This window comes from Brachyspira pilosicoli (genome assembly GCF_036997485.1).
In the GTDB taxonomy this organism is placed as follows: domain Bacteria; phylum Spirochaetota; class Brachyspiria; order Brachyspirales; family Brachyspiraceae; genus Brachyspira; species Brachyspira pilosicoli_C.
Map to the genome: position 1 here is coordinate 980,416 of NZ_JAWLPU010000001.1, position 57,671 is coordinate 1,038,086.

At 28.4% G+C, this 57,671-nt stretch carries 56 protein-coding genes, 2 tRNA genes and 1 other RNA gene (1 of these 59 running past the window's edge); 41 read left to right on the forward strand and 18 right to left on the reverse strand.

Annotated elements, in window-relative coordinates:
* Positions 1-578 precede the first annotated feature (578 nt).
* From R4I97_RS04405 to R4I97_RS04445, 9 genes are all read left to right on the forward strand, one after another.
* Positions 579-663, forward strand: a tRNA-Leu gene (locus tag R4I97_RS04405).
* 38 nt (positions 664-701) lie between these two features.
* Complete coding sequence (locus R4I97_RS04410; protein ID WP_335783874.1) at positions 702-902, forward strand: hypothetical protein; 201 nt, start codon at positions 702-704, stop codon at positions 900-902.
* Between the two features lie 25 nt (positions 903-927).
* A complete protein-coding gene (cyaB, locus tag R4I97_RS04415; RefSeq protein WP_335783875.1) occupies positions 928-1,482 on the forward strand; it encodes a class IV adenylate cyclase in 555 nt (184 codons plus the stop codon).
* Positions 1,483-1,613: 131 nt separating this feature from the next.
* Positions 1,614-1,686, forward strand: a tRNA-Val gene (locus R4I97_RS04420).
* 38 nt (positions 1,687-1,724) lie between these two features.
* The gene (locus tag R4I97_RS04425; RefSeq protein ID WP_335783876.1) at positions 1,725-2,819 is read left to right on the forward strand and encodes a M15 family metallopeptidase; all 1,095 of its coding nucleotides are present in this window, start codon (positions 1,725-1,727) and stop codon (positions 2,817-2,819) included.
* A gap of 415 nt (positions 2,820-3,234) precedes the next feature.
* On the forward strand, positions 3,235-4,386 hold the full coding sequence (locus tag R4I97_RS04430) for a VWA domain-containing protein (RefSeq protein WP_335783877.1): 1,152 nt from the start codon (positions 3,235-3,237) through the stop codon (positions 4,384-4,386).
* Between the two features lie 198 nt (positions 4,387-4,584).
* On the forward strand, positions 4,585-5,592 hold the full coding sequence (locus R4I97_RS04435; RefSeq protein ID WP_335783878.1) for a hypothetical protein: 1,008 nt from the start codon (positions 4,585-4,587) through the stop codon (positions 5,590-5,592).
* Positions 5,585-6,886, forward strand: a complete 1,302-nt coding sequence (locus R4I97_RS04440) for a replication-associated recombination protein A (RefSeq protein WP_335783879.1) — start codon at positions 5,585-5,587, stop codon at positions 6,884-6,886. The genes R4I97_RS04435 and R4I97_RS04440 overlap by 8 nt, the downstream gene beginning before the upstream one ends.
* Positions 6,887-7,318: 432 nt before the next feature.
* Complete coding sequence (locus R4I97_RS04445) at positions 7,319-7,810, forward strand: GNAT family N-acetyltransferase (RefSeq protein WP_335783880.1); 492 nt, start codon at positions 7,319-7,321, stop codon at positions 7,808-7,810.
* 427 nt (positions 7,811-8,237) lie between these two features.
* Here the strand turns inward: R4I97_RS04445 and ssrA are convergent.
* Positions 8,238-8,590: a transfer-messenger RNA gene (gene ssrA / locus R4I97_RS04450) on the reverse strand.
* Positions 8,591-8,690: 100 nt separating this feature from the next.
* Here ssrA and R4I97_RS04455 point away from each other — a divergent pair.
* The 5 genes from R4I97_RS04455 (at position 8,691) to R4I97_RS04475 (ending at position 14,866) form a co-directional block, all read left to right on the forward strand.
* Entirely contained in the window at positions 8,691-9,245 is a 555-nt protein-coding gene (locus R4I97_RS04455; protein ID WP_335783881.1) for a DUF4390 domain-containing protein, read from the forward strand.
* A gap of 116 nt (positions 9,246-9,361) precedes the next feature.
* Positions 9,362-10,045 (forward strand): NlpC/P60 family protein, encoded by a 684-nt coding sequence (locus R4I97_RS04460; protein WP_335783882.1) that lies wholly within the window; start codon positions 9,362-9,364, stop codon positions 10,043-10,045.
* A 33-nt stretch (positions 10,046-10,078) separates the two neighbouring features.
* Positions 10,079-12,172 (forward strand): ATP-dependent zinc metalloprotease FtsH, encoded by a 2,094-nt coding sequence (ftsH, locus tag R4I97_RS04465; RefSeq protein ID WP_335783883.1) that lies wholly within the window; start codon positions 10,079-10,081, stop codon positions 12,170-12,172.
* Between the two features lie 218 nt (positions 12,173-12,390).
* A complete protein-coding gene (locus R4I97_RS04470; RefSeq protein ID WP_335783884.1) occupies positions 12,391-13,575 on the forward strand; it encodes a cation:dicarboxylate symporter family transporter in 1,185 nt (394 codons plus the stop codon).
* Positions 13,576-14,125: 550 nt separating this feature from the next.
* On the forward strand, positions 14,126-14,866 hold the full coding sequence (locus R4I97_RS04475) for a TRM11 family SAM-dependent methyltransferase (RefSeq protein WP_335783885.1): 741 nt from the start codon (positions 14,126-14,128) through the stop codon (positions 14,864-14,866).
* Positions 14,867-14,919: 53 nt separating this feature from the next.
* Here the strand turns inward: R4I97_RS04475 and R4I97_RS04480 are convergent, their stop codons facing one another.
* The 3 genes from R4I97_RS04480 to R4I97_RS04490 all read right to left on the reverse strand — a co-directional run bounded on the left by R4I97_RS04480 (position 14,920) and on the right by R4I97_RS04490 (position 18,656).
* Positions 14,920-16,920, reverse strand: a complete 2,001-nt coding sequence (locus R4I97_RS04480) for an ATP-dependent helicase (RefSeq protein ID WP_335783886.1) — start codon at positions 16,918-16,920, stop codon at positions 14,920-14,922.
* Positions 16,921-17,245: 325 nt separating this feature from the next.
* A complete protein-coding gene (locus tag R4I97_RS04485; RefSeq protein ID WP_335783887.1) occupies positions 17,246-17,659 on the reverse strand; it encodes a C-GCAxxG-C-C family protein in 414 nt (137 codons plus the stop codon).
* 16 nt (positions 17,660-17,675) lie between these two features.
* Complete coding sequence (locus R4I97_RS04490) at positions 17,676-18,656, reverse strand: beta-ketoacyl-ACP synthase III (RefSeq protein ID WP_335783888.1); 981 nt, start codon at positions 18,654-18,656, stop codon at positions 17,676-17,678.
* A 248-nt stretch (positions 18,657-18,904) separates the two neighbouring features.
* Here R4I97_RS04490 and R4I97_RS04495 point away from each other — a divergent pair, with 248 nt between their 5' ends.
* The 3 genes from R4I97_RS04495 to gdhA all read left to right on the forward strand — a co-directional run bounded on the left by R4I97_RS04495 (position 18,905) and on the right by gdhA (position 21,642).
* Entirely contained in the window at positions 18,905-19,468 is a 564-nt protein-coding gene (locus R4I97_RS04495; protein ID WP_335783889.1) for a hypothetical protein, read from the forward strand.
* A complete protein-coding gene (locus R4I97_RS04500; RefSeq protein ID WP_335783890.1) occupies positions 19,465-20,139 on the forward strand; it encodes an ABC transporter ATP-binding protein in 675 nt (224 codons plus the stop codon). The genes R4I97_RS04495 and R4I97_RS04500 overlap by 4 nt, the downstream gene beginning before the upstream one ends.
* 153 nt (positions 20,140-20,292) lie before the next feature.
* Complete coding sequence (gdhA, locus tag R4I97_RS04505) at positions 20,293-21,642, forward strand: NADP-specific glutamate dehydrogenase (RefSeq protein ID WP_335783891.1); 1,350 nt, start codon at positions 20,293-20,295, stop codon at positions 21,640-21,642.
* A gap of 525 nt (positions 21,643-22,167) precedes the next feature.
* Here gdhA and selD read toward each other — a convergent pair.
* Both selD and R4I97_RS04515 read right to left on the reverse strand, forming a co-directional pair.
* Positions 22,168-23,232, reverse strand: a complete 1,065-nt coding sequence (gene selD, locus R4I97_RS04510; RefSeq protein WP_335783892.1) for a selenide, water dikinase SelD — start codon at positions 23,230-23,232, stop codon at positions 22,168-22,170.
* 183 nt (positions 23,233-23,415) lie between these two features.
* Complete coding sequence (locus R4I97_RS04515) at positions 23,416-24,135, reverse strand: hypothetical protein (RefSeq protein ID WP_335783893.1); 720 nt, start codon at positions 24,133-24,135, stop codon at positions 23,416-23,418.
* 139 nt (positions 24,136-24,274) lie between these two features.
* Between R4I97_RS04515 and R4I97_RS04520 the strand changes: the two genes are divergently transcribed.
* The 12 genes from R4I97_RS04520 to R4I97_RS04575 all read left to right on the forward strand — a co-directional run bounded on the left by R4I97_RS04520 (position 24,275) and on the right by R4I97_RS04575 (position 34,182).
* Positions 24,275-24,871, forward strand: coding sequence for a TetR/AcrR family transcriptional regulator C-terminal domain-containing protein (locus tag R4I97_RS04520; RefSeq protein ID WP_335783894.1), 597 nt, complete (start codon positions 24,275-24,277; stop codon positions 24,869-24,871).
* Positions 24,872-24,985: 114 nt separating this feature from the next.
* Positions 24,986-25,516, forward strand: coding sequence for a hypothetical protein (locus R4I97_RS04525; RefSeq protein ID WP_335783895.1), 531 nt, complete (start codon positions 24,986-24,988; stop codon positions 25,514-25,516).
* Between the two features lie 12 nt (positions 25,517-25,528).
* The gene (locus R4I97_RS04530) at positions 25,529-26,050 is read left to right on the forward strand and encodes a hypothetical protein (RefSeq protein WP_335783896.1); all 522 of its coding nucleotides are present in this window, start codon (positions 25,529-25,531) and stop codon (positions 26,048-26,050) included.
* A gap of 85 nt (positions 26,051-26,135) precedes the next feature.
* The gene (locus R4I97_RS04535) at positions 26,136-27,329 is read left to right on the forward strand and encodes a PLP-dependent aminotransferase family protein (protein ID WP_335783897.1); all 1,194 of its coding nucleotides are present in this window, start codon (positions 26,136-26,138) and stop codon (positions 27,327-27,329) included.
* A gap of 1,020 nt (positions 27,330-28,349) precedes the next feature.
* Positions 28,350-28,943, forward strand: coding sequence for a sugar O-acetyltransferase (locus tag R4I97_RS04540; protein ID WP_335783898.1), 594 nt, complete (start codon positions 28,350-28,352; stop codon positions 28,941-28,943).
* Between the two features lie 801 nt (positions 28,944-29,744).
* Positions 29,745-30,173 (forward strand): flagellar basal body rod protein FlgB, encoded by a 429-nt coding sequence (gene flgB, locus R4I97_RS04545; protein WP_335783899.1) that lies wholly within the window; start codon positions 29,745-29,747, stop codon positions 30,171-30,173.
* Between the two features lie 51 nt (positions 30,174-30,224).
* A complete protein-coding gene (gene flgC / locus R4I97_RS04550; protein WP_013244300.1) occupies positions 30,225-30,686 on the forward strand; it encodes a flagellar basal body rod protein FlgC in 462 nt (153 codons plus the stop codon).
* A 20-nt stretch (positions 30,687-30,706) separates the two neighbouring features.
* The gene (gene fliE / locus R4I97_RS04555; RefSeq protein WP_013244301.1) at positions 30,707-31,066 is read left to right on the forward strand and encodes a flagellar hook-basal body complex protein FliE; all 360 of its coding nucleotides are present in this window, start codon (positions 30,707-30,709) and stop codon (positions 31,064-31,066) included.
* A gap of 19 nt (positions 31,067-31,085) precedes the next feature.
* Positions 31,086-31,856: a hypothetical protein gene (locus R4I97_RS04560; protein WP_335783900.1), complete on the forward strand. Its 771-nt coding sequence runs from the start codon at positions 31,086-31,088 to the stop codon at positions 31,854-31,856.
* A 15-nt stretch (positions 31,857-31,871) separates the two neighbouring features.
* Positions 31,872-32,417 carry an ankyrin repeat domain-containing protein gene (locus tag R4I97_RS04565; protein ID WP_335783901.1) on the forward strand — a complete coding sequence of 182 codons (546 nt, stop codon included), beginning with the start codon at positions 31,872-31,874 and terminating at the stop codon, positions 32,415-32,417.
* A gap of 356 nt (positions 32,418-32,773) precedes the next feature.
* Positions 32,774-33,760, forward strand: a complete 987-nt coding sequence (locus tag R4I97_RS04570) for a VWA domain-containing protein (protein WP_335783902.1) — start codon at positions 32,774-32,776, stop codon at positions 33,758-33,760.
* Positions 33,760-34,182 (forward strand): DUF2752 domain-containing protein, encoded by a 423-nt coding sequence (locus R4I97_RS04575; protein WP_335783903.1) that lies wholly within the window; start codon positions 33,760-33,762, stop codon positions 34,180-34,182. Before R4I97_RS04570 ends, R4I97_RS04575 begins: the two co-directional genes overlap by 1 nt.
* Before the next feature lie 286 nt (positions 34,183-34,468).
* On the opposite strand, the gene R4I97_RS04580 is transcribed toward R4I97_RS04575, so the two are convergent.
* Positions 34,469-35,467, reverse strand: coding sequence for a DUF2157 domain-containing protein (locus tag R4I97_RS04580; RefSeq protein WP_335783904.1), 999 nt, complete (start codon positions 35,465-35,467; stop codon positions 34,469-34,471).
* A 385-nt stretch (positions 35,468-35,852) separates the two neighbouring features.
* Between R4I97_RS04580 and R4I97_RS04585 the strand changes: the two genes are divergently transcribed.
* Both R4I97_RS04585 and R4I97_RS04590 read left to right on the forward strand, forming a co-directional pair.
* Positions 35,853-38,315 (forward strand): DUF7657 domain-containing protein, encoded by a 2,463-nt coding sequence (locus R4I97_RS04585; RefSeq protein WP_335783905.1) that lies wholly within the window; start codon positions 35,853-35,855, stop codon positions 38,313-38,315.
* A complete protein-coding gene (locus R4I97_RS04590; protein WP_335783906.1) occupies positions 38,302-39,240 on the forward strand; it encodes a glycosyltransferase family 2 protein in 939 nt (312 codons plus the stop codon). The genes R4I97_RS04585 and R4I97_RS04590 overlap by 14 nt, the downstream gene beginning before the upstream one ends.
* 44 nt (positions 39,241-39,284) lie before the next feature.
* Here R4I97_RS04590 and R4I97_RS04595 read toward each other — a convergent pair whose 3' ends face one another.
* The 4 genes from R4I97_RS04595 to R4I97_RS04610 form a co-directional block, all read right to left on the reverse strand.
* Positions 39,285-40,460: an acetyl-CoA C-acetyltransferase gene (locus tag R4I97_RS04595; RefSeq protein ID WP_335783907.1), complete on the reverse strand. Its 1,176-nt coding sequence runs from the start codon at positions 40,458-40,460 to the stop codon at positions 39,285-39,287.
* A gap of 265 nt (positions 40,461-40,725) precedes the next feature.
* Positions 40,726-41,694: a beta-ketoacyl-ACP synthase III gene (locus tag R4I97_RS04600; RefSeq protein WP_335783908.1), complete on the reverse strand. Its 969-nt coding sequence runs from the start codon at positions 41,692-41,694 to the stop codon at positions 40,726-40,728.
* A 180-nt stretch (positions 41,695-41,874) separates the two neighbouring features.
* Positions 41,875-42,684: a family 1 encapsulin nanocompartment shell protein gene (locus R4I97_RS04605; RefSeq protein ID WP_335783909.1), complete on the reverse strand. Its 810-nt coding sequence runs from the start codon at positions 42,682-42,684 to the stop codon at positions 41,875-41,877.
* A 48-nt stretch (positions 42,685-42,732) separates the two neighbouring features.
* Complete coding sequence (locus tag R4I97_RS04610; protein ID WP_013244481.1) at positions 42,733-43,083, reverse strand: demethoxyubiquinone hydroxylase family protein; 351 nt, start codon at positions 43,081-43,083, stop codon at positions 42,733-42,735.
* A 201-nt stretch (positions 43,084-43,284) separates the two neighbouring features.
* On the opposite strand from R4I97_RS04610, the gene R4I97_RS04615 reads away from it, so the two are divergent.
* From R4I97_RS04615 to R4I97_RS04625, 3 genes are all read left to right on the forward strand, one after another.
* The gene (locus R4I97_RS04615) at positions 43,285-43,914 is read left to right on the forward strand and encodes a lactate utilization protein (protein ID WP_335783910.1); all 630 of its coding nucleotides are present in this window, start codon (positions 43,285-43,287) and stop codon (positions 43,912-43,914) included.
* Positions 43,915-44,272: 358 nt separating this feature from the next.
* A complete protein-coding gene (gene trmD, locus R4I97_RS04620; RefSeq protein WP_335783911.1) occupies positions 44,273-45,013 on the forward strand; it encodes a tRNA (guanosine(37)-N1)-methyltransferase TrmD in 741 nt (246 codons plus the stop codon).
* A gap of 98 nt (positions 45,014-45,111) precedes the next feature.
* Positions 45,112-45,849, forward strand: a complete 738-nt coding sequence (locus R4I97_RS04625) for a site-2 protease family protein (protein ID WP_335783912.1) — start codon at positions 45,112-45,114, stop codon at positions 45,847-45,849.
* Positions 45,850-46,218: 369 nt separating this feature from the next.
* Here R4I97_RS04625 and R4I97_RS04630 read toward each other — a convergent pair whose 3' ends face one another.
* From R4I97_RS04630 to R4I97_RS04655, 6 genes are all read right to left on the reverse strand, one after another.
* A complete protein-coding gene (locus R4I97_RS04630) occupies positions 46,219-47,127 on the reverse strand; it encodes a hypothetical protein (protein WP_335783913.1) in 909 nt (302 codons plus the stop codon).
* 16 nt (positions 47,128-47,143) lie between these two features.
* Entirely contained in the window at positions 47,144-48,193 is a 1,050-nt protein-coding gene (locus R4I97_RS04635) for a peptidylprolyl isomerase (protein WP_335783914.1), read from the reverse strand.
* 15 nt (positions 48,194-48,208) lie between these two features.
* Positions 48,209-48,601: a DUF948 domain-containing protein gene (locus R4I97_RS04640; protein ID WP_335783915.1), complete on the reverse strand. Its 393-nt coding sequence runs from the start codon at positions 48,599-48,601 to the stop codon at positions 48,209-48,211.
* A 20-nt stretch (positions 48,602-48,621) separates the two neighbouring features.
* Positions 48,622-48,906, reverse strand: a complete 285-nt coding sequence (locus R4I97_RS04645) for a YtxH domain-containing protein (RefSeq protein WP_335783916.1) — start codon at positions 48,904-48,906, stop codon at positions 48,622-48,624.
* A gap of 83 nt (positions 48,907-48,989) precedes the next feature.
* The gene (locus tag R4I97_RS04650) at positions 48,990-49,421 is read right to left on the reverse strand and encodes a hypothetical protein (RefSeq protein WP_335783917.1); all 432 of its coding nucleotides are present in this window, start codon (positions 49,419-49,421) and stop codon (positions 48,990-48,992) included.
* A gap of 12 nt (positions 49,422-49,433) precedes the next feature.
* Complete coding sequence (locus R4I97_RS04655) at positions 49,434-49,958, reverse strand: hypothetical protein (RefSeq protein WP_335783918.1); 525 nt, start codon at positions 49,956-49,958, stop codon at positions 49,434-49,436.
* A 250-nt stretch (positions 49,959-50,208) separates the two neighbouring features.
* Between R4I97_RS04655 and R4I97_RS04660 the strand changes: the two genes are divergently transcribed.
* Together R4I97_RS04660 and R4I97_RS04665 are read left to right on the forward strand one after the other, a co-directional pair.
* On the forward strand, positions 50,209-51,597 hold the full coding sequence (locus R4I97_RS04660) for a sodium-dependent transporter (protein ID WP_157159340.1): 1,389 nt from the start codon (positions 50,209-50,211) through the stop codon (positions 51,595-51,597).
* Between the two features lie 11 nt (positions 51,598-51,608).
* Positions 51,609-52,049, forward strand: coding sequence for a MarR family winged helix-turn-helix transcriptional regulator (locus tag R4I97_RS04665; protein WP_335766778.1), 441 nt, complete (start codon positions 51,609-51,611; stop codon positions 52,047-52,049).
* Positions 52,050-52,447: 398 nt separating this feature from the next.
* Here the strand turns inward: R4I97_RS04665 and R4I97_RS04670 are convergent, their stop codons facing one another.
* The gene (locus R4I97_RS04670; RefSeq protein ID WP_335783919.1) at positions 52,448-53,083 is read right to left on the reverse strand and encodes a hypothetical protein; all 636 of its coding nucleotides are present in this window, start codon (positions 53,081-53,083) and stop codon (positions 52,448-52,450) included.
* Positions 53,084-53,720: 637 nt separating this feature from the next.
* Here R4I97_RS04670 and R4I97_RS04675 point away from each other — a divergent pair.
* From R4I97_RS04675 to xylB, 5 genes are all read left to right on the forward strand, one after another.
* Positions 53,721-54,161: a YkgJ family cysteine cluster protein gene (locus R4I97_RS04675; protein WP_335783920.1), complete on the forward strand. Its 441-nt coding sequence runs from the start codon at positions 53,721-53,723 to the stop codon at positions 54,159-54,161.
* 15 nt (positions 54,162-54,176) lie between these two features.
* Positions 54,177-55,637, forward strand: a complete 1,461-nt coding sequence (locus R4I97_RS04680; RefSeq protein ID WP_335783921.1) for a B12-binding domain-containing radical SAM protein — start codon at positions 54,177-54,179, stop codon at positions 55,635-55,637.
* A gap of 17 nt (positions 55,638-55,654) precedes the next feature.
* Positions 55,655-56,149, forward strand: coding sequence for an NUDIX hydrolase (locus tag R4I97_RS04685; RefSeq protein ID WP_335783922.1), 495 nt, complete (start codon positions 55,655-55,657; stop codon positions 56,147-56,149).
* 92 nt (positions 56,150-56,241) lie between these two features.
* Positions 56,242-56,874, forward strand: a complete 633-nt coding sequence (gene scpB / locus R4I97_RS04690; RefSeq protein WP_335783923.1) for an SMC-Scp complex subunit ScpB — start codon at positions 56,242-56,244, stop codon at positions 56,872-56,874.
* Positions 56,875-57,391: 517 nt separating this feature from the next.
* Positions 57,392-57,671, forward strand: the beginning of a protein-coding gene (gene xylB / locus R4I97_RS04695; RefSeq protein WP_335783924.1) for a xylulokinase. The gene runs 1,229 nt beyond the window's last position; only the first 280 of its 1,509 coding nucleotides appear in the window; its start codon is at positions 57,392-57,394; the stop codon falls past the right edge of the window.

The window sequence follows — 57,671 nt, forward strand, 5'->3', positions numbered from 1 at the left end:
CTCGGTATTGCTATAAAAGAACCAAAAGAACTGCATTTCTTTAGTCTAAAATACAAGTATTATTTTATACTTAATACATATTCTAAACACATAAAGCTAAAACACTTGCACTTTTCGTGAAGCGTACCCATAGGGTAAAAACTTTGACGAAGTCCGCACTGAGACTGAAAAGAGTCTTTCAGGGCGACCGTAGGAAGTGCCTTAGGTATTGGCACAAAGAAGCAAAAAGACTGCATTTTTTTATCTAAATTTAGGTTTTATCTTATATTCAATACATATTCATAGGGTATTAGCAATAGTATATGCACTTTTTGCGGCGGGAAAAAGAACAACAAAAAATGCGAAGAACTGCATTTTTATGGTAAATTTGATAATTTAATTGTACATTAAAAAGCACTCCTCCGAACACCTAAAAGGTTATGATTAAAACATAGCATTAACATGCGGCGCACCGACCGTAGGGAGTGCACAGTTAGGCGAGTATTGGTACAGCTCGTACAAAATATAATTGTTTAGCTGTAAAAATACAAAAATAAATTTGCATTTTTTTTAGAGTTATGCTATAATACTTGCAACTAGCTCGGATGATGGAATTGGTAGACATAGCAGATTTAAAATCTGCTGGTCCTTGCGACCGTGCCGGTTCGATTCCGGCTCCGAGCAAAATACCAAATAACTCGAGAAACTCATTAATAATTTTTATGGTAAATAATCAAGATAAACTTTCTAAAAAAAATATTATTATACTAATTGTAGGACTTATAATCTTTGCTTTTAGTTTTCTTCTAATCGCATTAGTAGGTAAAAATCCTGAAGGTATATTAGGTTTCCTTGCTCCTTTTACTATGCTTGTTGGTATAATTGTAATAGTAACAGGTTTTTTATATAAAGCTAATTCTTAATGTTTTTTATTGATGTAATATTTTTATGAAAAATAATGAAATAGAGATAAAAGCTTATGTTAGAGATTTTGAAAATACTTTAAGTTTTCTCTATAAGAATGCTAAATTTAAAAAGAAATATTTTAAAAAAGATATATATTATGCCAAGAATGATGATATTTTAAATAATAGTATAAAATTAAAAAATTGTATTAGACTTAGAATAGAACATGGCGGCTATACGTTTTGCTCTAAAGATAGAAAAATAGTAGATGGTGTGGAAGTTAATGATGAGATAGAATTAAAAGTAAGCAAGAAAAAAGCAAGATTTATAATTAATTTTTTATCATCACTTCAAGGCTACAGAGAGTATGTTAGAAAAGAAAAAAAAGGCTATGCTTTTGTATATAAAAATTCATTAGTAGAAGTGTCAAAAATAAAAGGTTTAGGTAATTTTATAGAGATAGAGTTTTTAAATATTACAGACAGCGTAGAAAATCAGGTTTCTCAATTAAAGAAAATATTACAAGAAATAGGCATAGATGAGAAAGATATAGAAACAAAGCCTTATGTTGAAATGCTAAAAAAATTAAATAATTAGATTTTATTTCCGAGAATAAAACATAATTTTTTAAGTTTATAATTTAGGCTTTGTTTTATGTAAAAAAGTATTTAATATATACTTGACATTTTTTAACGTATATGTTAATATATTTAAGTCATAAAATATTAGGGCGATTAGCTCAGCTGGGAGAGCGGGTGCCTTACAAGCACTAGGTCGGCGGTTCGAACCCGTCATCGCCCAAAGTCTTCTAAAATTGTTTACATTATTTTTTAAGTTGTATGGCAGGTTTTGAATATCTTTTAATCATAGTAGCTATTCTTTTTCTATTAATACTATTGACTTTTCTTATTAAAAAAATTACTAAGCATATCTCTATATTATTTGCTGTTATTATCATCATGGTTCTTTCTGTAGCTTCTCTTGTAGGAATATATTTTAATTATACAACTAACATATCAGCAAACATGGAAACTTTTTCTATGGAAAAACAAAAAGCGGAAGAGAAAAAAAGGCTTATTGAGAATGTTAGTATGAGAGATGGGGTATTAGAAATCTTGTCTTTGCATTTGGCTTACTCAAATAGAATATCTAAACCTATAATAAGAAATGGTGAAATAGGTTTTTATTTAGATGAAATTTGGTTTAACTGGGCAGACGGTAAGCTTTTAACAGATGCGGATATATCCAATGCTGATAATTACATAAGTTTTGGTTTTTATTCATATCCTGTTAATGGACTTCCTGTTATACAAAAAGCTACACCCGAGAGAACTTTAGAGCTTCAGGAATATTATAAAAGAAGAGTTAACAATAAAAAAATTATTAATAATACTTTTTTAAATACACTTTATGATGGTTCTTCTCCTAAGACAATGATGACGCATATAAAAACGGTTAGCATATTGGGATATAGAACAAGTATACATGATTATATAGTAGAGCCTCTTTCTAATGCAAGTGTAGAAATTAAGTCTATGGCTCAAACCAATGTTCAAGTAAAAAATTATTTAGCATCATTAAAAACTGTCAGCGGTTATGTATGGAAAATAATATCAAAAAGTGCAAGCAGAAGCTATCATAGCTACGGAGTTGCCATTGACACGCTTCCTAAAAGAAATAATGGCAAGCAAATATATTGGGCTTGGACGAGAGTTAATAATAAAGAGTGGTATGCTGTTCCTTTTAATGATAGATGGAATCCGCCTAAAGAGGTTGTAAAAATTCTTGAGAAATATGGATTTATTTGGGGCGGTAAATGGCATAATTATGACACTGTGCATTTCGAGTATAGACCAGAACTTATAATATACAACAGAATAAAAGAAGATGAAGAAGAGCTTTACAGACTCATAAAAGAATACGGTTTATATTAATTAATAGCATTAAAAAATATATTTCTTAAATTGTTTTATTATAATATTTCAATTTTTTATTGTTCTTTTTCCCGCAGCTCGCGGTGCGGACTCCGTCAAAAGAACCAAAAAGTGCAAATGTTTTGCTTTATATTTATGAATATGCATTAAATGTGTGAATACTGTAAATTTGTCTTAAAACTGCAGTCTTTTTGCTTCTTTGTGCCACGCCTACAGCACTTCCTTCGGTCGCAAAAGAAGTGAGGGTGTGTACCCACAGGCACTCTTCGCAGGGAGCAAAGCCACCACAAATAAAAAATTAATAAAATGTAATTATTTTAATATATACTAAAAAAGTTTATAACATATTCATAAAAATTGACAAACTCAGTAATTTTTAGTATAGTATAAAATAATCTCAATATAAAAAATAAATATGATAAAATTAGATGATAATATAAATAACACTCTAAATAGATGGCGTCTTATACTCGGAGATTTCGCTGATAATAATATTGAATTGCAAAACGGATTATCAGATATTAATGAATCTTTAAATTTTTTGTATGACAGAGAGTACTCAAAAGAAGACGGTTATTATAATGATGATAATAGTACAACAACAAAGGGCGGTAAAAATAAAAGCAATCTAACTGTGCCAATGTGGGTTTCTAAGATAAGAAAACTCTTTCCAAAAGAAACCGTTCAGATTATGCAGACTCATGCTCTAAATAAATATAATCTAACTGAAATGATTACAGATGAGAATATTTTAAAGGAAATGGAGCCTAATATGGAGCTTCTTAAAAATATTCTAACATTTAGAGATATGATGGATTCTAATGTAAAAAAGCTTGCATATGGAATAGTAAGAGATATTGTAGAAAAACTAAAAAGAAAAATGGAGCAAGATATTAAAAAAGTTTTTTATGGCAAGAAGCTTCCTCATTCTTATACAACTCAAAAAAAAATGTTTAAAAATCTTGATGTAAAAAAAACAATTAGGCACAATTTAAAAAACTATAATACTCAAAATAATACAATATTTGTAGATAAACTTTATTTTAATAACAATATAAGAAACTATAATCCTTGGCATATTATAATACTTATAGATGAAAGCGGCTCTATGCTTGATAGTGTTATATATTCATCTATAATGGCGTCAATATTTGCTAATTTGCCTTATTTATCTGTGAAGCTTATTATATTTGACACTTCCATAGTTGATCTTACTGATTATGTTAAAGACCCAGTAGATACTCTTTTAAAGGTTCAATTAGGTGGTGGGACTGATATTGTTAATGCTTTGGAGTATGCTAAAAAAATTACTGCATTTCCAGAAAAGACAATATATTTACTTATAAGCGATTTGGAAGACAGCAATGATTATAAATGTATGCATAACAGTGTAAAAGGTATTATTGAAGCAAGAAGTAAGATTTTTATATTAACAGCATTAGATTATGATTGTAATGAATCATATAATAAAAATGCTGCTCAAAAACTTTCTAAACTTGGTGCTAAAGTGGCTGCCATTACTCCAAATAAATTAGCAGAGTATGTAAATGATATTATAGCTAAATGATTATATAACTATATTTTATTAAAATTATTTTTATTTAGTTTTTTATAAACATGTTTTTTTTGTTTAATAGTTTTATTAAACATTCTCTATATTGTTCATAATTGTATGTTTTTTTACAAAAATATATAGATAATTATTTTTTAAATCCGAAAATTAGTAATGTAATATTATAATCTTTTTTATAAAAATGGTAGAAAAATGAAAATATTTATCAATGACAAAGAATTATCATTTACATTAGAAAATGAACAAAATGCTTATGATGTATTAAAAGGTGTAGAAGAGTGGTGTAACTCTAATAATTTTCTTATTAATAAAATTATAATAGATAATAATGAGCTTCACCCATATATAGACGAAGAATATGAGAAAATACTTATAGAAAATATTGACACTATATATATAGAAGCCCTTAGCAATAGTGAATATTATTTATCTAGCCTTAATTCTATAATGGATTATATTAAAAATATTTCTGTTACAGATTCTGCTATTTTAAGTGAAAGAGATATAGAAGATTTAAAAGACGGATTTGCTTGGATATTAGATTCTATACCAAGGGTAATATTTCTTTGCAATATGAGTTTAGAAAGCCATAATTCTATGCATTTACTAAAGATGCTTGAAGTAAAATTAGAGAGATTAACATCATTAACAGAGAAAAAAGAAGATATAGAAAAAATAAGAGATTATTTTAATGATGATATTAAGCCATTCATTAATGATAAATTAATGCCTACTATGGAACTTATTATGGAAGATGCTAAAATTAATACTATAATAATGTTTTCTAACAATATTAATTCTGATAATGCATTATATAAAATAGGCACTCTTCCTAAGTTTTATGATTTTATAATAGAACTATTAGATAAAATTGTAAGCAAGCTTCAAACAGGAAATGATAAAGAAGCATTTTTGTATGCAGAAAAATTTTCAAGAGTAGTAAGTTTCTCTTTTACAATACTTTCAAAAGTGGCAGATATATGCTCCATAGATTATAACAATATAAAAATAAATAAAATAAGTCTTTATGATTCAATAGAAGATTTTAACAGTATGATGAATAATGTTTTAGAAGCATTTTCTAATGAAGACTATATATCTATAGCAGACATATTGGAATATGAAATAAAAGATAAATTAAAAGATATTATTAATTATATACCTGTTGTAGAGGAATACATTGAAAAACTCAATGTTTGATTTTACAGAAGAAGACAACTCATTTCTTCCAATGGCAGAGCGTATGCGTCCCACTTCTATAGAGGAAGTTTATGGGCAAAAGCATATTCTATCAGAAAATAAAACTCTAAGAAAAATGATTGATAAAGATAAAATTACTTCTATGGTTTTTTTTGGTCCTCCGGGAGTTGGAAAATCAACAGTTGCTTCTATAATTGCTAAGAAAACTAAAAGAGAATATATAAAATTAAATGCTGTACTTTCTAATGTGTCTGAAATTAGAGATGCTATTAAAAAGGCAGAAAAAAATCTATCCAACGAAAAAAAGACAATACTTTTTATTGATGAAATACATAGGTTTAATAAATCTCAGCAAGATGCTTTACTTCCCGCTGTAGAAAATGGGACAATTATTCTTATTGGAAGCACAACACAAAATCCTTATTTTTATTTAACTAATGCACTTCTTTCGCGTATAATGCTTTTTGAGTTTAAGAACCTCGAAGATGAAGACATTAGAGAGGCTGTTGTTAATGCTATTAAAGATAAAAGAGGACTCGGCGAAGATGATATTGATGTAGAAGATAAAGCTATAGATTTAATAGTAAAGTTTTCGCATGGAGATGTAAGAAAAGCTTTAACATATCTTGAAACATCATACTTAGCTACACAAATAGATGAAACAAAAGAAAAACTCACAATCACAGAAGAGATAGTAAAAGATGTTACAACCAAGCAGGCATTAAACTTTGATGAAGATGAGCATTACAACACTATTAGTGCTTTTATAAAAAGTGTGAGAGGAAGCGACCCAAATGCAGCAATTTATTATTTGGCAAGAATGCTTGAGTCAGGAGAAGACCCAAGATATATAGCAAGACGCCTTTGCATATTAGCTGCTGAGGACATAGGACTTGCAGACCCTAATGCACTTAATATAGCATCATCGCTTCTTAATATAGTTGAGTTTATAGGTATGCCGGAAGGAAGAATACCTCTTGCAGAGGTTACTATATATTTGGCACTTTGCCCGAAATCTAATTCTGCATATAACGCCATTAACAAAGCATTAAAAGACGTGAGAAACGGAGAGCTTTATTCTATACCGAATTATTTGAAAGATAACAACTCAGCATCATTTGACAGAAAGAGTAATGAAGATTATAAATATCCTCATGATTATCCTTATCATATAATAAAGCAGGACTACTTAGAAAAAGGTATTAGAAAAAATTATTATGAAGCGGTAGAGATAGGAGAGGAAAGAGAGCTTAAGAAAAGATATGAATGGATAATTAAGCATATATATGATTAAGTTATATTTAGTAAAGTTATTTTTTATCCTAATTTTGCCTCATCTCTGTGTTTTCTTCGTAAAGAACTGCATTTTTAGACAAAGATACATTTATTATTTTATAGTTTATAGATATTCCAAACATATAAAGCTAAAATATTTGTATTATCTATATTTCTAAAATATTAGCTATGGTACCTGTACTTTTTGCAACTTTTTGCTACGGGAAAAAGTTGATAAAAAATAATTATTTTAATATATTCTGAAAATTTTTAAGTCTGTAAAAATTTAGTCTTTATATTTTATTGTTTTCGGGGACTAGCCCCCGCACCCCCACTTCTTTTGCTGCAGCAAAGAAGCAAAAGAACTGCATTTTTACACAAATATACATCTACTATTTTGTACCTTATAATATATAATAATCTAAACAACAATATTAAAGGAAAATACAATATGACTATAAGAAAAACAACTGCTAATGATATAGATAAACTCTTAGAAATATTTGATTATGCCAGAGAATATATGAAAGCAAATAATAATCCAAATCAATGGGTTAATGGTTATCCATCAAGAGAAGATGTAGAACAAGACATTAAAAAAAATGAAAGTTATGTATGTTTAGATGATGATAATAATATAATAGCAACATTTTGTTTTTTTATAGGCATTGAAGAAGATTATAATGAAATATACGAAGGTAAGTGGCTTAATAACAATAAATATGGAGTTATACACAGAATAGCAACTTTAAAAAATCAAAAAGGAGTAGGCTCTTTTTGCATGAAATACTGTTTTGATATATGCAAAAATATGAGAGTAGATACACATAAAGACAATATACCAATGCAAAGGCTTTTAGAGAAAGAAGGTTTTACAAAGTGCGGCATAATAAAATTAAGAAGAAACGGAGCGGAAAGAATAGCTTTTCAGAAGAGCGAATAAAGTTAATTTTCTATTTCTTTATCATACCATTCTGTATTGCCAAGATTTTCTTTTAATGCTTCTTGTAAACCATATAAATCATAGTATACTAATAGCAGATTCTTATAATGTAGTTCAACATATACTAAAAAAATTTTAACTTTGTCAAAAATTATATTTTTTAATTTTAAATATTCATGGGGCTTTGTCCCACACCCCAGTTCTTTTGCTGCCGCAAAGAACCAAAAAGGCTGTATTTTTATCTAAAATTTAGGTTTTATTCTATCATTATTTTATAGATATTTTTAAATATAAAGTTATAGTAATTGCGTTTTTCTCAAAACTTATCAATAGTGTAAAAACTTTTTAACGAATTTAATACAACAACTGAATAGAATGCATGTGGATACGAGAGATTCAAAAAAGTTGCTAAAAAACATTCTAATAAAATTGGAGATGGCGGGACTCGAACCCGCGTCCTACGAAGCGCCCCATATTCGTCTACATAGCATATCTTATCTTTGAAGTTTCACTCTACAGGTAAAAGACAAGCAGAAAAACTATAAAGCTAGTTTGAGTATACGTAATATTAGGCTCAAACGGCACCTAATACAAGTTCTATGTGTTTCGACACCGATAAAGCAACCCATAGACAAATCACTAAACCAGTGACAGCTTCAATTAAGCTGCAAGTGCGTATTCGTCTGCACTTATATTTTTAGTATGATATTTACGTGCATATACCAAGCACGGCTATGCAAAATATGACTCAACCATCGCAGTCGAAGCCGGAGCATCCCCTTTCAAAGAACATATATTTATTATTATAATATTTTTTTTTATATAGTCAATAGTTCTGAATGCTTTACTTTTATATTAATTTAAGTATAATTAAGTAGTTATGAAATATTTATTAATACTGTTTGTTATAATAAGTTCGCAATTATATCCTTATGAATTAAGACTTCACTTTGCAAGGGCTAATATTTATAATAATACTTTATATGCCAATGTTTATGTTGGAAATGATATGAATTTTTATAATAATATAAAAAAATATTTAGATAACGGCATTATAACTATATTTAACTTTAGAGTTAATTTATTTAAAGAAAATTTATTATTAGATGATAGTATAAAAGATGCCCATTTTTTTAGGAGAATGTATTATGACTTTTTTACTAAAGAATATGTTATGTATAATTCTCAGACTATGGCTGAAACAAGAAATACGAACTTTTATGAATTAATTAGAAATACAAGCCAAATCAATAGAATAGAGATTATTAATACTAATAACCTTAATATACACAGCGAATATTATTTTAAAACAAGACTTTCAATACAGTTTGAAAACGCCTATCCATATTTAAATACTTTTTTTAATATACTTACTCCATTACAATATAGAATTAAATGGTTAAAATCTAATAATTTTTATTTAAATAAATTGTAATAATAATTTTTATATTTTCTTATATTATTTATAGGTAAAAATCCGATTTTGTATTAAATAAAGTACCTTGACTTTTTGTAAATATTTTATAAAATTATTTTTTAATTAGAGGAATTATGCATTATTTTATTAGTATATTAATTGCTTTAATATTTTCAAGCTATTCATTCGCACAAAATTATGGTTATGATAAAAATTATCAATCATATTTAGATGAAAATGGCGTAGAAATTGATGATAAACAAAAGGATAAAGTTAGAGAAGATATAAAAAAGTGGGCTAACTATTATTTGCAAAAACAATATAAATATAATGAAAGAGTTGAATTAACGCACCCCACTACAAAAGAGAAGAAAAAATTCAATTTTGATTGCTCCGGTTTTGTAACAGCTGTTTATTGGAGTTCTAATATAGCAGTATTTGAGAAGCAAGCCATAATGGACTCTAGCGGAGTAAAAACAATATATTCAACACTTTCAAAATATAAAAAGATATATAATGATAGTATGCCAAATGTTGGCGATATTGTGATGTTTGACAGAACTACATCAGATACAAAAAAACTTACACATGCTGGAATAGTTGTTGATGTAGATAGAGAAGAAGGAACTGTAACTTATGTACATGCCTCTACGAGCAAAGGGCTTGTTGAAGGCTATATAAATTTAAAATATCCTGATTTAGCTAGAAAAGACGGCAAAGTTATTAACAGCTATCTTAGAAGAGGAGGAGGCATAGATTCACTTGCATCAAAATGTTTTAATAGTTATGGTACTATTTTAGATATACCTTTAGAATAAATATATACATAAAAGAGTTTTTTTGGAGAATATATGGCTAATAATAAAAAAAAGAATACGAATAGAAGAAACAACATTCCTCAAAGCGGGGGCGGAAATCAAATTATTATAATATTGCTTCTTACAATGGTTGTAGTGATGGCAATAATGTATTTTCAGAAAACACCTCAAGTTAAAGCTCAGGAATGGGATTATTCTACTGTTGTAGAGAAAGTAAAAGAGAAATCTGTTACAGAAGTTACTATAGTTGATCAATATATAAAAAATGGTAAAGCTGTACAAACGCTTAATGGTAAAGTTACAGAGATAGATTTTTATTCTTATATACCTTTTTCTGCAAGCGGTTTTGCAGATTTTCTTATAGAGAATAATGTAAAAGTTAGGGGTGAACCTGAAAAACCAAGTTACTTTAGTATAATACTTGTAAACTTACTTCCTATACTTGCTATAGGATTTTTACTTTGGTTCTTTATGTTTAGACAAGTTCAAGGTTCAAACAATAGAGCTATGAACTTTGGAAAAAGCAGAGCAAGACTTTTAACAAAAGAAGATGTAAAAGTAACATTTAAAGATGTTGAGGGCTGTAAAGAAGCCAAAGAAGAGCTTCAAGAAGTTGTGCAGTTTTTGAAAGATGCGAGTAAATTTACGAGGCTTGGTGCTAAGATACCAAAGGGAGTATTATTAGTAGGCCCTCCAGGTACAGGTAAAACTTTGCTTGCTAAGGCAGTTGCTGGTGAAGCTAATGTACCTTTCTTTAGTATGTCTGGTTCTGAGTTTGTTGAGATGTTTGTAGGTGTTGGTGCTTCGAGGGTAAGAGATTTATTTGAACAAGGTAAGAGGTCTGCTCCTTGTATTATATTTATAGATGAGCTTGATGCTGTGGGCAGAACTAGAGGTGCTGGATACGGCGGCGGACATGATGAAAGAGAGCAAACTCTAAACCAAATGCTTGTTGAAATGGACGGTTTTAATACTGACACTAGAATTATAATATTTGCTGCTACCAACAGACCTGATGTACTTGACCCTGCATTACTTCGTCCGGGAAGATTCGACAGACAGGTTGTTGTTGATTTACCTGATGTTAAGGGAAGAGAAGGAATATTTAAAGTGCATGTTGCTAAGATACAGCATGACCCTTCTATAGATTTGTATCATTTAGCTAGAGCTACTCCTGGTTTTTCTGGTGCTGATATTGCTAATATGGTTAATGAGGCTGCTTTGATTGCTGCTAGAAACGATAAAGAAAGAGTAGAGCTTAAAGATTTTGAAGAGGCTCGTGATAAAGTTATGATGGGTCCTGAGAGAAGAAGCATTCTTATAAGTGAAAAAGAAAAACTTAATACCGCTTACCACGAGGCAGGGCATACTTTAATGGCAGTACTTCTTCAAAATACTGATGCTTTACATAAAGTAACTATTGTACCTCGCGGAAGAAGTTTGGGTGCTACTTGGACGCTTCCTTCAGATGGTAGGTATACACTTCAAAGAAAAAAGGCTATTGATGAGATGTCTTTACTTCTTGGTGGTCGTGTTGCCGAAGAGTTTAAATTTGGAGAAGATTCTGTTACTACAGGTGCTTCTAATGATATAGAAAGAGTTACAGAACTTGCAAGGAGAATGGTTTGCGAATGGGGTATGAGCAGGCTTGGTCCTATTGCTTTCGGTCAAAAAGAACAGCCTATATTCTTGGGTAAAGAAATTGCACGCCACAAAGACTATAGTGAAGAAACTGCTCAAAAAATTGATGAGGAAGTGCATAAATTTGTAATCAAAGCTTATGAAAGAACTAAAAAATTAATAGCTGAAAATGCTGAGAAGTTTGAGGCATTGTCTAGAGAGTTATTTGAAAAAGAATCTCTTGACATAGAAGATATTGAAAGAATATGTGAAGTTAAACTTGATAGAGTGAAAGATAAATTAGTTTATGCAGGTAAAGACCCTAAAAGAGGAACTGATGAACTTGAAGACCCTTCTGCTTATCAAGATGGAGAAGTAAAGAGTGTTAAAGATGAAGTATTTTCTACACCTATAAAACCTCTTAAAGATGAAAAATCTTCTAAGAAAACTTCTTCTATTAATAAAAAAATATCTTCTCCTAACAGAAAAAAGAAAAGCGAAGAGTAATAAATTATAAAATAATTAAATAAAACATATAAAAACTACGGTATAATTTTTATATCGTAGTTTTTTATTACTATTTATAATATGTAGGAAATGTATTACATATATAATAATATAGAAGGATAAAAACCAAAAATAAAACTTTTAGTAAAATAATTAATTGATTGTATAAAAAAAATTTTCTATACTGTACTCATAACACTTACTTATGGAGTTTTAAAATGAAAAAAATTGGTTTGCTGCCTAGAATTATAATCGGTATAATTTTAGGTATTTTAGTGGGCATGTATCTTCCTAGTCCTGTAGTAAGAATATTTGTAACTTTCAGTTCTATATTTAGTTTATTTTTAAACTTTATTATACCTCTTATGATAGTTGCTTTTATAGGATACGGTATTGCCAGCCTTACAGAGGGTGCTTCAAAGCTTATTGGAATTACAGTGGCTATATCTTATGGTTCTACATTATTAGCTGGAAGTATTGCTTTTTTAGTAGCTTCAAATCTTTTTCCTACCCTTTTGGGTGCTGCTGCTTTAAGCAATGTAAAAATAGAATCTGGTTTGGATAGTTATTTTTCTATACCTCTTAAACCTTTATTTGATGTTACATCTGCTGTAGTATTTGCATTTATACTTGGTATTGGTATTACAATGCTCAGACCTAAAAAGCAAGGAGAAGAGCTATTTTCTATAGTAAGAGACTCTGAAGAGGTTATACAGGCTGTTCTTAAAAATATAATAATACCTTTATTGCCTATACACATTTTAGGTACTTTTGCTAATTTAGCTTATGCTGGCAGTATACAGCATATACTTGTGATATTTGGTAAAGTATTTGCTGTTGTTATTACTTTACATATACTTTATATTACTGCTTTGTTTATAATATCTGGTGTTATAGGGCATAAATCTCCTTTAATGCTCATTAAAAACCAAATCCCTCCTTATTTCACTGCTGTAGGTACTCAAAGCAGTGCTGCTACTATACCTGTTAGCTTAATAGCTGCTGAAAGAAATGGGGTTAGCGAGCAGATTAGAAATTTTGTTATACCGCTTTGTGCTACTATACACTTAGCTGGTTCTATGATTACTTTGACTTGCTGTTCTACTGCTGTTATACTCATACTTGGTCAAAACCCAACTTATAGCTCAATACTTCCTTTCATACTTATGTTAGGTGTAGCTATGGTTGCTGCTCCAGGAGCACCAGGAGGAGCTGTTATGAGTGCTTTGCCTTTCTTCTATATGATTGGTATTACTGGAGAAGAATTACAGGGTTTGATGATTGCTTTATACTTAACTCAAGACTCTTTTGGTACTGCTGCTAATGTTTCTGGGGACAATGCTATTGCTGTATTTGTTGATTGGTTCTACAAGACAAAAATCAAAAAAGAATCTGTTGCTTAAATAAAATTATTCATAATCAATTAATGTAGAGGGTAGTTTCTAAGAGAAGCTGCCCTTTTTTATTTTTATACTTTTTATAGAATTTTAATTTGTAGATTTTTAACGCACGGTGAATAATCACTTGTATATTGCAAAAATTAATTATTAAGTTAATTAAGGTTTTAAATTTGTTCACCGTGCGGTGAATTAATCATAAATTAAAAAACAACTTGGGCGGGTGTGCTTTTTTTAGTAGACAATGAGGTTAATTAAATTAGAAACTATAAATAAAATATATGAACATAGAGGGCTGGATTTTATAAAAATTTTTAATATGTAATTTTATTTTATAGATTTTTTTAACGCACGGTTAACAATTACTTGTATATTAGAAAAATTATATTATTAATTTTATTATATTTTTAATTTTGTTTACCGTGCGGAGAGCTGATTATCAATTTAAATAAATTAAATGAATAAACAATATATTTTAAGTTTTATATTGTATCTTACTAATATATAGTATATACTAACATAATTATATTTAATTTTTATTAGCAGCAGAAAAATAATGAAAAAAAAGTTAGAATTACAAACAACAACTCTTTGGGATTATCCTTCTCAGCAATATTTAAAAAGTGAAGAGGAAAAACATAAACATTATATAGGAGCAACACCATCATATATAATATGGAATTTATTAAATAGATATACAAAAGAAAAAGATTTAGTAGTTGATCCTATGGCAGGAAGCGGTACAACTATTGATGTGGCAAGAGAGCTTAATAGACGTGCTTTAGGATATGATATCAATCCAAAGGCATTAGAGAGAAAAGATATTTTTAGAGCCGATGCAAGAAAAATACCAATAGAAGATGAAAAGGTAGATTTTGTTTTTGTTGACCCGCCATATAGTACTCATATAAATTACTCTAATGAAAAAAATTGTATAGGTAAATTAACCGCAAAAACAGATGAGTATTATGAAGCTATGGATAAAGTGATAGCTGAAATATTTAGAATAATGAAAAAAGATAGATATATGGCTTTATATGTTTCAGATTCTTATGAGAAAGATTATCCGTTTATGCCTATAGGTTTTAAGCTTTTTGAGATTATGAGTAAATATTTTATGCCTATAGATATAGTTTCGGTTGTGAGGCATAATAAAAGTTTAAACAAGGGTAATTATCATTTATCTGCAATAGAGCATAATTATTATTTGAGAGGGTTTAATTATCTTTTTATAATGTATAAGAAGGGTAATAAAACAATAGATAAAAACGGCAAGGTGCATTTAAGGAATTTTTAAGTAAATGTATTTAAGTTTTTTATAAATGATTTTATATTTTGGTTTTTAAAAACTTAATAATCAAAAGCATCTTCATCTATTTCCATATAATAACTATTAGCTTTTTCTTTTATATATAATAGAGATTTTGGTATCTCCATTAAAAATGATGAAGGAGCTTGTTCCATAGTGCCTGAGCTTATCCTTCTTCTTTTTGCGTATGTGAGGTATAGTTTTTGTTTAGCCCTTGTAATTGCCACATAAAAAAGTCTTCTCTCTTCTTCTACGCCGTTTTCTTCTTCGAGTGAAAAGTAATGAGGAAATACTCCATGCTCAAGACCTGTGATAAATACAACTTCAAACTCTAATCCTTTTGCGTTGTGAACTGTCATAAGTGTAATTGCATCTTCCTTATCTTCGTTGCTGTTGTCTTTATAGAGTGTTGTTTCCTCTAAAAATCCTCTTATATTTAAACTGCTTTCAGGGTTTTCATAATTGTAATTTAAATAGCTGTAATATGCATTAAAAAGCTCTTTTATATTATCTTCTGCTGTTGCTATTCTTATATTGCCGTCGCTTTTAAATATTGAAAAATAATCTATTTCTTTTAAAAACTCAAAGAATACTCCCTCTATATGTTTAGGGTCTTCTTCTATTTTTTTTGAATATTTCTTTAATATGTTTTTATATTCTTTAATGTTGTTAAGAGCTTTTTTTGAAATATTTGATTCTTCTATAATGTCTATTGCATCATAGAGTGTGAGATTTTTTTTATCTGCAAATGACTCAAACTGAGCAAAAGTTTTTTCCCCTATTCCTCTTGTTGGTGTATTGATGGTTCTTCTTATACTAAAATTATCATTAAAGCCTGTAATAAGCCTCAAAAAAGAAATGCTGTCTTTAATCTCTGTTCTCTCATAAAACCCAACTCCTCCTACTATTTTATAATTAATAGAATGAGCCATAAGTTCTTTTTCATAAGCTCTTGATTGGCTATTGGTTCTAAACAAAATAACTATATCTTTTGCTTCAAAACCTTCATCAAACAATAACTCTATTTCATTAGCAACCGATTTTGCCTCTTCATAATCTGTATAGCATATCCAATTTTCTATTTTATAATCACTTTTTTTGTTTGAAAAAACATTTTTTGTGTGTCTATGGCTATTATTTTTTATTACATTCAAAGCTGCTTCAACTACATTTTTCGGGCATCTATAATTTTCTTCAAGGCGAATTATTTTAGTGTCTTCAAAATCATTTTCAAAGTTTAATATATTAGATACGTTTGCTCCTCTAAAAGCATATATACTCTGGTCATCATCGCCTACAACGGTTAATTGATTATCTTGGCTTTGGCTATTATTTTTTTGAGCAAGCATTTTTATTAATTTGTATTGCTGCAAATTAGTATCTTGAAACTCATCAACTAAAATATATTTAAATCTCTTTTTATAATTATCAAGTACACTTTTCTCTTTTTCAAATAGTTTTATAGTGTTGAGTATTAAGTCATCAAAATCCATCACATTTTCTTTAACTTCATATTCTGTGTATTTATCATATACTTTTTTATAATACTCCTCTTCAAAACCAATATCATATCTCATTTCATTTTTTTTGGCAGATATATATCTTGAAACATCTTTCGGCTTTATAGATTTTGGAGTGTTTTCTTCTTTCATTATTTTTTTTATAACGCTTAATCTATCGCCCTCATCCAAAATAAGAAAGTCTTCTCTATAATTTAAATATTGAGCATTATCTTTTAATATTCTCAAACATGCAGAGTGAAATGTTCTTATAAACAGCCTAAATGGTTTTATTTCTGGAAGCATAGAGCATACTCTTTCTTTCATTTCATTGGCTGCTTTGTTTGTAAAAGTTACAGCCATTATATTTTCTGGTCTTATGTGTTTTTCTGTTATAAGGTATGCTATTTTTTTGGTAATAACTAAAGTCTTACCGCTTCCAGCACCAGCCAAAAGAAGAAGAGGACTATCTATATGAAGCACACCTTCTCTTTGATTTTCGTTTAAACCATTAAGTAACTCATTTTGTTTATTATTATCCATAAATATAAAACTCTAATTTTTTTAATATATTAAATTTTTATTTGTGGTGGCTTTGCCCCCATACCCCCACTTCTTTTACGACCGTAGGAAGTGCCTTCGGTATTGGTATAAAAGAACCTTATATCCTTCGGATACGCTTCGCGAAGAACTGCATTGTTTAGCTTGAAATGTTGGTATTATAATATAGTTTATACATATTACAAATGACAAAGCTATAGTACTTGCACTTTTTGCAACTTTGACGAAGTCCACACCGTGTAAGGCGGGAAAAAGTTGAATAAAATAAATTTATAAAATATAGTCGTTTAGCTATATAATAAAAGCTTTAATCTTTTTTGTAATATCTCTGCATTATATCGTCAAATATTTTAGCAGCTTCAAATATAATATAATCGCATCCGTCTATAGGGTCTCTATACTCTTCTTTCAAAGGAGTACAATCTGTATGCGAAGTTAATTCTTTAAACCTGCTGACAAACTCAAATTCTAACTCTTTTAAAAAAGTGCTTTCATGACCTCTCTCTATAATAAAAGCTTTAGAAAAAGCCATTATAGCACCAGTTATAATACCGCAGGTAAGACCCAATCCCATACCGCCCCCAAAACCAGCAGCAAGCTTTAAATCACTTTTATCTATTCCCAAATTATAAACAGTATTAGCTCCATAAAGCATCTTTTCTGCACAATTTAAATCTTCTTTCTTTCCAAATCCATTATATAAATATTCGTATAAAGTCATAATTATAAATCACTTTTTAAAATTTTATTAAAGTAGAACCCCAAGTAAGACCAGCACCAAAAGCTGTAAGTAACACATAATCGCCTTTTTTAATAGCATTCTTTTCAAAAGCCTCTGTAAATGCTATACCAACACTCGCAGCAGATGTGTTACCGTATTTTTGTATATTCACATAAAATTTGCTGTCATCAAAACCCAACTTTTTAGCAACAGCATTCATTATTCTGGTATTGGCCTGATGAGTAATTATTAAAGACAAATCAGTTAATTCCAAATTAGCACTTTTTACAGTTTTTCTTATAGTTTCATCAAAAGTAGTAACTGCCTTCTTAAAAACTTCTGTTCCTTCCATAGTTATGCTATTAAGTTTTTCATCAACATTTTTTTCTGTGATAGGCTCAGCACTTCCGCCTCCTTTTACTATCAATATCTCATCATTAGGCTCGCTTCCTATGTCTGTAGCCACTATTACTCCGCTCTCATTTTCTTCTTTAGCCTCAATCAATGCCGCACTAACACCATCACCAAAAAGTATTGCAGTAGACCTGTCTTCCCAGTTTACTATATCACTGCATTTTTCTGTTGCCACAATCAAAACCTTTTTGCATTCCCCACTCTCTATAAGTGAAGCTGCAGTATTAAGAGCATATATATATCCAGAGCAGGCAGCTGATATATCAAATGCAAGGCATGAGTTTTTTATATTAAATTCTTTTTGTATAAGTCCTGCTGTTGAAGGAAATGTATATGATTTTGTAGAAGTAGCAACTATTACAGCATCAGCATCATCTATTTTTTCGTTTTTTTCTATTAGTTTTTTTACAGCTTTTATTGCCATATTGGCAGAGCTTTCATTTTTGTCTGCTATTCTCCTTTCTTCTATGCCAGTTCTGCTTACTATCCAATCATTATTTGTATCCAATGTTTTTTCTAAATCATAATTGGTTAATATGTTTTCAGGCAAATATGAAGATAAATTTTTTATACAAGCTTTCATAAGCAATTTAACCCTCTCATTCTTAGTAAATTAGAAAATAGATTAAAAGATTATATATTAAAATAAAAATTAAAGATATAGTTTTATTTAACAAATAATTTACTATAGGTTTTTATAAATATAATTTTAATAATTTTTAACTATATATAAGTATACAAATTTACTAAAGTAATTAGTTATTATATCGATAAGTTTTACTATAATATATATTAATAGTTTTATAATTATTATCTTGCAGAGGTGTTCTTGTGTATAATTCTATAGTAGGCTATGCTCTTAAAATTATTAAAGGTAATATCTTATTTTCTATTATCATCTTTATAGCTATGTCGCAATTAATGACTATTACTTCTATTTTCGCTCTTATGTGGAAATATGAAATACTCCTAAATGAAAATATTCCTTTCTTTAGGGCTTTCTCTATATACTCGCTTCTTATTGTGCTATTTATTGTAGTATTATTAATTGCTATAGTTACTATTATATATATTTTCTCAAAAAATAGCCGTATGTTTTCTACTTTGAGAATTTTTGGGGCTACTAAATTATCTTTAAAAAGGCTTTCTTTATCTCTAAGCTTTTTATATCCTCTTATATCATACATTATTTCAAGCTTGGAAATTATTATAATTTATATTAGATACCGCTCTTATATCTTAACTATTATAAACACAACCGAAGTGTTAAATAATGCTTTTACTATATTTTGTGCTAATGTAATATTATTTTTAATATTTATGTTTGGTGCTTTTATTACTAATACCGTACTTCTAAACAGAGACCCTTATGAAGATTTGAGAGGAACACTATGAATATAAAAATTATTAATATTTCTAAAACTTTTTCTTTAGGTGTAAACAAATTAGATGCTTGCAAGGATATTAGTTTAGATATTAATCAGGGTGATTTTATAAGCTTTGTAGGGCATACTGGAAGCGGTAAAAGCACTCTCTTAAGCATTATAGGAGGTATATTAAAGCCTACAAGCGGTTCTATATATTATGACTCATACAAAATTGATAACCCTTCAGAAGAAGTATTATCAAGCTTTAGAAGAGAATATTTTTCATATATATTTCAATACCCAGTTATTATACCGACAATTAATGTACTAGATAATATTTTAATACCTTTAGCTTTTAAACATAAAATTACAGATGAAAAAATAAATCAAACAAAAGAAAATATAGAGCTATTCGGACTAAAAGATAAAATGCACCTAAAAGCAGCCCATTTATCAGGCGGTGAAATGAAAAAAGTAGCTATACTAAGAGCTTTAGCCTATGGCTGTAAATGCCTAATAGCAGATGAGCCTACAAGCGATTTAGACCCAGAAACAACTACTTTACTTATGGAAATATTAACAACCCTCAACAATCAGGGAACTACAATCATTATGGTTACGCATGCTCATAACATAGCAGCACATGCCAAAAATGTATATGAAATGTCTGAAGGTAAGATTGTTAGATGTCTTAAATAACTATGTAATTTTGCAAAAATATGCACTTTTTTTAAAAAAATATTACTTCTTATGATAATTTTATACTATCACTATTAAATTACTATTGATAATAATATTATTTAGCTATATAATTTTACTCAAAATTTAATAATAAAAAAAGGAGATTGTGTTATGTCTTCAAGAGTAAAAGAGAGTATTGAATCTATTTACAGTTCAATAGTTCAAAAGAATGCTGGAGAAAAAGAGTTTCACCAAGCAGTAAAAGAGATGTTAAGCACATTAGAAGTAGTATTAGAGAAGCACCCAGAATATATAGAAAAGAAAGTAATTGAGCGAATATGCGAACCAGAAAGACAGATAATATTTAGAGTGCCTTGGATGGACGACAAAGGGGAAATACATATAAACAGAGGCTTTAGAGTACAATTCTCAAGTGTAATGGGACCATACAAAGGAGGTCTTCGTTTTCACCCTTCTGTATATTTAGGCATTATAAAGTTTTTAAGTTTTGAACAAATATTTAAAAATGCACTTACTGGCTTATCAATAGGTGGCGGTAAAGGCGGTTCTGATTTTGACCCTAAAGGAAAAAGCGACAATGAAGTAATGCGTTTTTGCCAAAGCTTTATGACAGAGCTTCATAGACATATTGGTGCTGATATTGATGTACCTGCAGGAGACATAGGAGTTGGTGCGAGAGAGATTGGATATTTATTTGGTCAGTACAAAAGATTAAGCGGAAGATATGAAGCTGGAGTACTTACAGGAAAAGGTTTAGATTACGGCGGTTCGCTTGTGAGAAAAGAGGCTACTGGTTATGGACTAGTATATTTCACAGAACTTATGCTTAAAACAAGAAACGAATCTTTTGAGGATAAAAAGGTAATTGTATCTGGTTCTGGTAATGTTGCTATATATGCTATGGAAAAGGCTTCACAGTTGGGAGCTAAAGTTATAGCTTGTTCAGATTCTAACGGTGTGTTGTATGATGAAAATGGAATAAATTTAGACACTGTAAAACGTTTGAAAGAAGTAGAGAGAAAAAGAATAAAAGAATATGCTGATATACATAAAAGTGCTAAATATCAAGAAAATGGCTGTATATGGGATATTGCTTGTGATGTTGCTTTGCCTTGTGCTACACAAAACGAGATTAATGCTGATAATGCTAAAACACTTGTAAAAAACGGATGTAAATGTGTGGCTGAGGGAGCTAATATGCCTGCTACACCAGAGGCTATAGATGTATTTTTGAATGCTAATATATTATATGCTCCTGGAAAGGCTACTAATGCTGGAGGAGTTGCTACTTCTGCTTTAGAGATGCAGCAAAATGCAAGCAGAGATAGCTGGGATTTTGAATATACAGATGGTAAACTAAAAAACATTATGACTAATATTCATAACACTTGCTATACAACAGCAGAAGAATACGGCTTTAAAGGCAATTATTTGAAAGGTGCTAATATAGCAGGATTTGTAAAAGTTGCTGAAACTATGATTCCTTTTGGGTTAATATAATTAATTAATAACTAAACAAATAAGGGGCTTTTAAAGCCCCTTGTTTTTTACATAGTAAGTTTTTTTATTCAACTTTTTCCCGCGTACAAGCTGTACCACCTTGCCGCACGGTAATGCTATGCTTTAATTATAACTTCTTAGTCGTGCGGGGGAGTGCCTTTTAATGTGCAATAAAATTATAAAATTTATAATAAAAAAGCAGTCTTTTTTGTTCTTTGTGCCAATACCAAAGGTACTTCCTACGGTCGCAAAAGAACTGGGGTGCTACCCTACGGGCACGCTTCGCAGGAGGCAAAGCCCTGCAAATAATAAAAATAAATAAAGTTAAAATTTTTCAGTATATTCTAAAATAATCATATTTTATTATGATTTTTTTATTCAACTTTTTCCCGCCGCAAAAAGTTGCAAAAAGTGCAAGTACTATGGGTTTATATATTGGGAATATGTATTAGATATAAAATGATATTTCTAATGCAATTCATTTCAAGCAAACCATAAAACTAAAAACTTATCAATATTAATTTATTATTTAGTAAGATGTATATATTCTCTATTCTTTTTAGTTACCCTTCCAACAATAGCCGCACAATCAATGCCCTCACGCCATAAATCAGCAAGCATATTCTCAGCATTATCCTTATCTACACATATAAATAATCCGCCAGCCGTCTGAGGGTCAAAAGTAAGCATCTTTAAGCTATAATCCACATTCTCATCAACTAAAATATTCTCACCAACATAACGCATATTTGTAAAAGCAGCTCCAGGTATGCATCCCATATCCAATACCTCATAGCTCTTATTAAACATAGGCAAAGCTGATGTATTTATCTCTATAGTTACATCACTCGCCTTAGCCATCTTATAAGCATGCCCAGCAAGCCCAAAACCTGTTATATCCGTAGCACATTTTGCTTTATATTTATTCATTATAGCACAAGCCTTTTTATTTAAAGTACTCATAGCATTAAATACATCTGTAATAGCACTTTCTTTTATTAATCCCTGCCTCATAGCAGCTAAACAAGCACCTGTGCCAAGAGGCTTTGTAAGTATTATAATATCTCCATCTTTAGCAGCAGAGTTTGTAGTAATATTATTAGGGTTAGCGAAACCAATAACAGCCATACCATATTTAATTGTAGCATCTGTGATAGTATGCCCTCCTACAACCAATACGCCTGCTTCTGTAGCTTTGTCCTGTCCGCCTTTTAATATTGTAGCAAGTGTATTGAGAGAATTTTCTTTTGGATACATTGTAATATTTAAAGCTAATTTCGGCTCTCCTCCCATAGCATATATATCGCTTATAGAATTACAAGCAGCAATCTCTCCAAACAAATAAGGGTCTGCCACAACAGGAGGAAAAAAATCTACTGTAAATATAATAGCATTGTCATCTGAAATCTTATAAACTCCAGCATCATCTCCTATATCAACATCAGATAAAAGATTAGAATCTACTTTTGTTTTTAATATAGGCGATAATGTCTTTTCAAGCAAATCTGGCGGAATTTTTGCAGAACATCCGCCTTCTAAAGCACAGGATAATAATTCTATTTTCTCTTCATTATTTTCTATATCTTTCATAAATAATATTGTATACCTCAAAATAGTTAATTATTTATAATTATATTTAAACAGTTAAAAATGTCAATTAAGGTTTTTTGGTGTATGTGCAAATTAATGCATAACAAATTGTAATATAAAAACTTATGCTTTTATTTTTTATAAATTAATTATAAAACTACTTTAATGCATATTAAACAAAACTTATTTTTTTCCGTCTTCTGGAAATATCATGTAAATCTCTGATAATTTTGTTACTATCTTTTGAACTTCTGTTGGATTATATACAGCGAATACAGGAACATCTCCATTTATTAAATCAGATATAGCTAAAAACGAACGGGTAAAAAATATTCTATAATCTCTTCTTGCAGAGCCTGGACCGCTTCCTATATTATGGTCGTTTAATATATAAGCCTTATATCCAACATCTGTTTTATAGTATCCTACTCTTACAGTTCTTGGTATATACTCTCCATAATTTGGAAAATAAGCTCTATATTCATTCAATAACTCTCTGTAATATTCACCGTTTTGCGGTATTAAAGAATCATATATATATAATGCATAATCTTCTTCTTTAAATGAAGTAGGAGGATTATAAGTTCCATTTGTATAATCTTTGTAATCTTTATAATCTATAGTTTCAGATATTTTGTTTGCTTCAAAAGTTTCTTTTATTATTCCATCTTGATATACATTCACAATAATTTTATCTTCGCTTATATCAAAGTTGATTGATGCATTATATATTTGTGCTTCGGTTGATGTAGTATTTACTCCAAGTTCATAGCATAATAGATTTCCGTTTTCTAAGTATATATTTCCATACTTGCTTGAATATGTTCCTTTATAGTTTGGATTATTTGGAGAGGAACAAGATAATAATAAACAACATATTAAAGTTAAGGCTATTTTTTTCATAAATTATTTTTAAACTCTGCTATTTTTATAACTTAAAGAAATTATTATAATAAAATATTGATATTTTTCAATTTAAAAGTTTACATTATTTATATTTATAATATAATAGTATAAAATAATTTGTATTTTGGGTATGTTTATGAAGGATTCTCATCATAATAACAAATCAACTTCAAAAGTTAATAAAACTAAAAAAATATTAGAGGATGCTTTAGGTACTTTACTTGAAGAGAAGCCTTTTGAAGAAATTAGAGTTATAGATATATGTTCAAAAGCTAATATGCATAGAAGCACATTTTATACTTATTTTAATGATAAATATGAACTTTTAAAATCTAAATTAGATGAGTATGAAGCAAAATTTTTAGAGGATTTGCAAAGATACAAAATAGAAGATAAGTTAAAAGACTTTCATATAGATATAATGATAAAGATTCTTCAATATTTCTATTTTAATAGAAAATATTTAAAGATTATTTTTCAAAACAATAAAGATAACAGCATTACAAAAATACTTCAAAAATATTTAGAATCTTATGTTATAGAAGGTGTAAAGGATATGAAGCTTGCTAAACCTGATAAGCCTTATTTCTTTAATGTGATAGCAGCTTTTTATTCTGGAGCTTTTATTACGGTAATTAGTGAATGGATTTTAAATGATTGCACTATCAAACCTCAGGAACTTGCTGAGTGTATATCAGATATCATTATGCAAAGAATTTTTGTGTATGAATAAATCTCATATTTTTTAATAAATAAGCAAATAATTTACGATAATATTTACATAATGTTTTTACTTTTACTAATTTTATTTATTTTTATTAGTATGAGTATATTATGGAGTATAATTATGAAAAGAGTATTATTTTGTTTGTTGTTATCTATTAGTTTTTTTAGTTTATTGAATGCTCAAAATATTACAAAGGATAGTGAATATTCACAAAATTGGGTTAGTTTCATTAACAGAAAAACTATAGATATGCAAGGGGCTCTATATGAAGGAATACCTGGAGGCAATTTAGTATTAATTTCAGGAAGGTCTCCTTTTTTATTGGTCAAAGAGTATCATTTTTTGGGTGCAAGATCTGATAGTCAAGTTTATTATACGCATCAAGTACCTTTAAGTTATTTTTATGAATCTGCACCTACTCTTGGAGTAGTGTTGGTTGAAGGATATGCCTTGAACGGTTCTAAACTAACTAGGTATATAAATTATATAGATAGCTATAAAGCAAAGCTAAAAAAATGGGAAGATAATAATATTATATCAAGTAATAATACAAAGGTTGCAAAACCAGATGCTAAATGGACAGAATATCCTATACCGCAGCCTGAAGATGTTAACTGGGCTGAAGGTTCTTATGCTGGAGAATTGTATTAAGGTTTTAGCAGAGTGCAATATATATTTATTATAGCTGTAATAGTTATTGTAATTTCTGTTTTATTTTTTATCACTAACAATAGAGTTATATCTTATGACAAAGATTGGATTAAAGTAATTAAAAGAAAAGCTGTAAATGGTGATAAGAAATATGTATTTGAAGAGAATGGCGATATTGTTATAGATAATAAAAAAAAACTTACTTTAATAAAGGCTAAAAATAATAAGATGGCTGTTTATAGCAATACAGATTTCATTAATAAGTTTATGCTTGTATTTTCAGCCTATAGTTCTATCAAAGTTACTTTTATGGAAGGATATATTGTAGAGAACGATAAACTTTATTATACTTATGCTTATAAATCATCGTATTATAAAAAGCTTAATGATTGGATGAAGAATAATGGGGTTTTTGAATCTAAGGAAGTATGGGTGGCAAACAAAAAAGTTAATTGGAAAACTTTTCCTGCTCCAAGAGAAAATGATATAAATTGGGAGAAGAAAGTTTTAATAGGAGATATAGTTAAAATATAAAAAAAGAAAGTTTTTTTATTGTATTGCTATAGCATTATTGTTAATAGTATTGTATAATAATAAAAATTTATTTATGGATTTATATATGAAATTAAGATTATCTAAAAGAGCATTGCAAGAAGATTTTCAAGGCGACTTTGTTAAGATGATGTTAGAGGTTGCTGCAAAGGGTAATTTAATATCATTTGCAGGAGGGCTTCCTAATCCTTCATCATTTCCTGTGGAAGCTGTAAAAGAGGCTTGTATTAAAGTATTATCAAATAATGGGGCTGCTGCATTACAGTATAATAGTGTTGATGGTTATTTGCCTTTAAGAGAGTTTATAGCTAACAGGTACAAAAAAAGCGGTATTAATTTAGAGGCTAAAGATATTATTATTACAAATGGTTCTCAGCAGGCATTGGATATTATAGCTTCTGTGTTAGTTGATGCTGGGGATAATATTATGCTTGAAGACCCTTCATATTTGGCTGCTTTACAAACTTTTCACTTATATAATGCTAATATTCAAACAGTAAATCTTAAAGAAGATGGTGCTGATGTTGAAGAAGTTAAAAATGTGATAGAAAAATATAATCCTAAATTCTTTTATTCTATTCCTACTTTTCAAAACCCAACTGGTATAACATATACTAATGAAGTTAGAGAAAAGATAGCTAATATAGTAAAGAAGAGCGATACTTTCTTTGTAGAAGATAACCCTTATGGAGAATTAAGATTTAAAGGCGAGCATCAAAATTCTTTTGGTAAATTGTTAGGAGAACAGGCTATACTTCTTGGTACTTTCTCAAAGACAGTAGCACCTGGTTTAAGATTAGGCTGGATTGCTTCACCTGTAAAAGAGCTTGTTACAAAAATGAAAGAGTATAAACAGCTTGTAGATATGCATACTAATATATTTTCTCAGATGGTTGTTGCTGAATATTTAAAAGATAATGATTATGATGAGCATATAAAAACAATTATAGATTTATACGGCAAACAATGTAACTGTATGCTTGAATGTTTAGATAAATATATGCCTAAAGATATGCATTGGACACACCCTGAAGGCGGTATGTTTATATGGGCTACATTGCCTAAAGGTTTAGATGCAATAGAATTAGGTAAGAGAGCGGCAGAGGCAGGAGTTGCAGTTACAGCTGGGGAGCCTTTCTATGAGAGAAAAAGAGGAGAGGGTACTTTTAGATTGAATTATACTAATTCTTCTTTTGAGAATATAGATAAAGGTATATCAATACTTGGTAAAGTAATAGAAGACATGAAAAAATCTCAATAATTTTCCTTATTATTATAATATATTTAAAGGGCGGCAATGAAGCCGCCTGTTTTGTTTTAAAGTAAATGTAATATATATATTAAAAAATTTTTAAGTTTTTATTTGTGGTGACTATTATTTCTTTTATAAATATTCATAAGATATAAAGATAAAGTACTTACACTTTTTAATTCTTTTTGCTGTGGGAAAAATAACAATAAAATTTTTATTTTTTATACTTGCGGTGGCTTTGCCCCCACACCCCCAGTTCTTTTACCAAGTAGGTACCTTTCGGTATTGGTATAAAAGAACCAAAAGAACTGCATTTAATGAAGTATAGCTTTTTATATATAACAAAATATAAATATTATTTTAGATTTATATATTCCAAACATACAAAGTTAAAGTGCTTGCGTTTTTTGCAACTTTTTTGAGCGACAAAAAAGTTGAATAAAAAACTTATTATATATTTTAAAACTTTTAAGTTTATTATTTTTTATTTTCATATTTTGGGGACTAGTCCCCAATCCACTACTTCTTTTGCGACCGAAGGAAGTGCCCTTGTGGCGTGGCCAAAAGAAGCAAAAGGACTGCATTTTTTAGTCTAATATACAAGCATTATTTTATACCTAATATATATTCCAATATATAAAGCTAAAACACTTGTACTTTCGCGAAGCGTGCCAGAAGGGCGAAAACTTTGACGAAGTCCGCACCGCGTAAGCTACGGGAAAAAGTTGATATAAAATAATTGTTTTAATATGTTCTGAAAATTTTTAACTTTATTTATTTTGGTTATTTGCAGGGCTTTGCCACCTGCTAAGCGTGCCATTAGGGTACACACTCACAGTTCTTTTGCTGCCAAAAGAAGACTACTTCATGGCAACAGAAGAAAGTGTTTTAGGTAACCAAGGGAAGAGCTTACGTGTATGTAGCTATATGGTAAGTTGAAAAGCAGTGAAAAGTTATATATAATTTATTAATAAAATGCTTTTTTAAATATAGAAACTTTTATTATAATTTAAATAGGGAATTAATAAAATGAATGAATTTGAAAAAATGATTAATGGATTTGAATATAAAAGTACTGGAAAAGATTTAGAGGAGATGAGAAATAAGGCTAAAGATTTATGTTTGGATTATAATTTATTAAAGTCTAATCAATTAGAAGAAAAAGAAAATATTATTAAGGAATTATTTGGCAAAATAGGTAAAAATTTTGGAATTACTGCCCCATTTTATTGTGATTATGGATTTAATATAGAGGCTGGAGATAATCTTTATATTAATCATAACTGTGTAATATTAGATTGTGCTAAAGTTAAATTTGGAAATAATGTATTAGTAGCTCCAAACTGTGGTTTTTATACTGCTGGACACCCTATAGATATAGAGAGAAGGAATAATTATATAGAATATGCTTACCCTATATCAATAGGCAATGATGTATGGATTGGTGCTAATACAATAATTTTAGGCGGAGTAAAAATAGGCAATGGTTGTGTTATTGGGGCTGGAAGCGTTGTTGTAAAAGATATACCTGATAATGTTATTGCTTTTGGAAATCCTTGCAAGGTCATTAGAGATATAACCGATGAAGATAAAAAGAAATGTTTAGATTGGAATAGAAAATAGATTTTAGTATTTAGTGAAAATTTTTAAGTTTTGTTTGTGGCGGTTTTACTTCGGCACTCATAGTTTCTATTGATATAAAAGAATCTTATATCCTTCGGATACGCTTCGCGAAGAACTGCATTTTTATTATAAATTTTATAATTTAATTGTACATTAAAAGGCACTTCCCCGCACGACTAAGAAGTTATAATTAAAGCATAACATTATCGTGCGGCAAGGTGGTACAGCTCGTACGCGGGAAAAAGAACAATAAAAAATTTGTATAAAATAGTAGTTATAATATATACTAAAAGTTTTTAAGTCTGTCAAAAATATTTTTATGTTTTTTTATTCTCGGGGACTAGCCCCCGCACCCCCACTTCTTTTATTGATATAAAAGAAGCAAAAGAACTGCATTGTTTAGTTTAAAATATTGGTATTATTTTATACTAATAAATACTCCAAACATACAAAGCTATAGCACTTGTACTTTCGTGAAATGTATACGAATAAGCAAAATAATTTGCACTTTTTGCAACTTTGACGAAGTCCGCACCGCGTAAGCTGCGGGAAAAAGTTGATAGAAACTATTTTAATATATACTGAAAAATTTTAACTTTTTTATTTTGGTGTTTGCATGGCTTTGCCACCTGCGAAGCGTGCCCGTAGGGTAGCACCACAGTTCTTTTGTTGCACAAAGAAGCAAAAAGGCTGTATTTTTAGTTAAAATATTTTTAATTAAAAAAGTCATAAAAAATTACTAAAGCCTTTTTTCATTAAACCGAAACTTAACATAAGTATTATTTTATTAGGATTATAATTATGAGCATGTTTGCAGATACAACTTATGCCAAAACTATGACTATTGCTAAAAAGCTATTAAATGTTTATGGGCTTAGAGCAGAAGTGATAGCAGACAATATAGCTAATGTTTCTACACCAAATTTCAAAAGAAGCGATGTTACTTTTGAATATCAATTAGCAAGAGCTTTAGACAGCGAGAAATATGACGGCATTGAGGCAAAAAGAACAGACCCAAGACATTTTCCTTTTAATATGCCTATGAATTATAGCGAAGTATCTCCTACAATTACAGTAGATTATGATACCAACTACAGAAACGATAAAAACAATGTTGATATAGATAAAGAGATGGCTGAAGAAGCTAAAAACACTTTACGCTATCAAATGTTTTCACAAATAGTGAATGCTCAATATAGAGATATTAGAAGAATGATAGGCAATGCTTAAAAATATTGTTAATTATTTTGATAATTAATCATTTTGAAGGAGAGAATTAAAATGGGAATATTTTCAATAATTAATACATCTGGAAGCGGTTTAACTGCCCAAAGAACAAGACTTGATGTTATAGCAGACAACATAGCTAATGTTAATACAACACGCACCACAGAGGGCGGAGCTTTTAGAAGAAGCAGAGTAGTGTTTAAGCCAAGAGATGACGGCAATAAATATAGAAGTCCTTTTTTACCAGAAGCTTTGCAGCCTAATGTTGGTACTGGGGTGAGAGTATTCAGCATAGAAAAAGATATGGAAACTGCAACAAGATTTGTTTATGACCCTTCACACCCTGATGCTATAAAATATGGTGAGAAGGCTGGATATGTAGAGATGCCAAATGTTAATCCTGTTACAGAGATGGTTGATATGATGGAAGCTTCAAGGGCTTATGAGGCTAACTCTACTATGATTCAATCGGCTAAAACTATGTTTGGAAGTGCTTTGAATATTATTAGATATTAATTATATATAAGGATATTTTTATGGATATTAACAGCGTAATGAGTGCTTATTCTAAAACAGGTAATGTTGGTGATAATTATGGATTTGTATTAAAGACTACGGACCCTCGTCATTATGGACCAGCTCAGATGTTGAGAAGAAGTTCTAACAATGATTTGATAAGTAATTTTGGTACTATGCTTAGCGATGCAATAGAATCTGTTAATCAGAAGCAAGTTGATAAAGATAATATTATAGTTCAAGCAGGAATTAGACCTGATCAGGTTGATGTTTCTGATGTAATGAACGCTATTGCTGAGGCTGAATTATCACTCAGTTTTACTAAAGCTGTAGTTGATAGAGCTGTAAGAGCTTATCAGGAAGTAACTTCATATAGATAATTTTTTTAATAAGTAAATAATGGAAAAAAAGTTCTCCTTCAAAAAAGAGTTATTAAGGGCAAGCGTTTATGGTTTAATCGCCATAGCGTTTGCCAACTTAATATTCTTATCTATCTATAACAATAATAAAATATATATCACTATAATTTTAATTGTATTAGAAATAATAACAATAATTTTTGCTTATCTATATATATCAAATATTAATAAAAGATATTTAAACTTTATTAGATACAACTCAGTATTAGAACATAATATAAAAACAACAGTTACAAAAGAGCATATTATAGAAAGGCTTAAATATTTTGGATATAGTATGTATTCTATAAACTCTTCAAGGGTTTTTATTAATATAGACGTTGTAAAAAATAAAAAATCTATAACAATATATGCCTACTATTTTCTGCTTTTGGATATAGATAAAGACACAGAAGCAGCGCTTACAACCGTAAAAAATGAATTAAATGAAATATTAGATTTATATATAGATGATAACCAAAAATTATTTAAAACAGAAAATGAAAAACAAAAAATATTAAAAGCAAAACTATATAATCATGCTGTATTTATTTTCTTTGGAGATAATGCTTCTGAGAGAATAATTAATATATCTAAAGAAGGCTACACTAAAGAAAAGCTTCTTAATTCTAATGCACAAATATTTTCAGTTTCGTATATACCTTCAGAAAATAAATTGTATTATGCAGAAAAAGTAGAAGATGTCATAACAATTCAAAAGTTTCCAAAGCAGGATTTTGTTTATATAATAAAAGATATATTTTCTTTATAATACTTGGATAATATAATGAAAAAAACGAAAAACAAAAAGAAAGTTAAACAAAATAAAAAGACATATTATAATATAGGCTTTATAATTTTAATAGCAGTGTTATGTTATTTATTGTTTATGTTTTATAACTTAAAAAATTCTTCTTTTGATATAAACAAAAAAGATAATGAAGGTCTTACAGTTTTGATGCATCTTTTATCTGATAATAATTCAAACAAAAACGAAATAAAAAAACTAATATTAGATAACAGAAAAAAAATTGATTATACATTGAAAGACAGTAACGGCAGAAATATTTTGATGTATGCTGTTTTTTATGGGGATAGTGATATTATAAAAGATATTGCAAAGCAAATTGATAATATTAACGAAAAAGACAATGACGGAAGGACCGCTTTGCATTTAGCAGCACAATACGGCAAATATGAAGCCGTTGTATCGCTTGTAGAATTAGGAGCTGACATTAACATCAAAGACAATCTTTCATTAAAACCAATAGACATAGCAGAGTTTGAGGGCTTTGAGGATATATATAATTATTTAGAAAGCAAAGCTGATTAGAGTTATTTATTATTATAAGTTTTTGTTGTTCTTTTTCCCGCGTACGAGCTGTACCACCTTTCCGCACGGTAATGCTATGCTTTAATTATAACTTCTTAGTCGTGCGGGGGAGTGCATTTTAATGTACAATTAAATTATAAAATAAAAATGCAGCCTTTTTGCTTCTTTGCGGCCATACCTAAAGGTACTTCCTTCGGTCGCAAAAGAAGTAGGGGTTGTGTGGACTAGTCCCCACAAATAATAAAAAACTTAAAAATTTTAAACTATATATAAAACCAAATATCAAACAAGTTTTTATATAGATTTATTATATATTCTATTATATAATAAACTAAATATTAAAATGGAAGTGCGGAATGTTGTTTGTTAATCCTCAATTTTTACTATTACTATTAATTGTACCTATTATCACTTTTATATATATAAAAACAAGAAAAAATCATCTCTATTCTGTAAAGCACCCGCGTGTAAGTATGGCACATACTTTAAAATCAAAATATTATGCCAAAGATATACCGTTTATACTTTTAATGATAGGTTTAACTTTTTCAATAATAGGCTTAGCCCGTCCTGCTACGGTAGACAGCAGTGCTAATATTAATGGAGAGGGCATATATATATCTATGGTAGTTGATATATCTCCTTCTATGATGGCTGAAGACATGCTTCCTACAAGGCTTGAGGCTTCAAAAAAAACTATGGCTGATTTTATAAAAAAAAGAAATTTCGATAAAATTAGTTTGGTTGCTTTTGCTTTAAGGGCTTCTGTACTTTCTCCTTCCACTTTTGATTATACTTCATTGGAGAAAGAAATCGGCAATATAAAAATTGATGAAGAGGGTTCTACTTCTATTGGTCTTGGTATTGCTACGGCGGTTGATATGCTTAGGAGCGTAAAAGATGATGCTGAAAAAATTATAATACTTCTTACAGACGGAGAAAACAATTCTGGAGAGATAGACCCTAAACTTGCTTCAGAAATAGCTTCAAATTTTAATATTAAAATTTATACAATAGGGATTGGTGATGCTGCTGGAAGTCATGCTTGGGTAACATATACAGATCCAAATTACGGCAAGAGAAGAATTAGAGCAGATTTTACACTCAATGAAAAAGCATTAATTGAAATAGCAAGCATAACAGGCGGAAAATATTTTAATGCAAAAACAAGCTCTGCATTAGATAATGTTTATAATACAATAGATAGATTAGAAAAAAAGCCAATTACAGATGATAACCTTATTCAATACAAAGAGTTATATAAACCTTTTATTATAATAGCTTTAATATGTATTGCATTAAGTATTATATTATCTTCTACAAGATTTTTGATTATACCATAATGGATAAGTTTTTTAAATTTTGTGTATTATTAGTTTTAATATTCTGTGTTAATTTTAATAAAAAATTACCTGTAGAAAATTTATGCTTGTTTAGAGCAACTACCGGTTTTCCCTGTCCAAGCTGCGGCATGACAAGAGCTTATATACATGCACTCAATTTAGATTTAAAAAATGCTTTTAAATATCACCCATTATTTCCTTTGCCAGCGTTTTTATTTGTTATAATAGCTTTTAGAAAAAATATAAAAATATTTGATAGTATATACAACAACAATTTTTTAATAATTTGTTTAATAATTATTTTTATAGGTGTGTATGTGTTTAGATTTATCAATAGTTTTCCATATAGAGAGCCTTTTACATACAACTATAATAGTCATTTTTACACTATATTAGAAATTTTGAATTTAGTAAAAAAATAATTTTTAAGCTTATTAAAATTTAGTTTTTATGTTTTGTTAATTTCGGGGACTAGCCCCCGCACCCCCACTTCTTTTATTGATATAAAAGAAGCAAAAGAACTGCATTTTTATTTTATAATTTAATTGTACATTAAAATGCACTCCCCCCGCACGCCTGAAAGGTTATAATTAAAACAAAGCATTGTTGTGCGGCAAGGTGGTACAGCTCGTACGCGGGAAAAAGAACAATAAAAAATAATAAAATATAGCCGTTTATAAATATATTAAAAATACTTAATATAAGCTACTAACTGTTTTGTATTATTCGCTCTATCACTATGCCTATTAAAATCGTTATCACGCCAAGTATGATAAAAAATATCCAACTGTTCATAGATAAATAAAAATATTCAAAATATCTTATATACATATTAGCTAATATAAAAAATATAGAATATTTTATTATAGACATCTTTTTTATTTTTATACCCAAACTAAGCATTATAATATTTGTTATTAAAAATATAATGCTGTATGTTATAGTTTCTGCTTTGTTGTCTTTAAATAATATTACTGTGTCATAAGTGCCGAATATGCTCATAATTGCTAATACAATGTTTAAATACAATATTCCAATACTATAAAATATTTTTGAAAATATATAATATTTGTTTCCAAGTATTTTTACATTAGTATCTGTAATGCCTAATAAAAATATTGCCGCACTCATTAAAATAAGTCTTATATAATTATTAATATTAAAAATATAAGAATCAATATAAGGAAAATCAAAGCCTTCAAAACCATACCATGTAATTGCTGATATTAATGCTATTGAAAGCACTATATAATTTTTTTTAATATAGGCTATTATAAAAAATATTATTATAGTGATTAAAAATATTATTGTATAATTATTTTTGTTTTCAAAGATTATATAATAAATAGTAAATATATCGCAGGCCAAAAATATAGAAGATAATGCCACTATTACGGCAGAAGTTTTTGGAAGATTTATTTCTTTTTTTATCATCACTTCATTAATTATAAATCCTGATACGAAAAAAAGTGTAAATAAAAATGCTATAAAATAAAGAGAAAATATATAAAAACTAATAAAAGCTATAAAACCAATCATAACTAATACTATTCCCGTTATCATTATTGATTTTATTATAGGCTGCCAGTTTAGATATATGTTGTTACTATATTTTGAAGATAATGTTTTTAATTGTTCTTCAGATATGAGGCTATCTTTATACCATTTTTTTATTTCTTTTAATATAAATCTTTCTTTGCTGCTCATAGTTAATATTAAAAATTATTTTTTATAATATTAACATATTTATTAATTTTTTAAATAAATAATTATTGTCATTAGAATAGTTGTTAATATTATATTAATAATGTAGAATTGAGTTTATAAAGATTTTAATCAAAATAATTTAAAAAATTAAATATTTATTAGGTTTATGAACCTTTAGTATTGTTGATCAAATATTTTATTGATTATTTTTTATATTGCTATATAATATATTAATGTATAGATAGTTGTATTTTATAAACAAATGAATAATATTTACTTCCAAATTTTATATTACTAATACGATATATTGTTGTTTCTAAGAATGTTATCGCAAAATTAGTGATTTTATATATAGTAAACTTTTTGCTTTTTTAAGGACTAATGTATGATAAATAAAAATATCTTTCTTAGAATATATATAGTATTTGTTGTTATATTACTTATTTCAATAGCAGTATTATCTTTTTTAGGCAAAAAAGAAAGAATAGGATATTTATCTGATTTTAAAATAAATATTGATAAAACTTTTAAATTAAATAATTTTTCTAATATAGAAGAAATAAAAGAATCATTTACAATAAATAATAAGTTAGATTCTGATGCTGTTATCAATTACATATTAACAAATGAATCCATTATTCAATATAGTTATGATTTTAGAATAAGCTATTATAGTAAAGTATTTAGAAATAGCGATATATATAATGTTTATATAGATACAAATGAAATTATAACAAATAATAATATTATTAAAAAAATGAAAATTGATTATAGTGGGAGTCCGTTTGGTAATTTAGTTTCAGATAAAATTATAGATTTTGAAAAAATTGATAATGTTAATTATGTTTTAAAAATTAAGAAAAATATAATAGAAGTATTTATATTAATAAATGTTTTAATTATCATTATTTTCTTTTTTAGATATAAGAATAAAGAATTTTTATATGTTGTTAATTATATTAATAAATATAGGTTTATTGTAGCAGGTATAGTTTTTATATTATGCATAATATTTGAAATAAGCGGCTCTTCTGTAGGTATATATTCTAATTTTTTAAATACGGAATCTGGCGTACTTTTTGGTGAGTCAAGAGGCATAAGATCTGATGAATGGATGGTGTTAACTCCTTTTATGCTTTCTCAATATGAGAATCATACGGGTAAATTCCCATATTTTAGTGATACTATAAGAGGCGATAAAACAGATGTGTTTATGGTTTATGGTCTTCCTGTGATGGATATATCTATTTTATTTAGATTATTTCAGATTGGTTTTTTATTTTTGCCTCCTGCTAAAGGCTTATCGTTTTTCTGGATTGGGCGTTTGATAGCTTTGTTTTTAGTATCATTTGAAATAATGAAATTAATTACAAATAAAAATAATAAACTTTCTTTATTTGGTGCTATATTAATAACATTTGCTCCAACAATACATTGGTGGTTGGCAGTTAATTGGATTGCAGAATTAATAATATTTCCATTTTTATCAGTAATATTGCTGAATCTATATATGAAAGAAAATAATTTTATATATAGGAGTTTTTATGTAGTAGCTATATTTATATGTTGGGGTAATTTATTATTTTCTTTATATCCTGCTTGGCTAATACCATTTGGTTATTTATTGCTTCCATTGTATATTTGGGTCATAATAGAAAATTGGAAAATTTTTGATATAAAAACAAAGAAAAAAGATTTTATAATATGGGCTGTATTTTTTGTAATATTCATTTTCTTAGTAGGAAGAATATTCTTAAAATCTAAAGAAACTATAGAATTTGTAAGAAATACAGTGTATCCTGGCAGCAGATTTGAAACAGGCGGTGGAATATTTTTAGAATTATTTAGATGGGGTATTAATTTATTTCTTTCATATAAAGAACCTAATACAATAATGAGCGTTTGCGATCATTCAGTATTTATAGATTTTTTCCCTATACCATACATATATGCAATATACTTAATATTTAATAAAAAAATTAGGGATAAACTTTTAATATTATTATCTATTTTCAGTTTATTTTTCCTAATATATATGACTATTGGTTTTCCAGCATTTTTATCTAAAATTTCTTTACTATCATATTCCCCATCATATAGGGTTATTGAAATGTTTGGAATAATTAATATATTTATTTTAATTAGAGCTTTATATCTATATAGTCCTAATGTTAAATTTAAAACATCTATAATATTATCTATCTTATTTTCTTTGTTTATAATATTTGCTTCATATAAATATAGAGAAAATTATTTAGATATATTTATGGCTGCAATATTATTTATTATATTGTTCATTATTTGTTTATCATTCTTGAAATACAGAAATGATATATTTAAAAAAATATTTTTATCTGTTTCTTCATTATTTTTAATAATAAGCAGTATATATATCAATCCTATTCGAAAAGGTCTTGATGTAATATATGATTCTAATTTATATAAATCAATTAAAGAAATATCTTCTAAAGATAATGGTTTGTGGGTTTCTACAGTTGGCATAGGAGTAAATAATATTCCAATTATAGCAGGTGCGCCTACAATTAATAGTGTTAATACATATCCAAATCTTAAAAGATGGAAAATATTAGACCCTGAGTTAAAATATAAAGATATTTATAATAGATATGCTCATATATCATTAAATATTGTTGATGATAATAGCGAACCCCAATTTAATTTAATACAAGCTGATTTATTTGAATTAAACATTACTTTAAATGATTTAAAAAAAATTAATACTAAATATATTTTAAGCGATATTAGTTTAGAAAAATATAATATAGAAAATATAAAACTAAATTTACTTAAACAAGTAGATAATTATTATATATATGAATTACAATAAAGGAAGATTTAGTAAAATGATAAAAACATCTATTATAATACCTTGTTATAATGAAGAGCTTACCATAAAACAAGTAATAGAAGAATTTAAAAAATATTTACCGGAAGCAGAGATTAATGTTTTTGACAATAATAGTAAAGATAAATCTGTTCTATTAGCTAAAGAAGCTGGTGCAATAGTAACAGAAGTTAATTATCAAGGTAAGGGCGAAGTTGTAAGAAGGGCTTTTGCTGATATTGATGCTGACATATATATTATGGTTGATGCTGATATGCAGTATGATATTTCTGAAATAAAAAAGCATATAGCATATTTTTTGGATAATAGACTTGATATGTTGAATATTTCTCGTGAAGTTGTAGATGAAGATGTTCATAGAAAGGGTCATACTTTTGGTAATATAATGCTTACAGGTTTTGCAAATGCATTATTTGGAAAAAGATTTAACGATATGCTTAGCGGTTATAGAATATTCTCTAAAAGATTTGTAAAGAGTTTTCCAGCTCATTCTAAAGGTTTTGAAATAGAAACTGAACTTACGATATATGCTTTACAAATGCGTTTGCCTGTTGGAGAAGTATCTGCTAAATATTTTAAAAGACCTGAGGGTTCTTTTTCTAAACTTAACACTTTTAGAGATGGGTTTAGAATACTATTTACTATAATTTATTTGATGATGACAGAAAAACCTTTGATATTTTTTAATATTATTAGTATTATTTTCTTTATTATAGGTATGTCATTAGGGATTAGTATTACTATAGAATATTTTGAAACATTAAAAGTAGATAGGTTTCCAACAGCAATACTGACTATATGTCTTATAATATTATCAGCATTATCATTTTCTATAGGTTTGATAATGAATGCTGTAGGCAGAGTTATATCAGAAAATAGAAGATTTAAATATAATTCCATTAAATAAAAAAGAGATAAAATCTATATCTTAAATTTTATCTCTTATATTATTTACATCTGTACAACTAAAGCAGTGCCCATACCTCCGCCTATACAAAGCGTAGCAAGCCCTCTTTTAGAACCGCGTTTTTTCATTTCGTATAGAAGTGTGGTAAGTATTCTTGCACCTGATGCCCCTATTGGGTGTCCTAAAGCAATAGCCCCGCCATTAACATTAACTATATCCATATTAAACTTTAACTCACGAGCAACAGCAATAGACTGAGCAGCAAAAGCTTCGTTGCTTTCTATTAAGTCCATATCTTCAACAGTGAGATTAGCCATTTTCAAAGCCTTTCTGCTTGCCTCTATTGGCCCAATACCCATTATTCTTGGCTCAACCCCATGTGTAGCATAACCCAAAACTTTAGCCATAGGTTTAATTCCAAGCTCATCAGCTTTCTCTTTAGACATAAGCACTAAAGCAGAAGCAGCATCATTAATACCAGAAGCATTTCCAGCTGTAACAGTGCCGTCTTTTTTGAATGCAGGTTTTAACTTGGATAAAGTTTCCATAGTAGTACCAAATGTAGGGTGTTCATCAGTATCAACGACTATTTCACCTTTTTTAGTTTTAATTGTAACAGGTACTATCTCATCTTTAAATCTTCCACTTTTTATAGCAGCCTCAGCTCTATTTTGACTTCTGCATGCAAACTCATCTTGTTCTTCTCTTGTGATTCCCCATTCATCAGCAATATTTTCAGCAGTAACTCCCATGTGGTAATGTTCAAAAGCACAAATAAGAGCATCATTAAGCAAAGTGTCTTGCATTTTTGTTTCTCCCATTCTTGCCCCCATTCTCATAGCCGCAGCAGTATATGGAGCCATACTCATATTTTCTGTGCCTCCTGCTACTACTATTTCAGCATCTCCTGCCTTAATCATCTGTGCTGCCATTGATACAGCTCTAAGTCCTGAACCGCATAGTATGTTTATAGTCAATGCTGGTTTTTCTACAGGTATTCCAGCATTAACAGAAATCTGTCTTGCAACATTCGGAAGAAGTGCTGATTGTATAACACAGCCAAAATAAGTTTCATCAACTTGCTCTGGTTTGATATTTGCTCTTTTTATAGCCTCCTTTACTACAATAGTTCCAAGCTCTACTGCTGAAATGTTTGCAAATGAACCTAAAAACTTTCCTACAGGCGTTCTAACAGCACTTGCTATTACTATTTCTCTCATAAATATAATCTCCTAATAAAAACATTATTATGCATAGTATAGTCAATAAAAATATGTTTTACAATAGTTTTTATTTTTTATATAAGTTTGTGGTTTATAATGAAAAAAATTAAATAGTTGTATTATATAAATTTTTTAATTTGTAATAAATAAAAATATCAATGTTTATTTAATAATTTTGTTAAATTAATATTTTAGCAATGTTTTATTTAAAAAAGAAAAAGGACAGCATAAAAGCTATCCTTATATATTTAAAAAGGTTTTATTACCAAATCATTAAAGTAGAACCCCAAGTAAATCCTCCGCCGAAACCTGTAAGAAGAACTAAATCTCCATCATCGATTTTGTTTTCTTCCAAGGCATCAGTTAAAGCTAAGCCTATACTTGCAGAAGAACAGTTTCCAAATTTATTTAATACAACGCTTACCTTTTCCATAGGAAGTCCTATTCTTTTTGCAACAGCCTGCATTATTCTTAAATTAGCTTGATGCGGTACAAAATATTTAACATCGCTTAATTGTTTCCCCGTAGATTCTAAAACTTTATCTATACTATTAGAAAACTCAGTAACAGCCCTCTTAAAAGTTTCAGAACCATCCATGTGTATTTTAAACTCAGGAGCTTCTAAATCATCAGGTCTTATAGGACAAACACTTCCGCCATTAAGTACTATACTCATATCAGGCTCGCTTTGCATATGCATACCTATTATTCCCTTTCCGTCATCTCTTGTTGTAATTAATGAAGCAGTAGCAGCATCTCCAAAAAGAATTGCAGTTCCTCTGTCTTTCCAGTTAACATCTTTAGTGAGTTTTTCACTTGAAACTATAAGTACATTTTTACATTGTCCGCTTTCTATTAAAGAAGCAGCTGTGTTTAGAGAATATATATATCCAGAGCAAGCAGCAGATAAATCTAAAGCAAAACAATGATTAAGTCCTAATGCCTTTTGTAATTGTCCTGCCATAGACGGAAATATATAATCTTTTGTTACAGTAGGAACTAATATAGCATCAATTTCTTTTAAATCTACACCTTTTTTCTCTAAATTTTTAACGGCATTAATTCCCATTTCAAAAATAGTTTCATCGGCTCTTGCCATATGTCTTGTTTCTATACCTGTACGAGTTACTATCCATTCGTTGTTTGTGTCTAATATGCTTTCAAAATATTTATTGTCTAATATTCTTTCTGGTACATAATAGGCTATGTTTTTAATATATGCTCTTTTCATTGTAGGCTCCAATTTAAATATACTTTCCTAAGTATAAAATATATTTGTTTTTTAAAAAAATGATATAGTTATTAGTAACTATTTTTACTTATATTATTGTTATTTTAGGTATTGATATAAAAAAAGCAAAAATAAGCTCTATTGCCTACTTTTGCTTTTTTATAAAAAACTATTGGGGGGTTATTCTAATACAACAATAGCCTCTGGTTCTTTTATCCTAGGTAAAACAGTTTCCATAATTCTGAAAGTATGATTAAGGTCTTTTTGTTCTAAGTATGCAGTAGACATATCAACACCAATAGCTAAATCTATATATTGAGGCTCTACACATATAATAGCAGCCTTTTTACCTTTTATTGTAGGGATATTATATAGATTATGAATCATATTAGTTATTCTTTGAGCTTCAGTCATACCAGTACCTTGCTGTATTCTCTGTAAATCAAAAAATAATCCCTGACTCAAAGCTAATATTATTCTTCCAACTATTCCTTTTTCTCTAATCATATTAATAGCTTTTACAATATCAATGTATGGATTTTCACCAGCAGACCAATCACTAATTTTTAGCTTTTGTACGCCTTTAGTGTTTAGTATTCCAGTAACTCCGACAAACTCATTACCATAAAAAATTAATTCATCTTCTTTATTTGATAAAGTTTGTGCTGCAAATGATGTTACAGACAAATCTAAAGGCATTTTATTTTTTTCATTATTTTCTATATCTCTCCAAAGAAGAGTAAAATCTTGATATAGCTGCGGAAGTTCCACAGAATGTCTTCCCGAAGTTTTTACTATACCATCTTGAAAAACTTCTTCTCTATCATTTCTATCATATTGCACGCTTATAGTTCCAGAACCTAAAGGTCCGTATATATTTAGAAACCTTCTTCCTATTAAAGTTCTGCTTGCAGTTTCTATTACTGTCCTATCTATTTTACTCCAAAAGTCGCTGTCAAAAGGCGAACCATCTCTTGCTAAAAAGTCCATATATTCTCCTTTTTTAAATTTATTTTATAATATTTATTATAATAATAATTATTCTTTTTTCAAACTTCCAACTGTAAGACCTGATAAATCTGGTTCTTTTATTCCTAATTCTTCCATCATCTCTTTTACTTCCATCTCTCCAGAAGCGAAATGTTCAGCCTCTTTGGGGTCTAAGTGTCTTAAAAGAGCCATAAGTTCACCAACATGGGCCTTTTCTTCATCTCTAATATCAGCAAGAACTGCTTTAGCAACAGGATCATCAGTAGCCATACAATGAGCATCATATAAATATATAGCCTCTAATTCTCCAGCTATATCCAATCTCACAGCCTGTATCAATTCTTCTTTACTAATCTTTCTTTCAACATTTGCATTGAACGGGTTTGCAAAACTAGGCATATTTTCCTCCTTTGAAATACCTAATTATATTAATACAATAAATTACTTATTGATATTAATTCCTAATAATGAGTATAGTATAAAAAATTATAAAAGTCAACATATAAAACAAATATAAAAAGAAAAAATGATATATATTTACAAATATTTTTATATTAAGTATAATTTAATATAATATTTAAATTATATATGGAGTTTTTTATGACTATTCAAGAAGAATATTTTAAGAATTTATCTAATATATTAAAAATAAATTTCAATAAAAAGGGTTTTGCTTTTGATAGTTTTTCTAATAAGGAAGAGGCTAAGAAGTTTTTATTATCTCAAATAAAAAATGATGACATCATTACATTTGGCGGAAGCACGAGTGTTAATCAGATGGGTATATTAGAAGATTTAAAAGGCTATAAAAACTTTGTAGACAGAAACAACAAAGAATTAAAAGCAGAGGCAGAGATTAAAGCTTTTACTTCTGATGTATATTTATGCTCTGCAAATGCTTTGAGTAAGAATGGAGATGTTATTGCTATAGACGGAGGCGGAAATAGAGTTGCTGCCATGATTTATGGACCAAAAAAAGTTTATTTAGTTGTAGGAAGAAATAAAATTGCTAACTCTCAAGAAGATGCATTAAAGAGAGCTAAAGATTTTGCTGCTTCACAAAACTCTATAAGATTTAAAGTAAATAATCCTTGCTGTGTGGGTGATATGGTTTGTAATGAAAATTGCAATATAGAAGAAAGGTTATGTGCTTATACTGTCATTATAAATAAGTGCCATATAAAAAATAGAATACATATATTATTTATAGATGAAGAATTAGGTTTTTAGTGCATATTGAAACAATGATTTTATATCAACTTTTTTCCGTTGCAAAAAAGTGCATTCTATATGTTGAAATATATAATAGAATAATGCTAATATTTTTAGCTAAATAATGCAGTTCTTTGCGAAGCGTATCCGAAGGATATAAGGTTCTTTTATACCAATACCGAAGGCACTTCCTTCGGTCGTAAAAGAATTAGAGTGCGGTGCAAAGCCATAAAAACAATTAAAAAAACTTAAAAATTTTCTCCATATTCTAAAGTGATTATGTGCTAAAAATTTTTACTTTTTTCCTGAATTAGTATATTATTTTTTATAATATAAATAATATACTAATCAAAATACATCTTTTGGATTTTGTTGGATGATAATTGATATACTTACACTCTTTCCAAACTTCTATGAAAGCCCTCTAAATAGCGGCGTTATATCTATGGCAAAAGAAAATAAAGCTGTAAATATTAATATTGTTAATATGCGTGAGTTTGGTGAGGGTAATTATAAAAAATGTGATGATTATACTTATGGCGGAGGTCCTGGTATGATTATGACTTACACTATTTTTAAAAAATATTTTGAAAGCAACAACAAAGGGCACACTATAATATTTTCTCCTTCTGGAAAAACTTTAACACAGCAAAAGATAAAAGAACTTTCACAAAAAGAACATATCACATTAATACTTGGGCACTATGAAGGCATAGATTATAGAGTTGAAAAAAAATATGCTGATGAATCTATAAGCATAGGCGATTATGTTTTAAGCGGAGGAGAGATACCTGCACTTTTGCTTGTAGATGCAGTATGCAGATATAAGGGAGTACTTAACAATAGCGAATCTGTGGTAAATGATACTTTTGAAGAGAATGCTAACGGACTTTTGGAATACGAACAATATACAAGACCCTTTGAAATAGATAATATGAAAGTACCTGATGTTTTAATTTCCGGCAATCATAAACTTATAGAAGAATATAGAAGAGAGAGAAGCATTATAAAAACTTTTATTAATCGCTCTGATATGTTTAAAAATATTGATTTGTCAAAAAAAGACATAAAGACTATATTTAATTATTTAATAGATAAAACTAACAAAACATTATAATTTTTCTTTTTGACATTTACATTGTTTTTTATATATTATTACTAAGAAAATTTACTAAAAAAGAATTCAAATAAAACTATAGAGAGAATATAATAAAAATGGTAAGTGAAATATTTGCTAATAGATTATCAATAGGAATAATATCCTATGTTGTTTTTATAATATCAGCTAGTATGCATGAATATTCTCATGCGAGGGTTGCATATTTTTTTGGGGATAATACTGCTAAAAGCTTGGGAAGATTAACTTTGAACCCTTTTGCTCATATAGATATACTTGGAAGTGTTGTATTACCTTTGCTTGCTGCTGTTACGGGTATACCTGTTATTGGATGGATGAAAGCTGTTCCTGTGGATTCAAGGAATTTTTCTAATTTTGAGAGGGATCAAGCTTTAGTCTCTTTTGCCGGACCTTTTGCTAACTTAATGCTTGCTAGTGTTTCTTTTATTATAATAAAGATTTTAGCTTTTCCTATAGACGGTACTTTTGTAATATATAAATTAATAATGGCATTACAAGCTAATTCAAATATGCTTACTAATATATTTTCAAATGCATTGCCAATCGTAATTACAATGCTTATAATGTTTTATATGATTAATATAATGCTAATGTTTTTTAATTTGCTTCCTTTCCCTCCATTAGACGGCGGTTGGATATTAAGATTTTTTTTATCAAATAAAGGCAAAAATACTTATGACAGAATATACCCTTATGGTTTTTTAATATTATATGCTTTGCTTTTCTTTGGAATACTAAGAACTATATTATCATTCATACAAACTATAGCAACATATATATTAGGCAATTCTATTAATGCATTATTTTCTATATAATTAATATCTTTATTTAAGAATATATTTGATTTTTAATTAATGCATTATTAAAACGATTATTTTATATAATCTTTTTATTGTTCTTTTTCCCGCGTACGAGCTGTACCACCTTGCCGCACGGTAATGCTATGCTTTAATTATAACTTTTTAGTCGTGCGGGGGAGTGCATTTTAATGTACAATTAAATTATAAAATTTATAATAAAAATGCAGCCTTTTTGGTTCTTTGTGGCCACGCCGCAAGGGCACTTCCTACGGTCGCCCTGAAGGACTCCCTTCAGTCGCAAAAGAACTGGGGGTGTGTACCCTAGTGGCACGTTTCGCAGGGGGCAAAGCCACCACAAATAAAAACTTAAAAACATTATAAACTTTAGTAGTCGTATTGTCTTCTTTTATCCTCTGGTCTTCCCAAATACCACCAATCGCCCGGACCATAAAACATATACTCTATAGAAAAATCAACAGTTGATGTGTTTGGAACATTTCCGCTGCCAAGTACAATTTTTCTGTATGTGATAGTCATATATAAAAAATCTGATATTGTAGCTTTAAACTTTACAAAGGGCTCTAAATAACTATAATCTCTTTTTTTAGGCTGGTATGGAAAAACATAACTCACTCCCGTATATAATGTCATAAAAGGTGATGTTATAATCTCAACTCCTCCTATTATTTCGCCTAATTCTAATATATCTCTTTGTAAATTATCTCTTGTATCAAATACATAAGCAAATAATATATTAATAGGTATCACTTTAGGAACTATTCCAAGCAAAAAAGCTCCGTTAAAATTAAAAGGGTCTCTATTTTCGCCAAGAATACTTTTAGAAAAATTGTAGCTCATACCAATTTTAGCGCCTAATGATAAATACCAATCTAAAAATGTTACTTTAGCTGTTGCATTTATGGCATCAAAATTAAAAGAATCTGTCATATTTGTAAGACCTGTTAAATCTTGTCTTGTATCTTGTCTTTGATATATAAAGCTTGCAGATACGCCTAATTCTAAAAAATTAATAGGTCTTACCATAAAATACGGCATAAATGTAAATGATAAATTTCTTTTACTAATATTTTGGTCATATAAATCGTTTATATATAATTTATAATTCTGAAACCAAGAGTTATATTCATAATATATACCTCCTATACCAACAGAAAACATTTTATTTTTTTCTATTAACGGAGATATATCAAAATAAAAATCATTTCTTATAGCATAAGATAATTGGCTTACTGTGATTAATATTATTAAAATAAAGAAAACTCTTATTTTCATGCTTCAAGTATGTTTATTATAAAGATAAGTCCTTTTCTATACTGTAACCATATCTTAGTTGCGCAATTAGTACTTGATATATTTGCTGAGTTTTAGCTTCTATTACTAAAGTTTCTAAAGCTTTTTGAGCTTCTTGATATGGAAGAGAATCTATTTTATATATAGCCCCATATTGTTTATAGGCCTGATTGATTTCTTCTTCAGTAGGTTTTGGTATCTTAGCTCTTATAGTTTTATCTATATAATTAGCAGTAACAGCATTTCTTGTTATTAGATTATCTAAAGATTTAGCTTCTGGCGTATCATAAAAACCTGTTTTTTTAGCATCATAAAGCATAACTTCCATAGCCGCAAAAGCATTGAACATACTGTCTCTTGCTTGTGCTTTTAATGCAGGCGGAATATTGTCTCCCGCTTGTTTTAAATTCTCGTTAAACATGTCATTAAATTTAGACAACGGTATAGTTTTTTCTTCTATCGTAATACAAGGGTCTTTAGTAGAAGAATATTCAAATTTTGTATAATTAGTTTTAGCATTTTGTAATATTTTATTATATTCATTACGCATACGCTCTTGAATGATGGCATATTCTATTTGAAGAGACAGCTGATCAAAAGTAACATTTGGCGGTAAACGATTTTTATTAGTATTATAAAAACTTCTTTTCTCAGCCTCTGTCACAACGCTAAAGTCTTTAGGCACTCTTTTTTGCATATATAATTGTACTATTTGATTATCTCTTTCTTTTTCTATTCTATCCATCAAATCGCTATCTTTGTCATAGCCTTCTTCTACAGCTTTAATATATAAAACTTCTTGCTCTATTATTTGATTAGCAATTTGCCATAACTGTAATTCATTTGTGATAATTATATTAATAGCCTCTTCATTGCCGCCTCTCAATGTTATTAAATTGGTTACATCATTAAGAAATTCGTTTTTAGTAATAAGCTTTTTTAAGTTGCCATTAGCATCTGTGATTTTTATAGCAAAATCTTCATTAGGATATAGAGAGCATACAAAAATAAATAGTATAGAGCTTATTAATAATAATTTTTTTTTCATACATTTTTCCACAAATTAAAAATTAAATTCATCATCATCAGTTTTATTTTTTCTTTTAAACAAACCAATAATAGAGTTTATTATATTCATAAAATTGAAATTGTCGGTAAAATCTCTAAGAGAGTTTGTAATACCATAAAAACTGCTGGTAACATTATCTAAAGCATCATGCATATCTGACAAACTTTTTTTTGTTTTGTCAGCTTCAGATTCTACAAATACTGCTATATTATTAACTTTTTCGCTAATAGATTCTATATTGTCTATTATTTTATCAAACCTGCTGCTAAATCTAAAATGTGTAGCAAGCAATACAAAAAACATAGCCAAGGTCAATATCAATATTGCTATAGCTATAAAAGCCAATGATATAGCAATAACATTTAATTGAAAAGTAATATCACTCATATTTAAATAACTATCAAAAATTAAGCATCAGCTTCATCAGATTTCTTTTTTCTTTTGTCTAAGAAATCTGCAGTTTTCTCTTTACCTTTTTCATATAATTCAGAAGTTTTTTCTTTACCTTTTTCATATAACTCAGAAGTTTTAATAACTCCTCTATGATATAAATCATCTACTTTATATTTAATATTATCCATAGTTTCTTTAATATCTTCTCTAGTCTCTTCGCCAGCTTTTGGAGCAAACAATAAACCTAATGCAACGCCAGCACTTACACCAAGTATAAAAGAAAATATTCCTTTAGTCATAAAAATATCCTCCTAATATATAATTATCTTCTAAGATATTAAATGTAATTACTCTTTTTGTCAACATACTAACAAATATAAATTTAGCTTATAATATTTTCAATATCATTTACTATTTTATCTATCTCTTCATTATACGACTTGAACCAGCCTGTTTTGGTTAATTTACTTATTGTGCTAAATTCTAAATCTTTTATTTCATTTTTTTCTTTGTCAAATATTTTAGGGTTAGAGAAATCTACTATAAACTTGTCATGCTGCAAATTAAAAGTAATATCAAAACATAGAAACTTATTTTTATCATCTATATTTGATACATAAAAAAAATATATAAAGCCATTATCTAATATTTTATAGTTTTCTTCATTTATTGAATTCTTTTTCACCCAATTTATAATTTCTTTTCTCAAATCATCACCTATTAAATTTGATGATAAAAATATTCTCTGTTCTGAAAACAAATTATTTACAAATAAAAGTAATAATATAATTAGATATTTTAATTTATTTCTCATATATACTATAAATTATATTTCTTTCAAAGTAGATAATATACTTTTTATTTTATTATAATAATTTTTGCCGCTCATAGAAGCTACCATAAACTGATGATAATAATTATTTGTTTCAAGTACATATATAGAATAGTGTACATCAACTTCTTTATAATTAGAATGGAACTCTGTAATATAAACATTCTTTTTATGTATAGTGCTTTTATTAGAGCTTAATATTATATTATTTTCTCTAATGCCATTTACTGTATTTTGATTGTACTCATCTAAAGTTATATTATTAATTTCGCTTTTCTTTTTAGAGAACATTATAAGGCAAAGAGAGTCTTTATTATTAATTAATTCAAGATTTGAATTTTCATTAAGCTCGTTTTTTTCTTTTGATATATGCCATTTATTAGAAAATTTCATTTCAAATTTTTTGTCATAGCTTTTAATATAAAAATAAGATTTTTGTATATGTTTAAAAATAAAATAAGAAGCACTAGCACCGGCAATTGCTGAGCTAAGAATTATTATTGGAATATTTTTTTTCATAGGTATATTCCTTATTTAAAAATATAATATTAATATTACGGTATAGTATTTTAACTAAAAAATCAAGAATATTTTATAATTAATTGTACAAAAGTATTGTATTTTTAATTGTTTGCTTTTTATAAATCAATATTGAAAAAATATAATAACATGGTTTCAAAATTATTACTTATAAATTTGTCCTTGACAATTTTTATATTTGTGATTATTATAAATAGAAATATAAAAAATAGTGTATAGGTGATTATTTATGAATGAGAAGAGAGAAAAGCTTTCAAGCAGATTAGGATTCTTATTAGTATCAGCAGGCTGTGCCATAGGTTTAGGTAATGTATGGAGATTTCCATATATTACAGGTCAATACGGCGGAGCTGCTTTTGTTGTTTTGTATTTAATATCATTAGTAATATTAGGGCTTCCAATACTTATAATGGAGTTTACTGTTGGACGTGCAGGCGGAAGGGATTTAGCTGGTTCTTACAGAAACTTGGAGAAAAAAGGTCATAAATGGCATATTATTGGTTATGTACAGATTTTTGGCTGTGTTTTACTTTTAATGTTTTATACTACTATAGCTGGCTGGTGTTTATATTTCTGTTATTCTATGGCTATGGGTTATATGGACGGATTAAGCCCTGAGCAAGTTCAGGCATTTTTTGGCAATATGCTTGCTTCACCTAAAACATTAATATTTTGGATGTTTATTGCTGTTGTTGTTGCTACAGTGGTTTGTTTTAAAGGACTTGAAAATGGTGTTGAGAGAGTAAGTAAGATTATGATGACTTTACTTTTCTTTGTACTTCTTATTCTTATAGTGAGAGCTGTTACTTTGCCTAATGCTAAAGAAGGTCTTAAATTTTATTTGCTTCCAAATTTCAAAAATATGTTTGGCGATGGAATTGCTGGTTTTTCTAAAGTAGCTTATGCTGCTATAGGTCAGGCTTTCTTTACTTTGAGTTTGGGTATTGGTGCTATGACTATATTTGGAAGCTATATAGATAAAAATTATTCATTAACTGGCGAATCTATAATGGTTGTTATATTAGATACTTTGATAGCATTATTATCTGGTCTTGTAATATTCCCTACAACTTTCTCTTTTGGAGTAAATCCTGGTCAGGGTGCTGGTTTAGTATTTCTTACTTTGCCTAATATATTTAATTCTATGGTTTTAGGCAGATTATGGGGAGCATTATTCTTCTTATTCTTATCTATTGCGGCATTAACTACTATTATTGCTGTATTTGAAAATATTATAGCTTTCACTATGTCTGAAACTAAATGGAACCGTAAAAAAACTACAATAGTTGTTTCTATATCTATATTTATATTAAGCTTGCCTGCTGCTTTAGGTTCTAATGTATTATCATTTATTAAACCTTTGGGTGAAGGAACTAGCATAATAGACGGTTTAGACTTCTTAGTTTCTAACAACTTCCTTCCTTTGGGCGGTATAATAATATTAATATTCTGTACTAGAGAGCTTGGCTGGGGTTGGAATAACTTCCTTAAAGAAGCTGATACTGGTAAGGGTTTGAAATTCCCTAAATGGTCTAGATTCTATGTTAGTTATATACTTCCTCTTATAGTGCTTACAATTTTTGTTGTTGACTATATTAATAAGTTTTTTCTAAAATAATAGGCTATTAAATGAAAGAAGAAGAGTTAAAGAAGCATATAGACATTATATACGACCATTGGTATGAAACTAATAGGTTTTATCATATATGGGCAAAACAGTATGGCATAACAGATTTAACTTTGTTTACACTAGGGTTAATTTATTATAATAAAGAATGCCCGCAGAATATGGTTACAGAGAAATTGTGCATACCAAAGCAAACAAGCTGTTCTCTTCTTAATGGTCTTGAGAAAAAGGGCTACATTACAAGAAAAATTAATTCCAAAGACAAAAGAAACAAAATTATTACTCTCACCAAAAAGGGTATTAAGTTTGCCGAGCCTATATTAGAAAAACTTGAAAAACTTGATACAGATATGCTTGCTTCATTAAAAGATGAGGATATAGTGAAGTATACAAATTGTCTAAAAGAGCTGATTAAGTTTATGGAGAATTATTCTAAAGATTGATTTTTAATATAAGCAAGTACTATAGCTTTATATGTTTGGAATATGTATAAATTATAAGATAGTATCCTTATTTTAAGCATAAAAAATGCAGTTTTTTTGGTTCTTTTATACCAATAAAATAACTGGGGGTGTGGGGGCAAAGCCACCACAAATAAAAAACTTAAAAAATAAATTTTTAGTATATATTGAAACAATTATTTTTTATAAATTTTTTATTGTTCTTTTTCACGCAGCTTACGCGGTACGGACTTCGTCAAAGAACCAAAAAGTGCAATTTATATATTGGAATATTATAAACTATAGAATAATACCTATATTTTAGGCTAAATTATATAAGGCTTATGATAAATATATTCATTCATCATAAGCCTAATATTTCATGCTAATAATTATAAGCTTTAACGTTTTCCAAAATGAATACCTAAAGAAAGCATAGCTCCTATTGAATGATGCTGATTTATATTGTAGCCTCCAAATAAGTTGTTTATATCACTTTTATCAAATATCATATATTCATAAAAAATATTAAGACCATATACGATAGCTAAAGTTTCATTAACATTATAAATTCTATTTTCTAAAAATAAATTAACGTATGGAGATATTGGAACTTTATTTGGTTTTATATTTAAATCATCTATTATGGGTATAAATTTAACACCTGAAGATAAGCCGAAAACTGAATCTATTTTTGAATTTAAAACAGGAGTAAATATAAATTTTAATGCCAAACCTGTTGTTATTGCACCTGCACCTAATTGATTTATTTTATAATTATCATTTTTTAAAGATATCATTCTGGCATCTATTCCTGTATCAAATAATAAACTCATACTCCTAAAAGAAGATTTATTTATAGGAAAGTTATAACCTAATTGTAAATTTAAATCTATTCTTGGCTCAAAAACTCCGCCTGTTAAATCAGTAAAACTGTCGGCAAATCCAAATTTTCCAGCAAAACCTAATTCAAAAGCAGGAAAAAGTATGCTTGAAAAAATAAATATAAAAGAAATTATAAATATTTTTAATTTCATTTTAGTTCTCCTAATATATTTAGTATAAAATATATTATATATTTTTCATATAGAAATATCAACAAAAAGTTGCAGAAATAGCAAGTGTTTTGGCTTTGTATGTTTGGAATATGTATAAAGTATGAAATAATACCAACATTTTAAACTAAACAATGTAGCCTTTTTGCTTCTTTGCGGCTGCAAAAGAAGTGAGGTGTGTACCCTAAGGGCACGCTTCGCAGGGGGCAACGCCATCACAAACAAAAAACTTAAAAAATAAATTTTTAGTATATATTGAAATAATTATTTTTTTATCAACTTTTTCCCGCGTACGAGCTGTACCACCTTGCCGCACGGTAATGCTATGCTTTAATTATAACTTCTTAGTCGTGCGGGGAAGTGCCTTTTAATGTACAATTAAATTATAAAATTTATAATAAAAATGCAGTCCTTTTGCTTCTTTGGGCCACCAAAAGAAGTAGGGGTTTGGGGACTAGTCCCCAAAATATAAAAACAAAAATTTATAAATTTAAAAGTTTTTATCATATGGATACGCTTTGTAGAGCTGAGTCCACGAGAACAAAAAATATCAAATTGACAAAACCGAATCACTTTAGTATAATTGAACGAGTATTTTTTTATAGGGCGATATATCAAAATGAAAGTAATACCTTCTGATAAAATTTTTAAAGATAGAAAAGAGAAAGTTACAGATAAATTATGTGCAGATTGTAATTCTTTATGCTGTCATGATTTGGTGATGGAAATATCTAAGCCTAAAAATGAAGAAGAATTAAAAACTTTGAAATGGTATCTTTATTTTAAGCATTCATTTATATTTATATATCAGGATACTTGGTACCATATGATAAGAAGTGAGTGCAGGTATTTAGATAAAAAAACTTATTTATGTACAAATTATGAGAATAGGCATGATATATGTACTAAGCACAGTCCGCCTAAATGTGAGAGATATGAAGAGTGGTATGATGTAATATTTGATGACCAGTATGAATTAGAAAAATATGTTTATGAGAAGAAAATAATTAAAAAGAAATCTTCTAAGTCGCCTAAAAAAATAGCTAAAAAAGTAAAATAAAAAAATGTATAAGCAATGAAAAAAGAAAAAATTGATAGAGTATGTATAACATATCCTCCTTTTGAATATAATAAAGGTTTTCCATTAATGTCTTTAAATAGGCAATTTCAATGGGTGAGGAATTTTACTGCTAATTACCCAATACTTTCTGCCTATGCTGCTACTTTATTAAAAAATAACGGTTATGATGTTTTTTTTATAGATACTGTTGCAAAAAAGATGGATATAATAGATTGGCTTATACAAATGGACAATATAAACCCGCAATTAATATTTTTTGAAGCTACTACTGCTACTATAAATTATACTTGGGATACTATTGACGCTATTAAAGATAAATATAAAAATTCTTATATAGTTTTGGCAGGCGACCATGTTACAGCATTGCCTGAAGAAAGTTTTTTAAAATCTAAAGTAGATTTTGTTATTACAGGCGGAGATTATGATGTTCTTCTTTTAAGTATTGTGAATCATATTAATAATGGAGAAAAATTAAAAGAAGGTATATATTATAGAACATCTCAAGGGAATATCAGAAATACCGGCAAATGTAAACTTGATTATCCTTTAGACCGACTTCCATTTATAGATAGAAACCTCACTAATTGGAAATTATATTCTAAAGAAAATGAATATTATAAAAAAACTCCAGCTACATTTATTATGTCAGGCCGTGGAGCTGTTTTTAACAATTATAATTGTGCTTCTTCTAATATATTATTTAATAATGTTAGATTAAGAAACCCTATTAATGTTGTTGATGAAATAGAATATTTGCATAAAAGATATGGTATAAAAGAGTTTGTTGATGTTACTGTATCTTTTCCTATGGGAGAGTGGCTTTCATTATTTTGTCAAACTATGATAGAGAGAAAATTAAATAAAAAAGTTTATATTGATTGTTATATGTATTTTACTGATTTAGACTATCATTATTATAAAATGATGAAAAGAGCTGGATTTAAAACATTAATTGTTACTTTCCCTTCTGCCAATACCAAGACCTTAGAAAAGCTATCTCCTTCATATATAAATATAGAGTCTATGATTGAATCTATTAAAATGGCGAGAAAGGCAGGACTCTTTATAGATATGATGGTAAAGATTGGTTATCCTTGGGAGAATGAAGATGATATTATATCTACTTTTGATGTGATAAAATATTTAATGACTAATGGTTATGTTAATACAATGAATACTTCAATTTTTGTTCCTTATCCTGGCACTAGTATATTTAATTATTGCAGGGAGAATAATTATATTAATACTGATAATTGGTTTGAATATGATATGCGCAGCAGTGTGATGAAATTGGAAGTTGATGATATTTTTCAGTATGTGGAATATTTTTATAATTTATCTTTTAATCCTATGTATATTTTTCATAAAATATTAAGTATTAGGGATATATATGATATTAGGCATCATATAAACTCTTTTAGAAATGTAGTATCATCGTATATCAATAGGGAGTAATAAAATTAAAAAATATTATGACTGAGCTTTGGGACATCTATGATATAAACAAAAATAAAAAAAACAAGCTGCATAAAAGGGGTTTGCCTTTAGATAAAAATGATTATCATATAGTTATACATGCTTGGGTGATTAATAGTAATGATGAGGTGATATTAACTAAAAGACACAGCAGCAAAAAGATATGTCCTAATATGTGGGAATGCACTGAAGGTTCTATAGTTGCGGGTGAGAGCAGTGTTGAGGGAGCTGTTAGGGAGTTAAAAGAAGAGATAGGGCTCTCTTTTAAAGTTGATGAGGCTACATTTCTTACATCGTTTATTCTTGATTTTTCTAATACTATAATTGATTCTTATTTGTTTAAAAGAGATGTTGATATAAATGATTTAGTCTTGCAAGAAAATGAAGTTAGTGAGGTAAAAATTGTTAATGAGAGAGTTTATAGAGAGATGTGTAAAAATGGTGATATTGTTGAGTCTTTGATGTATTTTTACGATTTATACAAAAAATAGCATAAAAAATTCTACTAAATTTTTTTTAGATTGAAAAAAAGAATTTATATGTTATAATACTACTAAACTAAAATGAAAAAGGATTTTCTTAAATGAGTTTAGAAGAATTATCTAATCAAGATACTGTTGAAACTAATAATAATGAAGTAAAAGCAGAAGGCAATTTTACAATAGATGAAAATGTATTAGAGAATCAGGAAGAACTTGAGAGGGTATTAGAAGCTGTTATATATGTAGAGGGTACAGTTTCTATATCTCGATTAAGAAATCTTTTTAAATGTGAGAATACTGATATAAGAAATTATATAGAAAATATTAACAATAGATATAAAAGTGTAGGAAGTGCTATAGAGATATTGGAAGTAGGTGATAGTGTAATGATGACTATAATACCTTCTACATTTGGCACTTTATCTGCAATATATGACAGAAAACGTAAAAAGAAAATATCAAAAGCTATGCTTCAAACGCTTTCTATTATAGCCTATAAGCAGCCTCTAACAAAAGCAGAGATTGATGATATAAGACAAAGCGACAGTTCTTATCATCTTAGAATGCTTATGGAAGATGGTTTTATAGCTTGGAAAGGCAGAAAAGATTATCTTGATAAAAGACAAACTTATGGAACAACAGATAAATTCTTAATGCATTTTGGTATAAACAGTTTAGATGATTTACCAAAATTAAGAGAATTAAAAGATTTAGAGTTCAACAGAAACGACTAAAAATAATCCGTATTTTTGTATGTGTTTTGCAAAGAAATATAATTTTAATCTAAAATGAGAATATTATTTAATACATATTCTAACATATAAATTGCACTTTTTGCTGCTGGAAAAATTTGATAGAAATAATATACATTGAAAACTTTTAAATCTGTCAAAATTTGTTTTCTATGTTTTTATTTCCCTCAGGGACTATCCCAAGAACCACCAGTTCTTTTGCCGATAGGCACCTACTCGGTATTGGTATAAAAGAACCTTATATTCTACGGATACGCTTCGCGAAGAACTGCATTTTTATTGTAAATTTTATAATTTAATTGTACATTAAAATGCCCTCCCCCACACGACTAAGAAGTTATAATTAAAGCATAGCATTACCGTGCGGAAAGCCCTTACGACGAGTAATGCGGCAAGGTGGTACAGCTCGTACGTGGGAAAAAGAACAACAAAAAACTGATAAAAAATTATTATTTTATGATATACTAAAAACATACATAATATTTTGTAGGATAAAATTATGGATTGTTTTATAGGAATAGATTTAGGAACTTCATCTGTAAAAACTTTGATAATATCTCAAAATGCAGAAATACTTTCTATTTCTCAAAAAGATTATAATTTTGACACCCCATATTTAAATTGGGCAGAACAAGATGTTGATGTGTGGTGGGATGCAGTAGTTATTACAATAAAAGATGCACTAAATCAATTAAAATCAAAGTATAATAATGTTGTAATTAAGGCTATAAGTTTTTCAGGTCAGATGCATGGTCTTGTAGCTTTAGATAAGAATGGGA

Excerpts from the sequence above, each read along its gene's own strand:
- R4I97_RS04410 (WP_335783874.1), top strand. The coding sequence starts at position 702 with ATGGTAAATAATCAAGATAAACTTTCTAAAAAAAATATTATTATACTA.
- cyaB (WP_335783875.1), top strand. The coding sequence starts at position 928 with ATGAAAAATAATGAAATAGAGATAAAAGCTTATGTTAGAGATTTTGAA.
- R4I97_RS04425 (WP_335783876.1), top strand. The coding sequence starts at position 1,725 with ATGGCAGGTTTTGAATATCTTTTAATCATAGTAGCTATTCTTTTTCTA.
- R4I97_RS04430 (WP_335783877.1), top strand. The coding sequence starts at position 3,235 with ATGATAAAATTAGATGATAATATAAATAACACTCTAAATAGATGGCGT.
- R4I97_RS04435 (WP_335783878.1), top strand. The coding sequence starts at position 4,585 with ATGAAAATATTTATCAATGACAAAGAATTATCATTTACATTAGAAAAT.
- R4I97_RS04440 (WP_335783879.1), top strand. The coding sequence starts at position 5,585 with ATGTTTGATTTTACAGAAGAAGACAACTCATTTCTTCCAATGGCAGAG.
- R4I97_RS04445 (WP_335783880.1), top strand. The coding sequence starts at position 7,319 with ATGACTATAAGAAAAACAACTGCTAATGATATAGATAAACTCTTAGAA.
- R4I97_RS04455 (WP_335783881.1), top strand. The coding sequence starts at position 8,691 with ATGAAATATTTATTAATACTGTTTGTTATAATAAGTTCGCAATTATAT.
- R4I97_RS04460 (WP_335783882.1), top strand. The coding sequence starts at position 9,362 with ATGCATTATTTTATTAGTATATTAATTGCTTTAATATTTTCAAGCTAT.
- ftsH (WP_335783883.1), top strand. The coding sequence starts at position 10,079 with ATGGCTAATAATAAAAAAAAGAATACGAATAGAAGAAACAACATTCCT.
- R4I97_RS04470 (WP_335783884.1), top strand. The coding sequence starts at position 12,391 with ATGAAAAAAATTGGTTTGCTGCCTAGAATTATAATCGGTATAATTTTA.
- R4I97_RS04475 (WP_335783885.1), top strand. The coding sequence starts at position 14,126 with ATGAAAAAAAAGTTAGAATTACAAACAACAACTCTTTGGGATTATCCT.
- R4I97_RS04480 (WP_335783886.1), bottom strand. The coding sequence starts at position 16,920 with ATGGATAATAATAAACAAAATGAGTTACTTAATGGTTTAAACGAAAAT.
- R4I97_RS04485 (WP_335783887.1), bottom strand. The coding sequence starts at position 17,659 with ATGACTTTATACGAATATTTATATAATGGATTTGGAAAGAAAGAAGAT.
- R4I97_RS04490 (WP_335783888.1), bottom strand. The coding sequence starts at position 18,656 with ATGAAAGCTTGTATAAAAAATTTATCTTCATATTTGCCTGAAAACATA.
- R4I97_RS04500 (WP_335783890.1), top strand. The coding sequence starts at position 19,465 with ATGAATATAAAAATTATTAATATTTCTAAAACTTTTTCTTTAGGTGTA.
- gdhA (WP_335783891.1), top strand. The coding sequence starts at position 20,293 with ATGTCTTCAAGAGTAAAAGAGAGTATTGAATCTATTTACAGTTCAATA.
- selD (WP_335783892.1), bottom strand. The coding sequence starts at position 23,232 with ATGAAAGATATAGAAAATAATGAAGAGAAAATAGAATTATTATCCTGT.
- R4I97_RS04515 (WP_335783893.1), bottom strand. The coding sequence starts at position 24,135 with ATGAAAAAAATAGCCTTAACTTTAATATGTTGTTTATTATTATCTTGT.
- R4I97_RS04520 (WP_335783894.1), top strand. The coding sequence starts at position 24,275 with ATGAAGGATTCTCATCATAATAACAAATCAACTTCAAAAGTTAATAAA.
- R4I97_RS04525 (WP_335783895.1), top strand. The coding sequence starts at position 24,986 with ATGAAAAGAGTATTATTTTGTTTGTTGTTATCTATTAGTTTTTTTAGT.
- R4I97_RS04535 (WP_335783897.1), top strand. The coding sequence starts at position 26,136 with ATGAAATTAAGATTATCTAAAAGAGCATTGCAAGAAGATTTTCAAGGC.
- R4I97_RS04540 (WP_335783898.1), top strand. The coding sequence starts at position 28,350 with ATGAATGAATTTGAAAAAATGATTAATGGATTTGAATATAAAAGTACT.
- flgB (WP_335783899.1), top strand. The coding sequence starts at position 29,745 with ATGAGCATGTTTGCAGATACAACTTATGCCAAAACTATGACTATTGCT.
- flgC (WP_013244300.1), top strand. The coding sequence starts at position 30,225 with ATGGGAATATTTTCAATAATTAATACATCTGGAAGCGGTTTAACTGCC.
- fliE (WP_013244301.1), top strand. The coding sequence starts at position 30,707 with ATGGATATTAACAGCGTAATGAGTGCTTATTCTAAAACAGGTAATGTT.
- R4I97_RS04560 (WP_335783900.1), top strand. The coding sequence starts at position 31,086 with ATGGAAAAAAAGTTCTCCTTCAAAAAAGAGTTATTAAGGGCAAGCGTT.
- R4I97_RS04565 (WP_335783901.1), top strand. The coding sequence starts at position 31,872 with ATGAAAAAAACGAAAAACAAAAAGAAAGTTAAACAAAATAAAAAGACA.
- R4I97_RS04570 (WP_335783902.1), top strand. The coding sequence starts at position 32,774 with ATGTTGTTTGTTAATCCTCAATTTTTACTATTACTATTAATTGTACCT.
- R4I97_RS04575 (WP_335783903.1), top strand. The coding sequence starts at position 33,760 with ATGGATAAGTTTTTTAAATTTTGTGTATTATTAGTTTTAATATTCTGT.
- R4I97_RS04580 (WP_335783904.1), bottom strand. The coding sequence starts at position 35,467 with ATGAGCAGCAAAGAAAGATTTATATTAAAAGAAATAAAAAAATGGTAT.
- R4I97_RS04585 (WP_335783905.1), top strand. The coding sequence starts at position 35,853 with ATGATAAATAAAAATATCTTTCTTAGAATATATATAGTATTTGTTGTT.
- R4I97_RS04590 (WP_335783906.1), top strand. The coding sequence starts at position 38,302 with ATGAATTACAATAAAGGAAGATTTAGTAAAATGATAAAAACATCTATT.
- R4I97_RS04595 (WP_335783907.1), bottom strand. The coding sequence starts at position 40,460 with ATGAGAGAAATAGTAATAGCAAGTGCTGTTAGAACGCCTGTAGGAAAG.
- R4I97_RS04600 (WP_335783908.1), bottom strand. The coding sequence starts at position 41,694 with ATGAAAAGAGCATATATTAAAAACATAGCCTATTATGTACCAGAAAGA.
- R4I97_RS04605 (WP_335783909.1), bottom strand. The coding sequence starts at position 42,684 with ATGGACTTTTTAGCAAGAGATGGTTCGCCTTTTGACAGCGACTTTTGG.
- R4I97_RS04610 (WP_013244481.1), bottom strand. The coding sequence starts at position 43,083 with ATGCCTAGTTTTGCAAACCCGTTCAATGCAAATGTTGAAAGAAAGATT.
- R4I97_RS04615 (WP_335783910.1), top strand. The coding sequence starts at position 43,285 with ATGACTATTCAAGAAGAATATTTTAAGAATTTATCTAATATATTAAAA.
- trmD (WP_335783911.1), top strand. The coding sequence starts at position 44,273 with ATGATAATTGATATACTTACACTCTTTCCAAACTTCTATGAAAGCCCT.
- R4I97_RS04625 (WP_335783912.1), top strand. The coding sequence starts at position 45,112 with ATGGTAAGTGAAATATTTGCTAATAGATTATCAATAGGAATAATATCC.
- R4I97_RS04630 (WP_335783913.1), bottom strand. The coding sequence starts at position 47,127 with ATGAAAATAAGAGTTTTCTTTATTTTAATAATATTAATCACAGTAAGC.
- R4I97_RS04635 (WP_335783914.1), bottom strand. The coding sequence starts at position 48,193 with ATGAAAAAAAAATTATTATTAATAAGCTCTATACTATTTATTTTTGTA.
- R4I97_RS04640 (WP_335783915.1), bottom strand. The coding sequence starts at position 48,601 with ATGAGTGATATTACTTTTCAATTAAATGTTATTGCTATATCATTGGCT.
- R4I97_RS04645 (WP_335783916.1), bottom strand. The coding sequence starts at position 48,906 with ATGACTAAAGGAATATTTTCTTTTATACTTGGTGTAAGTGCTGGCGTT.
- R4I97_RS04650 (WP_335783917.1), bottom strand. The coding sequence starts at position 49,421 with ATGAGAAATAAATTAAAATATCTAATTATATTATTACTTTTATTTGTA.
- R4I97_RS04655 (WP_335783918.1), bottom strand. The coding sequence starts at position 49,958 with ATGAAAAAAAATATTCCAATAATAATTCTTAGCTCAGCAATTGCCGGT.
- R4I97_RS04660 (WP_157159340.1), top strand. The coding sequence starts at position 50,209 with ATGAATGAGAAGAGAGAAAAGCTTTCAAGCAGATTAGGATTCTTATTA.
- R4I97_RS04665 (WP_335766778.1), top strand. The coding sequence starts at position 51,609 with ATGAAAGAAGAAGAGTTAAAGAAGCATATAGACATTATATACGACCAT.
- R4I97_RS04670 (WP_335783919.1), bottom strand. The coding sequence starts at position 53,083 with ATGAAATTAAAAATATTTATAATTTCTTTTATATTTATTTTTTCAAGC.
- R4I97_RS04675 (WP_335783920.1), top strand. The coding sequence starts at position 53,721 with ATGAAAGTAATACCTTCTGATAAAATTTTTAAAGATAGAAAAGAGAAA.
- R4I97_RS04680 (WP_335783921.1), top strand. The coding sequence starts at position 54,177 with ATGAAAAAAGAAAAAATTGATAGAGTATGTATAACATATCCTCCTTTT.
- R4I97_RS04685 (WP_335783922.1), top strand. The coding sequence starts at position 55,655 with ATGACTGAGCTTTGGGACATCTATGATATAAACAAAAATAAAAAAAAC.
- scpB (WP_335783923.1), top strand. The coding sequence starts at position 56,242 with ATGAGTTTAGAAGAATTATCTAATCAAGATACTGTTGAAACTAATAAT.